The sequence below is a fragment of the Amycolatopsis sp. NPDC114484 genome (assembly GCF_055633755.1).
This window is the reverse complement of record NZ_JBVKDQ010000006.1, coordinates 223,105-278,649: the sequence shown is the minus strand read 5'-3', so window position 1 is coordinate 278,649 and position 55,545 is coordinate 223,105. Positions and strand designations below refer to the sequence as shown.

The 55,545-nt window shown below is 68.1% G+C and carries 55 protein-coding genes and 1 pseudogene (2 of these 56 cut by a window edge); 22 read left to right on the top strand and 34 right to left on the bottom strand.

Annotated features, from left to right (window positions below; translation table 11 throughout):
* The 5 genes in view from ACZ7SW_RS18110 to ACZ7SW_RS18090 are tightly spaced (at most 51 nt apart) and all read right to left on the bottom strand, a layout consistent with a single transcriptional unit that may run on beyond the window.
* Positions 1-1,904 carry the 5' portion of a LamG-like jellyroll fold domain-containing protein gene (locus ACZ7SW_RS18110; RefSeq protein WP_470231554.1) on the bottom strand. Its footprint begins 586 nt before the window's first position, so the window shows 1,904 of its 2,490 coding nt (coding positions 1-1,904); it begins with the start codon at positions 1,902-1,904; its stop codon lies beyond the left edge, outside the window.
* 51 nt (positions 1,905-1,955) lie between these two features.
* A complete protein-coding gene (locus ACZ7SW_RS18105) occupies positions 1,956-2,939 on the bottom strand; it encodes an ABC transporter permease (protein WP_116205159.1) in 984 nt (327 codons plus the stop codon).
* On the bottom strand, positions 2,936-3,895 hold the full coding sequence (locus ACZ7SW_RS18100; RefSeq protein ID WP_470231553.1) for an ABC transporter permease: 960 nt from the start codon (positions 3,893-3,895) through the stop codon (positions 2,936-2,938). Before ACZ7SW_RS18100 ends, ACZ7SW_RS18105 begins: the two co-directional genes overlap by 4 nt.
* Positions 3,867-5,444 (bottom strand): sugar ABC transporter ATP-binding protein, encoded by a 1,578-nt coding sequence (locus tag ACZ7SW_RS18095; protein WP_470231552.1) that lies wholly within the window; start codon positions 5,442-5,444, stop codon positions 3,867-3,869. The genes ACZ7SW_RS18100 and ACZ7SW_RS18095 overlap by 29 nt, the downstream gene beginning before the upstream one ends.
* Positions 5,444-6,520, bottom strand: coding sequence for an ABC transporter substrate-binding protein (locus ACZ7SW_RS18090; RefSeq protein ID WP_470231551.1), 1,077 nt, complete (start codon positions 6,518-6,520; stop codon positions 5,444-5,446). The genes ACZ7SW_RS18095 and ACZ7SW_RS18090 overlap by 1 nt, the downstream gene beginning before the upstream one ends.
* A gap of 203 nt (positions 6,521-6,723) precedes the next feature.
* On the opposite strand from ACZ7SW_RS18090, the gene ACZ7SW_RS18085 reads away from it, so the two are divergent.
* Entirely contained in the window at positions 6,724-7,728 is a 1,005-nt protein-coding gene (locus ACZ7SW_RS18085) for a LacI family DNA-binding transcriptional regulator (RefSeq protein ID WP_470231550.1), read from the top strand.
* On the opposite strand, the gene ACZ7SW_RS18080 is transcribed toward ACZ7SW_RS18085, so the two are convergent.
* The 4 genes from ACZ7SW_RS18080 to ACZ7SW_RS18065 all read right to left on the bottom strand — a co-directional run bounded on the left by ACZ7SW_RS18080 (position 7,725) and on the right by ACZ7SW_RS18065 (position 10,772).
* Positions 7,725-8,321 carry a LysE family transporter gene (locus ACZ7SW_RS18080; RefSeq protein WP_470231549.1) on the bottom strand — a complete coding sequence of 199 codons (597 nt, stop codon included), beginning with the start codon at positions 8,319-8,321 and terminating at the stop codon, positions 7,725-7,727. The genes ACZ7SW_RS18085 and ACZ7SW_RS18080 overlap by 4 nt on opposite strands.
* 263 nt (positions 8,322-8,584) lie before the next feature.
* Positions 8,585-9,274 carry an alpha/beta fold hydrolase gene (locus ACZ7SW_RS18075; protein WP_470231548.1) on the bottom strand — a complete coding sequence of 230 codons (690 nt, stop codon included), beginning with the start codon at positions 9,272-9,274 and terminating at the stop codon, positions 8,585-8,587.
* Between the two features lie 177 nt (positions 9,275-9,451).
* A complete protein-coding gene (locus ACZ7SW_RS18070; RefSeq protein ID WP_470231547.1) occupies positions 9,452-10,012 on the bottom strand; it encodes a snapalysin family zinc-dependent metalloprotease in 561 nt (186 codons plus the stop codon).
* Positions 10,013-10,157: 145 nt separating this feature from the next.
* Complete coding sequence (locus tag ACZ7SW_RS18065; RefSeq protein WP_470231546.1) at positions 10,158-10,772, bottom strand: YbaB/EbfC family nucleoid-associated protein; 615 nt, start codon at positions 10,770-10,772, stop codon at positions 10,158-10,160.
* 125 nt (positions 10,773-10,897) lie between these two features.
* On the opposite strand from ACZ7SW_RS18065, the gene ACZ7SW_RS18060 reads away from it, so the two are divergent.
* From ACZ7SW_RS18060 to ACZ7SW_RS18045, 4 genes are all read left to right on the top strand, one after another.
* A complete protein-coding gene (locus ACZ7SW_RS18060) occupies positions 10,898-11,515 on the top strand; it encodes a TetR/AcrR family transcriptional regulator (protein WP_470231545.1) in 618 nt (205 codons plus the stop codon).
* Between the two features lie 187 nt (positions 11,516-11,702).
* A complete protein-coding gene (locus ACZ7SW_RS18055) occupies positions 11,703-12,878 on the top strand; it encodes a cytochrome P450 (RefSeq protein WP_470231544.1) in 1,176 nt (391 codons plus the stop codon).
* A 13-nt stretch (positions 12,879-12,891) separates the two neighbouring features.
* Positions 12,892-13,086 carry a ferredoxin gene (locus ACZ7SW_RS18050; RefSeq protein ID WP_470231543.1) on the top strand — a complete coding sequence of 65 codons (195 nt, stop codon included), beginning with the start codon at positions 12,892-12,894 and terminating at the stop codon, positions 13,084-13,086.
* Between the two features lie 50 nt (positions 13,087-13,136).
* Entirely contained in the window at positions 13,137-13,937 is an 801-nt protein-coding gene (locus ACZ7SW_RS18045) for a TetR/AcrR family transcriptional regulator (protein WP_470231542.1), read from the top strand.
* Here ACZ7SW_RS18045 and ACZ7SW_RS18040 read toward each other — a convergent pair.
* The 7 genes from ACZ7SW_RS18040 to ACZ7SW_RS18010 all read right to left on the bottom strand — a co-directional run bounded on the left by ACZ7SW_RS18040 (position 13,903) and on the right by ACZ7SW_RS18010 (position 21,837).
* Positions 13,903-14,655 (bottom strand): methyltransferase domain-containing protein, encoded by a 753-nt coding sequence (locus ACZ7SW_RS18040; protein ID WP_470231541.1) that lies wholly within the window; start codon positions 14,653-14,655, stop codon positions 13,903-13,905. The two genes, ACZ7SW_RS18045 and ACZ7SW_RS18040, sit on opposite strands and share 35 nt — an antisense overlap.
* Before the next feature lie 336 nt (positions 14,656-14,991).
* Complete coding sequence (locus ACZ7SW_RS18035; RefSeq protein ID WP_470231540.1) at positions 14,992-15,213, bottom strand: putative acetyltransferase; 222 nt, start codon at positions 15,211-15,213, stop codon at positions 14,992-14,994.
* The gene (locus tag ACZ7SW_RS18030; RefSeq protein ID WP_101435567.1) at positions 15,210-15,449 is read right to left on the bottom strand and encodes a glutaredoxin family protein; all 240 of its coding nucleotides are present in this window, start codon (positions 15,447-15,449) and stop codon (positions 15,210-15,212) included. The genes ACZ7SW_RS18035 and ACZ7SW_RS18030 overlap by 4 nt, the downstream gene beginning before the upstream one ends.
* Complete coding sequence (locus ACZ7SW_RS18025; protein ID WP_470231539.1) at positions 15,446-17,566, bottom strand: phage holin family protein; 2,121 nt, start codon at positions 17,564-17,566, stop codon at positions 15,446-15,448. The genes ACZ7SW_RS18030 and ACZ7SW_RS18025 overlap by 4 nt, the downstream gene beginning before the upstream one ends.
* The gene (locus ACZ7SW_RS18020; RefSeq protein WP_470231538.1) at positions 17,563-18,150 is read right to left on the bottom strand and encodes a DedA family protein; all 588 of its coding nucleotides are present in this window, start codon (positions 18,148-18,150) and stop codon (positions 17,563-17,565) included. The genes ACZ7SW_RS18025 and ACZ7SW_RS18020 overlap by 4 nt, the downstream gene beginning before the upstream one ends.
* A complete protein-coding gene (locus tag ACZ7SW_RS18015) occupies positions 18,147-18,938 on the bottom strand; it encodes an MBL fold metallo-hydrolase (protein ID WP_470231537.1) in 792 nt (263 codons plus the stop codon). Before ACZ7SW_RS18015 ends, ACZ7SW_RS18020 begins: the two co-directional genes overlap by 4 nt.
* Before the next feature lie 580 nt (positions 18,939-19,518).
* Entirely contained in the window at positions 19,519-21,837 is a 2,319-nt protein-coding gene (locus ACZ7SW_RS18010) for a terpene synthase family protein (RefSeq protein ID WP_470231536.1), read from the bottom strand.
* Between the two features lie 407 nt (positions 21,838-22,244).
* Between ACZ7SW_RS18010 and ACZ7SW_RS18005 the strand changes: the two genes are divergently transcribed.
* Complete coding sequence (locus tag ACZ7SW_RS18005; protein ID WP_470231535.1) at positions 22,245-23,912, top strand: ricin-type beta-trefoil lectin domain protein; 1,668 nt, start codon at positions 22,245-22,247, stop codon at positions 23,910-23,912.
* Positions 23,913-23,960: 48 nt separating this feature from the next.
* Here ACZ7SW_RS18005 and ACZ7SW_RS18000 read toward each other — a convergent pair whose 3' ends face one another.
* The 4 genes from ACZ7SW_RS18000 to ACZ7SW_RS17985 are packed head-to-tail and all read right to left on the bottom strand — an operon-like array spanning position 23,961 to position 29,225.
* Complete coding sequence (locus ACZ7SW_RS18000; protein WP_470231534.1) at positions 23,961-26,015, bottom strand: glycoside hydrolase family 2 protein; 2,055 nt, start codon at positions 26,013-26,015, stop codon at positions 23,961-23,963.
* A 6-nt stretch (positions 26,016-26,021) separates the two neighbouring features.
* Positions 26,022-26,891 (bottom strand): carbohydrate ABC transporter permease, encoded by an 870-nt coding sequence (locus tag ACZ7SW_RS17995; protein WP_470231533.1) that lies wholly within the window; start codon positions 26,889-26,891, stop codon positions 26,022-26,024.
* 1 nt (position 26,892) lies between these two features.
* Entirely contained in the window at positions 26,893-27,843 is a 951-nt protein-coding gene (locus tag ACZ7SW_RS17990) for a carbohydrate ABC transporter permease (protein WP_470231532.1), read from the bottom strand.
* Entirely contained in the window at positions 27,840-29,225 is a 1,386-nt protein-coding gene (locus ACZ7SW_RS17985) for an ABC transporter substrate-binding protein (protein ID WP_470231531.1), read from the bottom strand. Before ACZ7SW_RS17985 ends, ACZ7SW_RS17990 begins: the two co-directional genes overlap by 4 nt.
* A gap of 135 nt (positions 29,226-29,360) precedes the next feature.
* On the opposite strand from ACZ7SW_RS17985, the gene ACZ7SW_RS17980 reads away from it, so the two are divergent.
* The 5 genes and pseudogenes from ACZ7SW_RS17980 to ACZ7SW_RS17960 all read left to right on the top strand — a co-directional run bounded on the left by ACZ7SW_RS17980 (position 29,361) and on the right by ACZ7SW_RS17960 (position 33,655).
* Positions 29,361-30,368, top strand: a complete 1,008-nt coding sequence (locus ACZ7SW_RS17980; RefSeq protein WP_470231530.1) for a LacI family DNA-binding transcriptional regulator — start codon at positions 29,361-29,363, stop codon at positions 30,366-30,368.
* Between the two features lie 22 nt (positions 30,369-30,390).
* Positions 30,391-30,711 carry a GNAT family N-acetyltransferase gene (locus ACZ7SW_RS17975; protein WP_470231529.1) on the top strand — a complete coding sequence of 107 codons (321 nt, stop codon included), beginning with the start codon at positions 30,391-30,393 and terminating at the stop codon, positions 30,709-30,711.
* A gap of 174 nt (positions 30,712-30,885) precedes the next feature.
* Positions 30,886-31,902: a S1 family peptidase gene (locus ACZ7SW_RS17970; protein WP_470231528.1), complete on the top strand. Its 1,017-nt coding sequence runs from the start codon at positions 30,886-30,888 to the stop codon at positions 31,900-31,902.
* A 97-nt stretch (positions 31,903-31,999) separates the two neighbouring features.
* Positions 32,000-32,735, top strand: a pseudogene (locus ACZ7SW_RS17965) (SCO6745 family protein); the annotation flags it as partial.
* Positions 32,736-32,899: 164 nt separating this feature from the next.
* Positions 32,900-33,655, top strand: a complete 756-nt coding sequence (locus ACZ7SW_RS17960; RefSeq protein WP_470231527.1) for an SDR family NAD(P)-dependent oxidoreductase — start codon at positions 32,900-32,902, stop codon at positions 33,653-33,655.
* Here the strand turns inward: ACZ7SW_RS17960 and ACZ7SW_RS17955 are convergent.
* The 5 genes from ACZ7SW_RS17955 to ACZ7SW_RS17935 all read right to left on the bottom strand — a co-directional run bounded on the left by ACZ7SW_RS17955 (position 33,630) and on the right by ACZ7SW_RS17935 (position 39,064).
* Entirely contained in the window at positions 33,630-34,121 is a 492-nt protein-coding gene (locus tag ACZ7SW_RS17955) for a hypothetical protein (RefSeq protein WP_470231526.1), read from the bottom strand. The two genes, ACZ7SW_RS17960 and ACZ7SW_RS17955, sit on opposite strands and share 26 nt — an antisense overlap.
* 87 nt (positions 34,122-34,208) lie before the next feature.
* Positions 34,209-34,619: a hypothetical protein gene (locus ACZ7SW_RS17950; protein WP_470231525.1), complete on the bottom strand. Its 411-nt coding sequence runs from the start codon at positions 34,617-34,619 to the stop codon at positions 34,209-34,211.
* Between the two features lie 249 nt (positions 34,620-34,868).
* Positions 34,869-35,285 (bottom strand): VOC family protein, encoded by a 417-nt coding sequence (locus tag ACZ7SW_RS17945; RefSeq protein ID WP_470231524.1) that lies wholly within the window; start codon positions 35,283-35,285, stop codon positions 34,869-34,871.
* A 33-nt stretch (positions 35,286-35,318) separates the two neighbouring features.
* Entirely contained in the window at positions 35,319-36,605 is a 1,287-nt protein-coding gene (locus ACZ7SW_RS17940) for a GGDEF domain-containing protein (RefSeq protein ID WP_470231523.1), read from the bottom strand.
* A gap of 1,208 nt (positions 36,606-37,813) precedes the next feature.
* The gene (locus ACZ7SW_RS17935) at positions 37,814-39,064 is read right to left on the bottom strand and encodes an MFS transporter (RefSeq protein ID WP_470231522.1); all 1,251 of its coding nucleotides are present in this window, start codon (positions 39,062-39,064) and stop codon (positions 37,814-37,816) included.
* Positions 39,065-39,201: 137 nt separating this feature from the next.
* Between ACZ7SW_RS17935 and ACZ7SW_RS17930 the strand changes: the two genes are divergently transcribed.
* Positions 39,202-40,698, top strand: a complete 1,497-nt coding sequence (locus tag ACZ7SW_RS17930; RefSeq protein ID WP_470231521.1) for a serine/threonine-protein kinase — start codon at positions 39,202-39,204, stop codon at positions 40,696-40,698.
* Here ACZ7SW_RS17930 and ACZ7SW_RS17925 read toward each other — a convergent pair.
* Positions 40,695-41,273, bottom strand: a complete 579-nt coding sequence (locus tag ACZ7SW_RS17925; RefSeq protein ID WP_470231520.1) for an HAD family hydrolase — start codon at positions 41,271-41,273, stop codon at positions 40,695-40,697. The two genes, ACZ7SW_RS17930 and ACZ7SW_RS17925, sit on opposite strands and share 4 nt — an antisense overlap.
* A gap of 99 nt (positions 41,274-41,372) precedes the next feature.
* Between ACZ7SW_RS17925 and dinB the strand changes: the two genes are divergently transcribed.
* A complete protein-coding gene (gene dinB / locus ACZ7SW_RS17920; RefSeq protein ID WP_470231519.1) occupies positions 41,373-42,590 on the top strand; it encodes a DNA polymerase IV in 1,218 nt (405 codons plus the stop codon).
* Positions 42,591-43,202: 612 nt separating this feature from the next.
* Here the strand turns inward: dinB and ACZ7SW_RS17915 are convergent.
* Positions 43,203-43,973 (bottom strand): TetR/AcrR family transcriptional regulator, encoded by a 771-nt coding sequence (locus tag ACZ7SW_RS17915; RefSeq protein WP_470231518.1) that lies wholly within the window; start codon positions 43,971-43,973, stop codon positions 43,203-43,205.
* A gap of 61 nt (positions 43,974-44,034) precedes the next feature.
* On the opposite strand from ACZ7SW_RS17915, the gene ACZ7SW_RS17910 reads away from it, so the two are divergent.
* Genes ACZ7SW_RS17910 through ACZ7SW_RS17900 form a run of 3 tightly spaced genes read left to right on the top strand, consistent with a single transcriptional unit; the run spans position 44,035 to position 45,670 of the window.
* On the top strand, positions 44,035-44,889 hold the full coding sequence (locus ACZ7SW_RS17910) for an ABC transporter ATP-binding protein (protein WP_470231517.1): 855 nt from the start codon (positions 44,035-44,037) through the stop codon (positions 44,887-44,889).
* Positions 44,886-45,074 (top strand): hypothetical protein, encoded by a 189-nt coding sequence (locus tag ACZ7SW_RS17905; RefSeq protein WP_470231516.1) that lies wholly within the window; start codon positions 44,886-44,888, stop codon positions 45,072-45,074. Before ACZ7SW_RS17910 ends, ACZ7SW_RS17905 begins: the two co-directional genes overlap by 4 nt.
* Positions 45,075-45,082: 8 nt before the next feature.
* Positions 45,083-45,670: an ABC transporter permease gene (locus ACZ7SW_RS17900; RefSeq protein WP_470231515.1), complete on the top strand. Its 588-nt coding sequence runs from the start codon at positions 45,083-45,085 to the stop codon at positions 45,668-45,670.
* Between the two features lie 58 nt (positions 45,671-45,728).
* On the opposite strand, the gene ACZ7SW_RS17895 is transcribed toward ACZ7SW_RS17900, so the two are convergent.
* Positions 45,729-47,120, bottom strand: coding sequence for a sugar porter family MFS transporter (locus ACZ7SW_RS17895; RefSeq protein WP_470231514.1), 1,392 nt, complete (start codon positions 47,118-47,120; stop codon positions 45,729-45,731).
* Positions 47,121-47,550: 430 nt separating this feature from the next.
* On the opposite strand from ACZ7SW_RS17895, the gene ACZ7SW_RS17890 reads away from it, so the two are divergent.
* From ACZ7SW_RS17890 to ACZ7SW_RS17880, 3 genes are read left to right on the top strand one after another with little or no spacing between them, the layout of a single operon-like run.
* Entirely contained in the window at positions 47,551-47,844 is a 294-nt protein-coding gene (locus ACZ7SW_RS17890) for a hypothetical protein (RefSeq protein ID WP_470231513.1), read from the top strand.
* A complete protein-coding gene (locus ACZ7SW_RS17885; protein WP_470231512.1) occupies positions 47,841-48,899 on the top strand; it encodes an alpha/beta hydrolase in 1,059 nt (352 codons plus the stop codon). The genes ACZ7SW_RS17890 and ACZ7SW_RS17885 overlap by 4 nt, the downstream gene beginning before the upstream one ends.
* Positions 48,900-48,950: 51 nt before the next feature.
* Positions 48,951-50,465, top strand: coding sequence for a helix-turn-helix domain-containing protein (locus tag ACZ7SW_RS17880; RefSeq protein WP_470231511.1), 1,515 nt, complete (start codon positions 48,951-48,953; stop codon positions 50,463-50,465).
* Between the two features lie 81 nt (positions 50,466-50,546).
* Here the strand turns inward: ACZ7SW_RS17880 and ACZ7SW_RS17875 are convergent, their stop codons facing one another.
* The 6 genes from ACZ7SW_RS17875 to ACZ7SW_RS17850 are packed head-to-tail and all read right to left on the bottom strand — an operon-like array spanning position 50,547 to position 53,215.
* Positions 50,547-50,792, bottom strand: coding sequence for an AMED_5909 family protein (locus ACZ7SW_RS17875; RefSeq protein ID WP_470231510.1), 246 nt, complete (start codon positions 50,790-50,792; stop codon positions 50,547-50,549).
* Positions 50,793-50,794: 2 nt separating this feature from the next.
* A complete protein-coding gene (locus ACZ7SW_RS17870; protein ID WP_470231670.1) occupies positions 50,795-51,472 on the bottom strand; it encodes a helix-turn-helix domain-containing protein in 678 nt (225 codons plus the stop codon).
* Positions 51,473-51,477: 5 nt separating this feature from the next.
* Positions 51,478-52,113: a helix-turn-helix domain-containing protein gene (locus tag ACZ7SW_RS17865; protein ID WP_470231509.1), complete on the bottom strand. Its 636-nt coding sequence runs from the start codon at positions 52,111-52,113 to the stop codon at positions 51,478-51,480.
* Positions 52,110-52,358 (bottom strand): AMED_5909 family protein, encoded by a 249-nt coding sequence (locus tag ACZ7SW_RS17860; RefSeq protein ID WP_470231508.1) that lies wholly within the window; start codon positions 52,356-52,358, stop codon positions 52,110-52,112. Before ACZ7SW_RS17860 ends, ACZ7SW_RS17865 begins: the two co-directional genes overlap by 4 nt.
* Positions 52,358-52,729: a hypothetical protein gene (locus tag ACZ7SW_RS17855; RefSeq protein WP_470231507.1), complete on the bottom strand. Its 372-nt coding sequence runs from the start codon at positions 52,727-52,729 to the stop codon at positions 52,358-52,360. The genes ACZ7SW_RS17860 and ACZ7SW_RS17855 overlap by 1 nt, the downstream gene beginning before the upstream one ends.
* Positions 52,730-52,777: 48 nt before the next feature.
* A complete protein-coding gene (locus ACZ7SW_RS17850) occupies positions 52,778-53,215 on the bottom strand; it encodes an Imm1 family immunity protein (RefSeq protein ID WP_470231506.1) in 438 nt (145 codons plus the stop codon).
* Positions 53,216-53,399: 184 nt separating this feature from the next.
* Between ACZ7SW_RS17850 and ACZ7SW_RS17845 the strand changes: the two genes are divergently transcribed.
* From ACZ7SW_RS17845 to ACZ7SW_RS17835, 3 genes are all read left to right on the top strand, one after another.
* Entirely contained in the window at positions 53,400-54,407 is a 1,008-nt protein-coding gene (locus ACZ7SW_RS17845) for a hypothetical protein (RefSeq protein ID WP_470231505.1), read from the top strand.
* A gap of 478 nt (positions 54,408-54,885) precedes the next feature.
* Positions 54,886-55,230: a WhiB family transcriptional regulator gene (locus ACZ7SW_RS17840; protein ID WP_470231504.1), complete on the top strand. Its 345-nt coding sequence runs from the start codon at positions 54,886-54,888 to the stop codon at positions 55,228-55,230.
* On the top strand, positions 55,227-55,545 hold the 5' portion of the coding sequence (locus tag ACZ7SW_RS17835) for a hypothetical protein (RefSeq protein WP_470231503.1). Its footprint extends 14 nt past the window's final position; 319 of the gene's 333 nt are visible here — the first part of the coding sequence; its start codon is at positions 55,227-55,229; its stop codon lies beyond the right edge, outside the window. The genes ACZ7SW_RS17840 and ACZ7SW_RS17835 overlap by 4 nt, the downstream gene beginning before the upstream one ends.

Here is a 55,545-nt window from a genome sequence, read left to right as displayed (position 1 = left end):
AACGGGTACGCGGCGATTCCGTCGATGCCGGGAGTGCCTGGCGGGATCACCGGACCCTGTTGCGGTGAACCGTCGACGCCCTTGATCACCGACAGGTTCGCGGCTCGGACGGCGGCGAAGTCCATCTTCTTCACCTGACGGTCGTAGGTGAAGAAGCCGTTGACCTCCTTTTCCACGTCGGTGGTCTGCGTGTACACCCCAGCCGACACCCCGCATTGCCGTCCGGCGAGCAGCAGGTGTTGCTGGAGTTCGGCGTAACGCCGGGTGAGTGTGGCGCTGTCCGGTTCCATCTCGTAGGCGAAGCTGCCGGCCGGGTCGAACTGGTGGCCGTCGACCTTCAAGCCCAGGCCGCCGTATTCGCCGTCGACCGCGGCGCGTTTCGCGTCCGGCACCGGGGTTCCGGGGCCGGTGTAGGTGTGGTCGTCGTAGAGATCGCCGCGTCCGCTGTCCGGTTCGGAGCGGCAGCAGTTCACCCCGGACTCAGCGTCCACGAGCCGGGTCGGGTCCCAGGCCTTGACCTGGTCGGCGATCCGGCCGACCGCGTAGTCGCCCCAGCCCTCGTTGAACGGGACCCAGGTGACGATCGACGGGAAACTGCGGTGCTGGTCGATCATCCGGTGCAGTTCGGATTCGAAGTTCGCTTGCGACGCGGGAGTCGCCTCGATGTCGTCCTTCATCGCGGGCATGTCCTGCCACACCATGAGCCCGAGTTTGTCCGCGTAGTAGTACCAGCGATCAGGTTCGACCTTGATGTGCTTGCGCACCATGTTGAACCCGAGCGCCTTTTCCTGCTCCAGATCGAACTTCAGCGCCGCGTCGGTGGGGGCGGTGTAGATGCCGTCCGGCCAGAAACCCTGGTCCAGCGGGCCGAGTTGCATCACGAACTTGCCGTTGAGCATCATCCGCTGTTTGCCGTCCGCGGTTTTCCCGACGGAAACCGACCGCAGGCCGAAGTACGAGCCGACACTGTCCCCAGAGGACAGTGACACGCGCAGGTCGTACAGGAACGGATCGTCCGGGGTCCACAGATGCGGCCGGTTCACCTTGAGCTTCAACGGAGTGTTCGCCGGTCCGGACACGTGGCCGACGACGCGGCCGTGGTCGTAGGCGACGGCTTCCACGCGTTGCTTCACCGGTCCGCCCACCACGGCGTTGACAGTGACCGAGCCGCTGGCGACGTCCGGCGTGGTGTCCACTTTGGAGATGTAGGCCGGGGTCACCGGCTCCATCCAGACGGTCTGCCAGATTCCGGAACTCGGGGTGTAGAAGATTCCGTCGCCGGGTTTGCGTTGTTTGCCGAGCGGTTGTCCGCCGGCGTCATTGGGATCCGTGACGCCGACGACGACTTCCTGGTCTTTCCCAGTGGTCAACGCGTTGGTGACGTCCGCGGAGAACGCGTCGTAACCGCCGGTGTGGCGGGCGACCTGATGGCCGTTGACCCATACCGTCGTGTCGTAGTCGACCGCTTGGAAGTGCAGGATCAGCCGTTGGTCCCGGCCGCCGACGTGCCAGTTCTTCGGCACCTGGAACGTCCGCCGGTACCACATCGACGTTTCGTGCCGCATGATTCCCGACAGTGCCGATTCGACCGGGTACGGGACGAGGATTCGTTCGTCCAGGCTGCGTTTGATCGGCGGCGCGTCGCCCGGTTTGGCGGCGGAGAATTCCCAGACGCCGTTGAGGTTTTGCCAGTTGTCGCGGGTCAATTGCGGGCGCGGGTATTCGGGGAGGGCGTTGCTCGGGGAAACCTGGTTCGTCCACGGGGTGGTCAGGGGAGGGGTGAGGCGATGCCATTGCGGCGGATCGGCCGCGGCGGCGGGGACACTCGACAACCCGGACACGGCCACGGCGAGCGCGGCGGCCACCGTGGCCAAACGGCCGGGTCTGCGGGCAGGACGGACCATCGTCGAACCTCCTAGGGACAGGTGGATCAGCGCGGATGGAGCGGCACGAGGTCAGGATCGGCGGGAACGGGCCAGCAGCCGCTGGATCACGACGACGACCAGCAGGAACGCGCCGCTGACCACCGTCTGGTAGTTGGAATCGAGAGTGCCGACCTGGTTGATGACGTTCTGGATCAGCGTCTTCAGCAGCACGCCGACGAGCGTGCCGATGACGGTTCCCGCGCCGCCGGTGAGCAGCGTTCCGCCGATGACCACGACGGAGATCGCGTCCAGTTCCGTGCCGACGCCGAGCACGGTGACGCCCGATTGCAGATACGCCGCGGTGAGCACTCCGGCGAAACCGGCGAGCGTGCCGCTGAGCGTGTAGAGGGTGATTTTGGTGCGGGCCACCGGAAGACCCATCAGCAGTGCGGACTGTTCCGCGCCGCCGAGAGCGAACACCGACTGGCCGAACCGGGTCCGGCGCAGCAGCAGACCGCCGAGTCCGAAAAGGACCAAAGCGAGGTACACCGGTACGCCGACACCGAAGATCTTGCCTTGCCCCAACCAGAGCAAGGCCGATCCCGGCTCCACTTTGTACGTTGTCGCGCCCTCGTTGGTCAAGGCCAGCAAGAGCCCGCGCGCGAACAGCAGCGAGGCGAGCGTGACGATGAACGGCGCCATTTTCGTGCGGGCGATGAGGAGACCGTTGATGAACCCGATCAGTCCACAAACGACTAATGGCAGCAGGATCGCGACGACCAGGCCATAGCGGGAGCCGTACGCAGCCAGCACGCCGCCGAGCGCGTACACCGATCCGACGGAAAGATCGATCCCGCCGGAAATGATCACGAACGTCATGCCCAGCGCGATCACTGCCAGGAAAGAGCTTTGCAACGCGAGGTCGCGCAGGTTGTCCGCGGACCCGAAGCGCGGGAAGGCGAACCACGCGGCGGCCACGCCGAGCACGAGCACCACGGCCGCGCCTTGGCGTTGCAGGACTGCGGCGAACGCCGCGCCGCGTTCCGACGGCGGGGCGGCGGTGGTCGCGATCATCGCGTGCTCCGTTCCCGTGCGACATAAACCGCGGCGACGATGATGGCGGCCTGCACCATTTGCGCGGCGGAATCGGGCAGGTCGTGTTTGATCAGCGTCGCGTGCACCAATTGCATGAGCAGTGCGCCGAACACCGTGCCGAGTACGCGCACGCGGCCGCCGGTGAGCGGAGTTCCGCCGACCACCACCGCGGTAATTGCGGAAAGTTCCATCAGCAGACCGAGATCGTTGGGATCGCTCGCAGCGAGCCGAGCGGTGGACAGCACCCCGGCGATCGCCGCCAGCGCACCGGACATGGCGTACACGCCGATCAGCACGCGTTTCACCGGCAGTCCGGCGAGTGTCGCAGCAGGACGGTTACCGCCGACCGCGACCAGATGGCGGCCAAAAGTGGTGCGCCGCACCAGCAAACCGGCCAGCACCGAGAGAACAGCGGCCACCAGGACCATGATCGGCACACCGAGGACGTCGCCGGTTCCGAGCGCGAGGAAGTCCGGGTTGTGCAGCTGCACCAGCTGTCCGTGGGCGATCACGAGCGCGAGCCCACGACCGCCGACGAGTAAGGCCAGCGTCGCGATGATCGGCTGAATGCCGAGCTGGGCCACCAGAAACCCGCTGAACAGCCCGGATGCGACCCCTGCGATCAGCGCGACCACGATCACCATCAGCGGCCCGGCCCCGAGGTACAGCGGGACGAGCGCGGCGGCGACCGACATCACCGAGCCCACCGACAGGTCGATGCCCTCGGTGCCGATCACCAGCGCCATGCCGAGCGCGACGATGCACACTGGCGCGGCTTGCACCAGCTGCGTGCGGAAGTTGGCCGCGGAGAGGAAGTTCTTCGTGAACGCGATGTTGAACAGCAACAGCACGACCACGGCCAAGTACACGCCGTAGTTCTGCAGCCAGCTCGTGACGCGGGTGCGGTCAGGTCTCGTCAGTGTCGCGGTCGACATCGTTGTCACCCCCTGCGGCGATGGCCGCCAGCACGTTGTCCTCTGTGACCGCGTCGCCGGCCAGTTCGGTGGCGACGCTGCCGTCGCGGAGCACGACCACCCGGTCCGCGCCGTCGAGAATCTCTTCCAGTTCGGACGAAATCAGCAGCACGCCGAGCCCGTCCTGGGCCAGTTCGTCGATGAGCGCCTGCACCTCGGCCTTGGCCCCGACGTCGATGCCGCGCGTGGGCTCGTCCAGCAACAGCACTTTCGGTCCGGTAGCGAGCCAACGTGCCAGCAGTACCTTCTGCTGGTTGCCGCCGGACAGCTCGGACACCTTCTGCTCCGGGCTGGACGCCTTGATCCGCAACCGTTCCATGAACGTCTTCACCACCCGGTCCTGTTTGGACCGGCTGACGAAGCCGAAAGTGGACAGTCGCGGCAGCGCGGCGAGCACGATGTTTTCGCGCACGGACAGGTTCGGAATGATCCCGTCCGCCTTGCGATCCTCGGCCAGCAGCGCGATCCCAGCCCGCATCGCGGCGGAGATCTTCCCGCGCTTCAACGGCTTTCCGGACAGCAACACGGTACCGCCGTCGAGCGGGAAAGCCCCGACGACAGCACGCGCGGTCTCGCTCCGGCCGGACCCGAGGAGCCCGGCCAGCCCGACAACCTCGCCCGGCCGTACGCTCACCGAAACGTCGTGGAGCTTGTTCCCGCCAGACAGATTCGAGGCCTGCAGCAACGGTTCTTTCTCCGCATGATGCTCCTCGCCGAACGCAGTGACGCCCTCGGCGCGGATCTGCCGGATCTCCCGGCCGAGCATCATCGACACCAGCTCAATACGCGGCAACGGCTTCAACGGTCCACTGTGGACCACGCGGCCATCGCGCAGCACCGTGACGCTGTCGCACACCCGATACAGCTCGTCCATCCGGTGACTCACGTAGAGCACCGAGATGTCGTCGGCGTGCAACCGCGCCAGCACCTCGAACAAGGTGTCCACTTCGCGCGGTTCGAGCGACGACGTCGGCTCGTCCATCACGACCACACCGGCCTTTGTGGACACCGCACGCGCCAGCGCGACCATCTGCTGCGCGCCTACCGCGAGCGTGTGCAGCGGACGCCGCACATCGGTGTCGATCCCGTACCCGCTGAGCAGTTCGCGCGCCTGCTCGTTCATCGCGGACCAGTCCACCAATCCGGTGCGGGTGCGCGGTTCCCGGCCGAGGAAGACGTTGCTCGCCACGCTCATCAGCGGAACGAGGTTGACCTCCTGGTAGATGGTGGAGATCCCGGCGCGCTGCGCGTCGATCGGCCTGCGGAACCCGACCGGTTCGCCGAGGTGGCGCACCTGCCCCTCGTCCGGCCGGTACACGCCGGTGAGGACTTTGATCAAAGTGGACTTGCCCGCGCCGTTTTCCCCGACCAGCGCGTGGACTTCGCCGCGGCGCAGGCTGAAGGAGACGTCGTCGAGGGCCACGGTGCCGGGGAACCGCTTGGTCACCCCGGACACCTCGAGCACCGGTGCGGTCATGGTCGCCACCTGGGTGTCGGCCGCGCTCGTCATCAGTACGCGTTCCCGACCTTCTGGGCCGCGTTCGATTCGTCGTAAGAGTCGTCGGTGATGACGATGCTCGGCGGGATCGGCTTGCCGTCCTCGAACTGCTGCAGCGTCTGGAACGCGAGCTGCCCGAACCGCGGGTTCGATTCGACGACCGCGTTGTAGCTGCCGTCTACGATCAGCTGCACCGCGTTGCGCGTGCCGTCGACGGACACGACCTTCACGTCCTTGCCGGGGTTCTTGCCCGCGGTCTTGAGCGCGTTGACCGCGCCGATGCCCATCTCGTCGTTCTCCGCGTACACCGCGGTGAGGTCCGGGTGGCTCTGGATCAGCTGTTCCATCACCGACTGGCCCTTGGACCGGTCGAATTCGCCGGTCTGCTCGGCGACCACGGTCAGGCCGGGCGTCTTGGCGAGTTCGTCCTTGAACCCCTTGGTGCGGTCGGTGGTCACGTTGTTGCCCGAGGAGCCGAGCAGGATCGCGACCTTGCCGTTGCCGCCGGTGGACTTCGCCAGCGCGGCGGCCGCGCGGTGGCCCTGTTCGATGAAGTTGGAGCCGATGAAGGTGAGGTAGTCGGTGCACGCCTTCGACGTCACCTGCCGGTCGATCGTGACCACCGGGACCTTCTTCGCCTTCGCCGCGTCGAGCGCGGGCTGCAGCCCGTCGGAGTTCAGCGGGGCCACGATGAGCAGCTGCGCGCCCCGGTCCAGCAGCGATTTGATGTCCGAGATCTGCTTGTTGAGGTCACTCTGCGCGTTCGTGGTGAGCAGGTGGTCGGCCGGGATGCCGAGTTTGCCCGCCTCGCTGCGGATGGATTGCGTCTCGGCGATCCGGAACGGGTTCGCCTCCTTCTCCGACTGGGAGAAGCCGACGATGGCGGTCTTCGGGTCGAGCTTCGGGTATCCGGTCTTGTCGATGGTGCAGCCGTCGGCACTCGGCGCGGCGGACGCGGCCGAGGCGGCCGGGCCGGAGCCGTTGCTTTGCGCGGCCGGGGTTTCCTCGCGGCTGGTGCACCCGGCGAGCACGAGTGCCGTGGCGGCGCCGGCGACCAGGGCGAAGCGGGCAGGGACGGACGGGGACACGGCGGACTCCTCGCAGCCGACGACTGGGGCAACCCGCTCGGCGGCGTGACGACCGTCACCTCGCTGAGCTCCGGCTATTTTTACATCGTTGGAACAACGTTGTAAACAGGCAAAACGTCGCTACACTACGTGGTCGTCGGGGCTGGTGCCGGGAGCCTCGCGGGCCCGTGATGGGCTCTGGGCGGACGAGATGAGGAGTCAGCGTGGCCGTGACCCTGAAGGACGTCGCTACGCTGGCGGGCGTTTCGGTGAAAACCGTGTCGAACGTGGTGAACGGCTACGCGTTCGTGAAGCCGGAGAACCGGCGGCGCGTCGAAGAGGCGTTGGCCGCGACCGGATACCGGCCGAATGTGGGCGCGCGCAACCTGCGCCGCGGGCGGACCGGATTCCTCGCGTTGATGGTGCCGGAGCTGAGCATCCCGTACTTCGGCGAAATGGCCGGGCTGGTGATCACCGCCGCGCAGCGCCGCGGATGGAGCGTGCTGATCGAGCAGACGCAGGGGACTCGCGACCGGGAGCGGGCCACTGTGGACTCACTGGGCCCGCATCTGGTCGACGGTGCCCTGGTGCATCCCGAAGCGCTCGAAGCGGATGATTTCCCTGACGCGGAAGGGAAAATCCCGCTCGTGCTGCTCGGCGAGCACGCGGTGGACGTCGCGCTGGACCGGGTGGCGATCGACAACGTGCAGGCCGCGCACGTCGCGGTGTCGCACCTGGTTTCGCTCGGCCGTCGCCGGATCGCCGCGATCGGCGCCAACCCCAAACGCGGAACGTCGTCGTTGCGGCTCGCCGGTTATCGGGCAGCGTTGGCGGATGCCGGTTTGCCGTCGGCGGATTCCTTGGTGGAGCCGGTGGCTAAGTACCACCGCGCCGAGGGGGCGGCGGCGATGAAACGCTTGCTGGCCCAGGAAGAACCGCCGGACGCGGTGTTCTGCTTTAACGACCTGCTGGCCGTCGGCGCGTTGCGTTCGGCGGCCGAGCACGGGCTTCGGGTGCCTGACGACATCGCCATCGTCGGCTTCGACAACACCGAGGAGAGCGCGTTCAGCCTGCCCGCGCTCACCACGATCTCGCCGGACAAGGCGGCCATCGCCGAGGCCGCGATCGATCTCATCCACAGCCGCCTCGCCGGTACCGAGAGTGCTGAGCCGTGCTCGGTGCAGCCGCCGTTTTCCCTGGAGATAAGGGAAAGCACGGTCGTTTCCTAGAGCAGCCGCACCGCCAGCACGAGAATCACCGCGCTGGACAGCAAAGCGGTGCCGAGCCGTCCGCGCGGACCGGTGAGTCCGCGTCCGAGCAACGCTCCGCCGATGGCCAGCAGCAGTTGCCAGCTGGCTGAAGCGGCGAACGCGGCGGCGGCGAACACGGTGCCGTTGGCTGGTCGTTCGCCGAGGACGAGCGCGGTGAAGTAGATGATGGTGGACGGGTTGAGCATGGTCAGGCCGAGCAGGGTCGCGTATGCCCGCAGCGGGTGTGGTTCCGTTGCCAGCAAAGGAGTTTCGGCGGACCGGTAACGCCGGATAGCCCGGACCGCGGTCCACGTGGCGAGCAGGAACAGAGCTGCGGCGGAGGTCAGGCGGAGGGGAGTGGTGATCGGGGCGAGCAGCGGGGCCAGCGCGGCGCCGCCGGTGGTGGCGAGAACGGCGTAGACGCCGTCCGCGGTGGCCACGCCCATCGCCGCGGCCGCCCCGACCCGCCACGACGTTCGTGCGGTGAGTTCGACCAGGTAGACGCCGATCGCACCGACCGGCATGGCGATCCCGTACCCGGCGACGAGCCCCGCGACCAGCGCGGGGCTCATCGAACGGCCTGGCTCGTCCCTTCCCGCGCCGTCTGCTGCTTGCCGTACGAGACGAGACAGCGGGACGGAGGACGGTGGGCGGGTTCGGTGGTCATGGCGGGAATACTCGGCTGTCCGAACGGGGCTGGGCAACCGAATTTCCGCAGTGCCAGGGTGGGCGGATGCCGGTTGAACAACCTGTCTCGCCGGTCGTCCGGTACCGGGCGGTGGATCGGGAAGCGGCCCGGGCACACGCGACCGATGCCGCGGCGGAAAAGCAGCCGCTACTCGCCGCGAGTCGCCGCCGCGATCTTGTCGATCACCTCGGCCACCGCTTCCGGCTGAGAGAGCAGCGAGTAATGGCTGGCAGCCAGTTCGACACAAGCGGACCCGGCCCGCTCGGCGGACCAGCGCTGCAGATCCGGGTTCAGGATCTGGTCCTCTGTGGACACCGCGTAGGCGGTCGGCAGGTCGTGCCAGGCTCCGGGGCCGGTCGGCGTGGTGAAGGTGGCGGCGTGGGCCCGTCGCTGCACTGCGGCCAGTGCGGCGGTCCGCTCGCGCGGCACGTCGGCGGCGAGCGCGGCGTGGAAGCGGTTCGGGTCGAGGGAGGTCCAGCCGTCCTCGTGGAACACCAGGACGTCGCCGCCGGGGGATTCCGGGAAGCGGGCGTTCAGCGAGGGGATGGTCTCGCCTTCGTCGGGGACGTACGCCGCGAAGTAGGCCAGGCCGGCGACCTGCGGGTTGTCCTTCGCCGCACCGGAAATGACCATGCCGCCGTAGGAATGGCCGGCCAAGACGACCGGTCCGGCGAAGCCGGCGATCTCTCGCCGGACTTCGGCGATGTCGTCGGCCAGCGTCGTCATCGGCAGGTGCGCCGCGCGGACCCGGTGTCCCCGCCGGTGCAGCGCGGGGACCACGTCCAGCCAGACCGACCCGTCGCCCCAGGATCCGTGTACCAAAACGATTTCCGCCATGGAAGACTCCTTCTCTCCGAAGGCGAGCCAACCAGCGGCGGTCCGCGGTCATCCCTGAAACGGCGTGATACGGAGGATTCCGGCCGCAGAGGCGGCCCGAACGGCGCTATCCGACACCGGAACCTTGACAGCGAAGCGGCGGCCGGGACGCACCCGGCCGCCGCTCGCTCACCTAGTTCAGCCGACCGGCGAGTGGTCGTAGATCCGCTGCTGCGGACCGGAGACCGCGCTGAGCCCGTTGGCCCACAACCGCTGCACCCGGGACGCTTCCTGGGAGTTCGGGTTGGCGTTGCGGCAGGACGGGCCGGGGCCGCCGCCCGACATCAGTTCGGAGCACGGGCCCGAGTAGTGGTCCGGCAGCCCGAGGGCGTGGCCGGTCTCGTGCGCGGTGATCCGCGTGTTGTCGTACTGCTGGGCCTGGCTGTAGTCGATGAAGATGGTGCCGTGGCCGTGTCCGTCGGTCTGCGCGTACGAGCCCCGCGGGTCGTTGCCCTCGGTGTAGCGCAGCGTGGCCCCGGACGAACGCTCGACCAGCTTCACGTTGGTCACCGCGCGGTTCCAGTTCGCCGCGCCCGCGTTGATCGCGGCCCGGAACGACGGTGCGCCTGACGTCGAGTAGTAGACCGTGGTGGTCGCGGCGGCGGAAGGAGCCGGAGCGGCGACCGCTACCGCGCCCGAGAGCGGGGCGGCGGCCAGAGCGAGTGCGACCGCGCCGGACAGCACGAACTTCCTGGACATAAGAAAGCTCCTGGGGGATTGGGGAGTTTGCCGGGTTTGCGCGCGCTCAACCCAAAGTAGGCATTAGCTCCCGGAATGTGACCCCCCATTCGTACGGTCCGGTAACTGGTGATTTCCCACCACTAACGACGGGTTGACAACCGGGTCACCACGGCTGCATCTCGTCGTCGTCCTCGCCTGCCGCGCGTCGGCGGTGCGGACCGGACGTCGGCCGGGGCGGTTCGGGCGCGGCCGGGGGCGGCGGGGTGTTGCCGGGAGGCGGCATCGGCGGACGGCTGTGGGTCGCGCCGCCCGGCGGGGGCATCGGGCGGCCGTAAGCCGCGCTGCCCGGGGGAGTGGTGCTGCCCGGCGGCGGTCCCGGGTACCGCGCGGGCGGTTCGGACCGCGGCGGCTCGGCCGGCGGCTCCGGCTCCTGCGCTTCCTCGGGCTCCGGCAGATACGACTTGACCACGTTCATCATCTCGCTGTCGCCGGCGATCGGCTCGAACGCGTCGATGACGTCGCGCGACACCTGGCGCTGCGCTTTGCCGTAGGCGTCCATGATCGAGGCGGTGAGCCGGGCGCCGCCGTGCCGCAGGGCGCGGTCGTCGATCTCCAGGTTCTTGAGCGCGCCGTTCGGGGCGACCGAAACCGTCACCAGTCCGTCGCCGGATTTGGCGCGGCCCTCCGCGGTGCTCAGCGTCTCCTGCAGGGCGGCGCTTTTCGCCTGCATCTCGTCAATCCGCCGCTGGAAGTCGTCCAGCCACCCCTGATCGTCCACCGGCGAACGCTATCGACCGCCCCCGCCCAGTTGGTGAACCTCGGATGGCTGGCGGGCGACGAAACGATCGACATCCGCGGCGGGCCGGAGCCGGATGAGGCAAGGCGAGCGGTAACAATGGGCAAGTGTCCGAAGAAGTCCAGGCCCGCACGCGCAACCGCTGGGGCGAGGGCGAACGGCTGCGCGGGGAGATCCTCGCCGCGGCCAGCAAGCTCCTGTCGGAACTCGACGGCGAGGACGCGCTCACCATCCGCGGGGTCGCCCGCGCCGTCGGCATCGCCCCGGCCAGCATCTACCAGCACTTCAGCGATCGAGCCGCGCTCGTCATGGGACTCACCGAGCACGAGTTCGGCCGGCTGCGCGTCGCGATGGACGCGGCCGAGTCCCGTCTTCCCGCCGGGGACGCGGTGGGCCGGGTGCGTGCGCTGCTGCACGCGTACTGCCGTTTCGCGATGGCCAACCCCGGCCACTACCGGCTGATGACCGCCAACGGGGCCAGCCGCACTTCGCCGGAGGCCCGGGCGCACGGCCCGGCGGTCGATCTCATCGACCGGATGACCGCCGCGTTCGCTCGCTGCGCCGAGTCCGGCACCCCGCTCCGGGTGCCCGCCGAACGGGCCGGGGTGATCGCGTTCGTCGGCGCGCACGGCCGCGTCGCGCTGTTCCATTCGACCGGAAGGAAGCCGGGCGGGGACGAAGTGGTCAGCTTCGCCGACGAGCTGCTGGCGCTCATTTTCGCTTGAGCCACGGGCGTTTTCTCCCGTTTTTCTCCGCTCGCGCACGGCCATCCCGGTGATCTTGACCCGCACGGGTGGGCAATCGTTCACCAAGCCGCCTAACATGTGTTCAATAAGTATCCGAACACTCGTTTGGTGACTTCTCCTCCTGGAGGCTGCGATGCCGGAGGCCCGGCCTGTAGAGCAATTCCCGATGTCCCGCGGGCGCTGCCCGTTCGATCCGCCGCCCGCGCTCGACCGCAAGCTGCGCGACGAGCCGGTGTCGCGCGTGCGGATCTGGGACGGCAGCGAACCGTGGCTGTTCACCCGCTACGAAGACGTGCGCGCGCTGCTCGCCGACCCTCGGGTGAGCGCCGAACCCGATCGCGCCGGCTATCCGCCGCAGACGCCCGGGATCAAGGCGCGGCGCAGCCGGTTCAAGTCGTTCATCGGCATGGACGACCCGGAGCACGCGGCCCAGCGACGGCTGCTCACCGGCGATTTCATGGTGAAGAAGATCCAGCGGATGCGACCGCGGATCCAGCAGATCGTCGACGAACTGCTCGACGAGATGCTGGCCGGTCCGAAACCGGCCGACCTCGTGCAGGCGTTCGCGCTGCCGGTTCCGTCGCTGGTGATCTGCGAACTGCTCGGCGTGCCATACGACGACCGCGACTTCTTCCATCGCTGCAGCAAGACCCTGGTCTCGCGGGAGGCGACCGCCGAAGAATCGGTCGCCGCGGCGGCGGAATTGCAAGGCTATCTCGCGCGGTTGGTGGAGAAGAAGATCGACGACCCGGCCGACGACGTGTTCAGCCGGCTCGCGACCGGACCGGTCGCCACCGGCGCGATGACCGTCGAGGAAGCGGCCGCGATGGGGCAGCTGCTGCTCGTGGCCGGGCACGAGACCACGGCGAACATGATCGCGCTCGGCACGGTCGCGTTGCTGGAGAACCCGGACCAGCTCGCCGCGGTCCGCGACGGCGACGACGCCTTGCTGGCCAACGCGGTCGAAGAGCTGCTGCGGTACCTGACGATCGTCCATTCCGGACGCCGTCGTGTCGCCCTTGAAGACCTGGAGATCGGCGGGCAGGCGGTGCGCAAGGGCGAGGGCCTGGTCGCGGCCACGGACATCGCCAACCGCGACGAGACGCAGTTCCCCGAGCCGGACAAGCTCGACGTCACCCGCAAGGCCCGCCACCACGTCGCGTTCGGCTACGGCGTGCACCAGTGCCTCGGCCAGCCGCTCGCGCGGGTCGAACTGCAGGTGGTGTACCGGACGCTCTACCGGCGGATCCCGACGCTGCGGCTGGCCACGCCGGTCGAGGAGTTGAAGTTCAAGCACGACATGGTCGTCTACGGGGTGCACGAACTCCCCGTGACCTGGTGAAAGGAGTCGCGAGATGAAGGTGGTCGTCGATCAGTCCCGCTGCGTCGGGGCCGGGCAGTGCGTGCTTGTCGCGCCCGAGGTGTTCGACCAGCGCGACGAAGACGGGATCGTGGTGCTGCTGCGGGAAAACCCGCCTCCGGAGCTGCACGCGCGGGCTAAGGAGGCGGCTCAGCTCTGCCCGGCGCTCGCGATCGAGGTGGACGGCTGAGCGAGCGGCCCCGGCGGTCCTTTATCCTGTAAGGGGAAAGGGGTCCGCCGGTGGTCGTGTTCGCGGGGCAGGGCGACGCCCGCCGTTCGATGGAATTGCTGTGGCGCGCGGGCAGCGAACCGCGCAGCGCACCGGGGCCGAAACCCGCGCTGAGCGTGGACCTCATCGTGGGCGCGGCGATCGAACTCGCGGACGCCGAGGGCATGTCGGCGTTGTCGATGCGCGCGGTCGGGGAGCGGCTCGGGCGCACGGCGATGGCGCTGTACACGTACGTGCCGAGCAAGACCGAGCTGATCGACTTGATGTGCGACCAGGTGTTCGGCGATCTGCGCGACGACCACGACCTGTCCGGCGGATGGCGTCCCGCAGTGTTCGAGCTGGCCGGTGACCTGTGGGAATTCCATTTGCGACACCCGTGGCTGCTGCAGGTTTCCTACGCGCGGCCGGTGCTGGGTCCGGGGGAGTTCCGAATGCAGGAGACGGTGCTGCGGGTGCTGTTCGCGACCGGCCTTCCCGCCGGTCAGGTGCGACGGCTGGTGGGCGCGCTGCTCAACGTGGTGCGCGGCGCGGTGCAGATCGCCGCCGAATCGCGGTTGGCGCTGAAGGAAACCGGACTGTCCGATGAGGACTGGTGGCGGGCGCGGACCTCAGCGCTCGGTGAGCTGGCTCCGGATCTGGCGGAGCGGTACCCGAATGTCGCTCGGCTGGGCAAGGAGAGTTCGCCGCCACCGCCCGTCGGAGTGTCCTATTTGGAGCATGAAGCGCGGCTGAGCTTCGAAGCCGGCGTGGCGGTGCTGGCGGACGGGATCGAGGCGGCTATCGCTTGCGCGCCTCGATCAGGTACCGAGTAGTCGTCGCGACGAACGGCCCCTTCCGCAGCTCCTCGTGCAGCTCCCGCAACCGCGGCAGATACTCGTCCACAGTGAACCCCGGCACCATCCAGATCACCTTGCGCAGGAAGTAAATCACCGCGCCGATGTCGTGGAACTCGGTGCGCAGTTCCTCGAAGCGCAGATCCACCACCTCAAGCCCGGCCTTCTCCGCCGCGGCCTTCGCGCGGTCCGGATGGCGGCCGTTGCGCACCTCTGGCGGCTGCGGCCCGAGGAAGTACTCGACCAGCTCGAACACACTCCACGGCCCGACCTGTTGCGACAGATAACTGCCGCCGGGCTGGAGGACGCGTTTGATCTCGTCCCACCAGACAGTGACCGGATGCCTGCTGACGACCATTTCGAACGTGTTGTCCTGAAACGGAAGCGGCGGCTCGTCAGTGTCCGCGACGACGGTCGCACCCCGCGGTTCGAGCAACGCGGCGGCCTTCTCGATGTTGGGCGGCCACGATTCGGTGGCGACCGTCAACGGCGGCAGCACCGGCACGCCTGCCAGCACCTCACCGCCGCCGGTCTGGATGTCCACAACGGACTGGACGTCCCGCAGCCGTTCGCCGAGCAGCCGCTGATACCCCCAAGACGGCCGTTGCTCGCTCGCCCTGCCGTCGAGCCACGAGAAATCCCAGCCGGCCACGGACACCGACGCGGCCTCGTCCACCAGTTCGTCGAAGGTGCGCATCCGGTGATCGTCACAAATTCGGCGCGGGCGGGCCACTCGATTTCCGCTTCTTCCCCGGACCGATCGATTTCGGCCGCGGCGAAATCGGGGTGCTGGCGGGCGCCACCAGATGACTGACCGCCACGACGGCCAGCAGCACCCGTGCCCGCTGGACGGGCACTGGTACTGGTCGCGGCCTGGCGCTCAGCGAGGACCTCGGCGGCGATCTCGCCGGGACGGACGGGTCCTCGGGCGGCGACGGTCGCCAGCGCCTGGATCCGGGTGAGATCCAGGCGCCCGGGAGATCTGGCGGTGGCCCCGGTCGATGAGCTCCGCGACCGCTCGGGCCGGTCGTCGTCAGAGGTTCGGCGCGGCCGATTTTCGCTGGGGCGGTGGCGGCACGGGTTTGGCGGCGACCACCGCGGCCAGCGGGACGACGACCAAGCCTCGTTTGGTCTCGACAGTGCAGGTGTCGGCGTCGCGGGCGCGCAAGGGACCGAGGGCGTCGGTGAACCCGCCCTCGATCCGGCATCGCACGACAACCCGCGTGCCCAGTGGGAGTTCCGTCAGCGGGGTCACCGCGACAGGTGGGCGTTCAGCTCGTCGTCGCTCGGTTCCACGAGGTGGCTGCCGTCCGCGAAGACGATGGTCGGGATCCGGCGAGCGCCGTCCTGCAGTTCGCGTACGCGGGCTTCGGCGGCGGGGTCGGCCTCGACGTCCACGTAGTCGTACTCGACGCCCTTCGCGTCGAGCAGCGCGCGGCTGCGTTTGACGTCCGGGCACCAGCTCGCGCCGTAGACGATCGGGTTGCTCATGACACTACCTCCGAGGGGACGACAGGGGATTTTTCTTCGGCCGCACCGGGTTCCGGGTGGCCGAGGAAGGTGAGCCAGTCGCGGAACACGCGGTGCACCGCCTCCGCGCCGACGGGTTCGCCGGGCGCTGGGAATTCTCGCGGATGCAGCAGGAAGCCGCGCTGCTGCGGTCCGCCGAGCCCGCCGTGCGAGCCGACGTGCCGTTCGAACGGCGAGGACTGGTCGGAGTCCGCGTCGTACCGGCTGTTGATCATGATGTCCGCGCAATGCGGGAAGCTGTCGACCCGCTGGACCAGGTCGGCGGCGTACGGGCCGTAGCCGGCCAGCGGGTCTTCGCCGATCACGACACCGGTGGCCAGCCGCTTCAACCCGTCGCGGCCCAGCACCACCGGGCCGAACTCGCGGCTGCGGACCAGCAGGAACCCGACGCCCTCGTGGTCGACCAGCGTCGGCAGCAGGTCCGGGTACTCGCGTTCGATCGTCTCCAGTTCGACCCGGCCCTCGTGTTCGGTGAACGACACCATCGCCAGGTGCCCGGACACCACGGCGACGACCCCGGGAGCCACGCGCGTGACCTGGCCCGGCGAGCCGGTCGCGGTGCGCGGCCGGTTCTCGGCTCCTTCCGCGCCTTCGACCCGGGCCCGCAGCCGTCGCGCGATCAGGCCGCCGGTCGCGGTCGCCTCGGCCAGCGCGGCGTTGACCTGCCAGCTTTCCGCCTGCCGGCGTTTTCCTTGCTCGGCAACAGGTTCGCCGCCGCAGAGCCGTCCGATCAGCGACTCGACAGTCTCGCCGAACCGGTCGACGAACGCCTGGCCTTGGGTCTGCCCGTGGTCCGACAGCCCGACGATGTGGTACTTCCGCGGCGAGAGCCGACCGGCCCGCAGCAGCCGCGCGAACTGCTGGTCGATCGACCGCAGCACCTCCAGCGTGTCGAACCGTTCGATGCCGGAGTGGTGCGCGACCTCGTCGTAGCCGAGGAAATCGGCGTACACCACCGGCCGTCCGGCGAGCATGTCGCCGATGATCGCGGACACCACGACGTCGCGCGCGATCACCGTCGTGCCTGGCCGGGCGAGCGGATAGAACCCGCCGCGCGGGATCCGCGGCAGCACGCCGGCGCGTCGTTGTTTGGCCGCCGCGGATAGCTCGCGGACGACGTCGGCGAGCGCGACACCGAAGGTGCGCAACGCGTTGATCGGGTTGGCGAAGTAGGCGCGATACCCAGCGCCGACCCGGCCCCGCCGACGTTTGCGCGGAGTGAGGACCGGCACTGAACTCATGGTCAGGCTGACATGCGGGGCGTCGCCGGAGAAGAGGTTGCCGTGGCTCGCGCCGCCGATCGACAGCAGCCCGCGCCCGTCGCTGTGCCGCCGCTCGATCTCGGCCGCGTCGGACGGATGCGCGCACGCCATGACGTGGTCGCGATCCTTTTCATACCAGCGGAAACCGAGGATGTCGTGGTTGGAACCGTGCAGGATCCCGCAGACGCTCGCGCCGGTCTGCGAACTCCAGTCGGTGTGCCAGCGGGTGAGCGAATGCGTGCCCTCGGACAGCCACGCGGCGAAGGTCGGCATGTCGCCGTCCCGGACAGCGCGGCGGACGGTGTCGTAGCCCAGCCCGTCGATCTGAAGGAAGACCACGCCGGGCGGTTGATCGGCGAAATCGGTGCGGTGCTTCGCTTTCCGCCGACGGCGCGCGGCGCGACGGAAGAAGATCTCGTCCTCGTCGACGGCCAGCACGCTCGAGATCACCGCGCCCACCGCGGACATCGCGACGGTGATGACGACCGCCGTCGAGAAGCCGTGCAGCTCAACGCCGGGCACGGCCTGCAGGATCGCCAAGGCCGCGGCGCTGAGCAGGATGTACGTGCCGACGCCGAGAGTGAAGTACGCGATCGGCCACGCCACCCGCACCACGAGCGGCCACACCACGGAGACGAGCAGACCGAGGATCAGCGCGCACACCGTCGGCTGCCACCACGATTGCATGCTGAACCCGTCGAGCCACGCGTCGAGCAGTCGCAGCGCGCCGGTGACCGCCACCCAGACCAGCAGGACCCGCGCGACGACCCGGCCGCCGCGCAGCAACCGGCCCTTCGCCGGAGCAGGTGTCGTCATCGGTGTCCTCCGGTCTGGCTGGCCGCCCGTTTCTTGGAGATCAGCGTGGTCAGCACGGTCACCAGCAGCACCAGGACGGTGGCGAGCAGCGTCGCGATGAGCGGCGAGTCGAAGATGCCGCCGCTGAGGATGCCCAGCAGCGAGTACGCCACTGCCCAGAGGACGCAGGCGAGCAGGCCGGACGGCAGGAACTTGCGCCAGGGGTAGCCGAGCGTGCCCGCGGCGAGCAGCACCGGGATCCGTCCGGCGGGTACCAGGCGGCCGATCACCACCAGTTGCCAGCCTCTTCTCGCGAACTGCTCGCGGCCCTTCGCGAGGCGTTCGGCTTGCTGGCGTCGTTCTACGAAGCGCAGCAGCGGTTCGCTGCCGAATCTCGGGACGGCGAAGGTGATCACGTCGCCTAGGTATGCGCCTGCCACGGCCAGCAGGATCACCAGGGGGAGCGAGAGGTGGACTGTGGTCATCGCGACCGCGGCCGCCGCGCCGACGAGCGCGCCGGTCGGGACGATCGGGATGACGGAGCCGAGCAGTACTCCGCCGAACAGCGCCGGGTAGCCGATCGCTGACGGGTCTGTCCAGTTCACCCGCGCTCCTCGCGGGTGGGGAGCAGGACGTCGGAGCCGGGGCGGGTGTGCAGGACCTTGGTGTCCAGGCCCAGGCAACGGACGTGGTGCGCGAAGGTGCGCGGGGGTTCCACGAGGAGCCGGCGCATTTTGGCGGTGCGGTGGATGCCGGGGACGGCGAGGGTGCCCCAGTGGACCGGGACCGCGGCGCGGGCCTGCAGGAGAGCGGCGGCCTCGGCGGCTCGTTCCGGGGTGAGGTGGCCGGGGCCGAGGTTGGGGCCCCAGCCCCAGACCGGGAGGAGGGCTACGTCTACCGGGCCAAGGTCGGCCATGACGGGGAAGAGGTCGGTGTCGCCTGCCGAGTAGATCCGGGTGTTGTCGGCTTCCAGGAGGTGGCCCAGGGCCGGGCTTTGCGGGCCGTGGGTGAGGCGGGGGCCCCAGCGGTGGCCGGAGTGGATCGCTTCGGTGGCAGTGATTTTCAGGGGGCCGGAGGTGGTGGTCTGGCCTGGGGAGAGTTCTTCCACCTCGGTGAAGCCTCGTTTGGCCAGCCAGGATCCGGCGCCTCGGGGGACGACGATTCTGGTGGTCTTGCCGAGGAGGTTCAGGGAGGGGAGGTGGAGGTGGTCTCCGTGGAGGTGGGAGATGAGGACGAGGTCTACTCCGGTCCAGGCGGTGAGGTCGGGTTTGGGGACTACTCGGGTGAGGAGGCCGATCCAGCGGGTGAGGACTGGGTCGGTCAGGGCGACCTGGCCGGCTAGTTCCACGCGGGTGGTCGCGTGGCCTAGGAAGTGGAGGTTCGGGCTGGTCACGGGTTCGAGTATTGCTGGATGTGTCGTGGGATGCTCGGTGGAGTGGTGGGGGGGGCACCGTTTTGGGGGTGGTTGTGCGGGGGTGGCTCGTCGCCTGGCGGCGACATTGCGCCCGGGTGCGTGTGTGGGGCACCCCGAAGCTTGATTGTGATGACGGTCTGAGGGTGCTTGTCAAGGCGGGAAAGATGCCTTGACAAGCACCCTCAGACCGCATTTTTGGCTTCGTATCGGGGTGCGGGGGGTGGTGTGGGTGCCTCGCTGGTTGGGTGCGTTGGCTGCGGTGGTGTGGGTGCGGTGGTGAGTTGGGTGCGCGGGTTGTGGTGGTGCGCGGTGGTGTGGGTGCGGTGGTGAGTTGGGTGCGCGGGCTGAGGTGGCCCGGGGGTGGTGTGGGTGCGCGGGCTGCGGTGGTGTGGGTGCCTGGTTTGTTGGGTGCGTCGGCTGCGGTTTGGTGGGTGGGTGCGCGGCTTGGGTCGCATCGCGGCGGCGGTGGGACGGGTCCGTGAAGGGCCCCTTGAGGGAATCTAAGTCCGTGAAGGGCCCCTTGAGGGAATCTAAGTCCGTGAAGGTTCCCCTCACGTCTTCAGTGGGTCGTGACGTCGGCGGGTGCGGGGATATGCAGGGATTGGGTGCCCAGGCCGGTCGGGCCATGGGGGTGGAGGCGGGTTCCGGTGCCGATCGGGACTGGTTCGGTGCCAGTGCAGCCTGGATGCAGCAGGGCTTTCGGGGCGGCGGGGTGTTCCGCGGTGTCGCTCGGTTCGGTGGAGACTCGTGCGTCTCGGACTCGGTCCAGTTCTTCGTCGGTGTACCGGGCGCATGCCTGGTGCCAGTTCGCGATTCCGGTCATCAGGTTCTTCAGCAGGTCCGCGTAGTCGGTGAGCGTGTCTTGCGCTTCCGCGTCCAGGCCGTAGTCGGCGAAGAGGCTTGGCAGTCCGACATCGACCGCGTGCTGGAATTCGGTCAGTCTTGCTTCTGCCAGGTTGGCGACTATGCGCAGGGCTTGATCTTGTTCTGCGTCCAGGAACGATCGGACCACCAGCACTGCGTTGTGCAGGCCGCCTTCGTATTCGATTTCCTTGCGGTAGGAGAACAAATCGTTGATCAGCCAGGCGTAGTCGGCGGCCGAATCCTCCAGTGCTTCGATGACTCGGTTGCGGTGGATTTCCGCGGGCACGCTGCGGCTGTTGGTGAGCCGGCTGATGCTTGTCACCAGGTTGGAGCCGAAGGTTTGGCGGCGCATTTCGACGTAGTCGATCGGGTCCGGGATGCGGTTTTGGGCTTGGTTGGCCAGTTCCCACACCCACGCGTCGATCATCTCCTCGACCGTGCCGCAGAAGGTTTCGCGTTCGGTGGGGCTCAAGGGGCAGGCGGTGCGTTGCCACAGGTCGGAGAGGCCGGTTTCGAGTGCGGTCAGCGGTGGGGGCGGGGGTTCGCCGTTGGTCGGCATGAAGAGTTTCAGGCGTTCGGTGGCCAGTCGAGCCGCGGGCAGGTCGTGTGCGAAGACTTCTGCGTAGTAGTCGTCGGCGTAGGTTCCCCAGGTGAGCCAGTCGGTGGTGAGGGACAGTTGTTCCGCGGGAGCGTCGGGGCAGATGCCTGCGGCGGCTAGTGGTAGGTCTGAGGCGCGCAGACGGGTGGCGTCCCAAACCGATTCGGACAGCAGGCCCGTTCGTTGCGGCCAGTCTGCGATTTTCTTGCGTTCCGCGGCTAGGTGCGGGCTGAGTCGCAAGGGGAACGGCAGAGTCAGAGTGGGCAGGGTGACTGGGCCAAGTTGTTCATAGGGCTGGTGTGTGAAAGCTCGTGCGCGTTGTGGGGCGGTGGTGGCGATGGAACGGAAGATTCGGGCTGCGGAGGTGCCGAGTCCGGACGGGCCGCCTAGCAATTCTGGGCCGCCGTGGGCGTCTAGGGCGCCCTCGTTCATGTAGCGGCTTGAGCGAAGGTGCCATTCGTGTCCGCCGGATTGCCAGTCTTGCAAGCCTTTGACGTACGCGAATGTTTCGGCTCGTCCGGCTGGTTTCACGCGGTGTTCTTCGAATAGGGCGGGGACTTCGGTGAGCGCGGTGTGTTCGAATTGGTGCAGGCGCGAGGTGAGGAGGTCGTTTACCGCGTCCGCGGCCTGCTGGGTGGTGCAGTCAAGGAACTTTTCGAAGACCAGGACGCTGTTGGAGAGTTCGCCCTCGTCCTCGACTTCTCGCTGGTAGGAGAAGAGGTCGTTGCGCAGGTGCACGGCGTCGGCGAAGCAGTCGCGCAGGACTTCCATCGGGCGTTTTGCCGCGATTTCGTCGGGGACTTCGGCGTCGAGGGAATGTTCGATCAGGTTGGCCGACCAGGGTGCGCCGCCGACTTTGCGGCGCATCGCGACGTATTCGATCGGGTTCGCGACGCGGCCCTCGTTCATGTTGGCGAGTTCCCACAGCGATTCGTCGAGCAGGTTGCGCGTGCTTTCGCGGAAGCGGCGCCGCCAGCCTGCCGAGCGGTGTGGCACGGTGCGGTTCCACAGGTCGGTCAGGCCGCGTTCGACGGGGTTTTCCGGGGTTTCGGTGATTTCGCCTTCGGCGGGCATGAAGCGAGCGATGCGGTCCAGGTAATCGCGCGCGTGGTCGATGTCGCCGGTGCGTTTGAAGAGTTCCAGGAAATGGTCGTCGAAGTAAAATACCCAGACATACCAGTCGGTGACCAGGTCGAGTTCCCGCGGGGCGGCGTCGGGGTGGGTGTAAGAACACAACAGCGCGTAGTCGTGGGAGTCGAGGTCGTGCTCGTCCCAGATGACGGTGCCGTGCTGGGGCACGTCGATCATGTCCATCGAGTATGCCCACGCCTTGCTGTGCTTCCGCGCGCCGTCCAGGTGCGGGTTCAACCGGGCGGGGTACGACAGATAGAACTCGGGCAGGACGAACGGCTGCACGCGTGCTCCCCTCGCAGTCGGTGGTGCCGACTCCACGAGGCAAACAGACCGGACCGGCGTGGCGGAAGTGCTGCCACTCCGCCGATTTCGGGGATCGCCCGTGCGGACCAGCGCGGTCCGCCGCGGGGCCTCCGCTGCGTGCTCCCGCGTCGCTCGTCGGTGGACGGCGGGCCGACATCCGGGTGCGGGCGGGCGGTGCCAATTGTCCGCCGGACAGATTCTTGCAACGTGTGCAAATCGGAGTATTCTCAGATTTTCATACGATGGCAAAGCGGCCTGGATCCCACCGGGGGCCACCTCCCGAGAAGCTTCGCGCGCGACGGCGGACCTGCCGCGTGCGGGCCGTTGTGCCGGGAAGGGGAGTCGCCAGGAGGTTGTGGCGCCGTCCCGTCCTAGGAGTGACGCTTATGTCGCCTGGTCCCCTCACCTCCCGATCCCGTCCGAGACGGCGCTGTGCGCTGGTCGCCGCTGTCGTGCTCGGTGCCGCCGTCGCGGTCGCGTTCCCGGCGGGCACCGCCACCGCGGCCACCACCTCCGGCGGGGTGCTCTACCGGCCCAGCACCGCCAGTGGTTCCACTGAGGACGCGAGCTATCCGCGCGTCATCCGCCTCGCGCACAACGGCAGCGCGAACGGCACTCTGCTGGCTACCTTCTCCCACTCCGGCACCGGCGTCGGGAAGGCGAACTTCCCGGTCTACCGCTCGACCGACAACGGCGTCACCTGGACGTCCTCGCCGATCAGCACGGTCACCGACACCCAGCACGGCTGGGATCTCGACGGCCCGACGCTGTACGAACTGCCGCGCGCCGAGGGGTCGCTGCCGGCCGGCACGCTGCTCGCCGCGGGCACTGCCTGGAACCACGGCGACTACACGCAGCAGGCGGTCGAGGTCTTCGTATCCACCAACCAGGGCGCGAGCTGGACTTACCGAAGCTCGTGCGCGGCCGAATCCGGGATGGCGAACACGACCGGCCACGGAATCTGGGAGCCGGAGTTCGCCACCACCGATCACGGGCTCATCTGCTACTTCTCCGACGAACGCCCGTCGGTCGGCAACTACCCCCAGGTGCTCGCCCACGCGGTCTCCACCGACGGCGGCCTGACCTGGGGCAACGAGGTCTACGACGTCGCGATTCAGAACGGCGTCGAGCGGCCCGGGATGGCCACTGTCGTCCCGTTGCCCAACGGCACCTACGCGATGACCTACGAGGACTGCAAAGCCGGCTTCGATCCGGACCAGGCGTGCGACGTCTACTTCAAGACGTCTCCGGACGCCGAAGCGTGGAATCCCGGCAGCCTCGGCACCCGGATCGAGACAGCCGACCACCGGTTCCTGCTGCACACGCCGTACCTGACCTGGTCGCCGGCGGGCGGCGCGAACGGGACCCTCGTCGCGTCCGGACAGCGGGTCGTCGCGGGCACGGACGGCTCGCTGGCGATCCAGCCGGAGGACGGGCACGTGCTGTTCGTGAACCGGAACCTCGGATCCGGCCCCTGGCAGGAGATCACCACACCGGTGACCACCGCGCCGACCGGCGGCTACGACGCGGGCGAGACGGCCTGCGCCGGGTACAGCTCGCCGTTGCTCGGCGCGCCGTCGGGCAACACCTTCCTGATGCTCGCGGGCACGCATTTGTCCACCGGCAAATGCGAAACGGACTTCGGCACGGCGACGCTGCCGAACGCGCAGGGCCAGATCACCGGACCCGGCACCACCGGCAAATGCGTCGACGTGAACACCAACACGTCGGTCAACGGCAACGCGGTGCAGCTCTACACCTGTGGCATCGCGACGGGTCAGCAGTGGTCGCTGGAAACCGACGGCACGATCCGGGCTTTCGACAAATGCCTGAACATTGTCGGCGGCGGCACCGCGAATTCGTCCAAAGTGGAGCTTCGAGACTGTCTCGGCACGCCCGCACAGCAATGGCAGGCAAGGGCGGACGGGTCGATCTACAACCCGCAGTCGGGTCGTTGCCTCGACGATCCGCAGGCGCAGACCGCGGACGGCACGCAGTTGCAGATCTATGACTGCAACGGTTTGTTCACCCAGGTCTGGCACGTTCCAGCCTGATCAGAAAGGGCGGCCAGCTCGAGCTGGCCGCCCTTTCCCCTTAACGGATCAGTCCCGCGCGCCGCGCCGGTTCAATTCCTCCACGACCGCTGCGTCCACAAAGGTCCGCGCGGTCACCTTGCCGTCCGTTTCCAGCCACAGGTGCAGTCGCGCCGGACGTCCCGGTGCTGGGACGGTCAGCGGGAACGCGTCGCTGAGCCGGAATGGTTTCGCTTGCGCGGCAAGGGAAGCCGACGCCGCGGGCAGGTTGCGCGAACCTGAAGCGCCCCATCCGGCGTGCAGGGTTCCCGCGATCGGCTCCCGGCCGGTGTGCGAGACATGCACGTCGAGGGTCAACGGTTCCGTCGGGACCGGCAGATCGGCGCCGGCGTGCGCCGGTACGAGGTCGACGACGAGGGTGGTCGCCGCGAAGGCGTCGGCCGGGTCCAGCCCGCCCCAGTCCTTCGGCCGCCGGTGCGCGTCCAGCAGGCCCGCCATTTCGTGTTCCACGTCGGTCAGTTCGGTGTAGATATAGCCGGAAAACCGGTCGTGCCTGCGGATTTCCTGAGTCTGCCAGCGCACGTGCCACGCCCGCTCCAGGCTGGTGAACCCGGCACCGTACTCGCTGTTCAGCACCGGCACGCCGGAGCGCGGGAAGTCAGCCGAACCGTAGAACGATTTGTCGACCAGGAAATCCGGCCGGAGCTTGACCTCGAACGACTCCCGCGCGCCGGACGCGAGCGCGGCGAGGTTTTCCGCCCAGTCGCGCGGGTTCTCGTCGTAGTAATGCCAGTCGACCAGGTCGGTCCTCACGTGCGCCCAGCCGGAGTTCTCCACCATCGGCCGCGTGTCGTCAAGCGAGTGCATGAGGTCGTAGGCGCGCACGGCCGCGGCGGCGCGCTCCGGGCTGCCCGGGATGTCCCAGTCCAAGCCCCATTCTTCGTTGTACAGCCCCCAGATCACGATCGACGGATGGTTGCCGTCGCGCTGGACCAGGTCCGGCAGTTGAGCCTCGAACGCCGCGGCGGCGGCCGGGCTGAACCGGCTCGGCGCCGGCGGTTCGGCCCAGATCAGCATCCCGGTCCGGTCGGCGTGGTCGAGCCACCGTGGTTCCTCGGCCTTGAGATGCTTGCGAACCAGCGAAAAACCGAGTTCCCGTGCCAGTACGAGGTCGCGGACCAAAGCTTCGTCGTCCGGCGCGGTGAGCCCCGACTCCGGCCAGTAGCCCTGGTCGAGCACACCGCGCACGTACAGCCGTTCTCCGTTGAGATACAACGCTTCGCCGCGCGTTTCGATCCGGCGAAGCCCGCCGGTCACGGTCAGCTGGTCGACGTAGTCGCCTTCGCCCACGGTCAGCGCGATGGAGTACACGTGTGGCGATTCCGGGCTCCACAATCGTGGTGACGCAACCTCCAGCCGACCGGAGAACCGCCCGTCCTGCACCGAAAGGACGGTCTCGCGGCCCTCCAGGAGCGCGACCACGGTGGCGCTGTCCGGAGCGTCCCCGGCGAGTTCGCCCGCGACGTCGAAGCCGGTCAGCGAATCCCCGCGCACGGAAACCTCGGCGGCGTAGGTGCGTCCGCGCGCTTCGAGCCAGACGCTCTGCCAGATCCCGGACGTCGGCGTGAACGAGACGCCGTCGTAGTCGTCTCGCGGGATCGAACGCTGTTTGCCGTGCGGGATTTCGCGTTTGTCCGCGGGCGCTTCGACCTCGACGGTCAGCTCGGCGGAGCGGCCCGGCTCCAGCACGTCGGTGACGTCGAACTCGAACGAGCTGTGCCCGCCGACGTGCGAACCGATGGGCGTCCCGTCGATCGAGACGACCGCCCGGTGATGCACCGCGCCGAAGCACAGTGCCACCCGGCGTCCGGTCCACTCCGGCGGAACTGTGATCGTCCGCGCGTAGACCGCGCGTTCCAACCAGGTCCGGTGCACGCCGGAAGCCTCAGTCTCCCAAGCGAACGGGACGATGATCGACTCGGGCGCACCGTCGTCCGCGGCGAACCGCCAGCGGCCGTTGAGGCTCAGCCATCTCGCGGACCGGTCCCGGTCGGGACGCGGGTACCCGGGCCGCGGGACCGCCTCCGCGGCGGTCTGGGAGGCGGCGTTCTCGGCAATCGTCATGGTGTGTCAGCCCTTTACGCTTCCGGCGAGGATGCCGTTGATGAAGTGCTTCTGCAGCACGATGAACAGGATCAGCAGCGGGACGAGCGCGATCGACGCGGCGGCGAGCAGTTCGCCGGTCACGGTCGCGTAGTCGGCGTCCACCCGGTTGCCCGAGATGTTCTGGGCCAGCGTCGAGAGGACCACCTGGAGGGTGGCCATCCGGCTGGAGCTGGCCGCGACGACCGGCCAGACGAAATCGTTGTAGATGTTCATGATCGTCAGCACGCCGAGCCCGGCGAGACCCGGCCGGATCGCCGGGACCACCACGCGCCAGAAAATGCCGAACTCGCCGCAGCCGTCGACGCGGGCGGCGTCGAGCAGCTCGTCCGGCACCGCCGCGATCACCTGGCGCATCCAGAAGATCGCGAACGCGTCGACCGAACCGGGCAGGATCAGCGCCTGGTAGGTGTTGACCCAGCCGAGTTCCTTCATCTCCAGAAGCAGCGGGATGACGAGCACGATCGTCGGCAGCATCAGGGTGAGCAGCACGGCGCCGAAGATCAGGTTCCGGCCCGCGAACCGGTATTTCGCGAACGCGTAGGCGGCCAGCGGCGCGCAGAACATCGTGATCGCGCCCTTCGCCACGAGCACGGCGCCGGTGTTGAGGAATCCGCTGCCGACCGGGACGTCCTGGAACATCCCGCGGAAATTGGCGAGGGTGAGGGTCGCCGGGTCGAATCCGAGCGGGTTCCGGATGATCTCGCCCGCCGGTTTGAACGAAGACAGGATCGCCCACGCCACCGGCGCGAGCAGGGCGACGGTCAGCACGAGCAGGAACGCGTGCGAACCGAGAAGGGGCCGCGTCCGCCGTTCGCGGGCGCCGAGGGTGGTCATGTCAGTCCTCCGCTCGGAGCAGCCGGACGAAAAGCAGCGACACCGCCATCACGACGATCACCAGCAGGAACGAGTTCGCCGCCCCAGTGCCGAGATCCGCGCGGGTGATGTGGTTGTAGAGGTAGAGCCCGGCCGTCGTGGTCGAGGTGTACGGCCCGCCTTTCGTGACCACGTACGGTTCGGCGAACATCTGGAACACCGCGAGCGTCTGCAGAACGAGGCTGAACATCAGCGAACGGCGCAGCAGCGGAACGGTGATCGACCACAGCTGCCGCATCCGGCCCGCCCCGTCGAGCGAAGCCGCTTCGTACAAGCCGCGGTCGATCTGCTGGAGTCCGGAAAGGACGATCAGCACCACGAATCCGGTGGTCTTCCAGAGAAACAGCAACGCGAGCGTTGGTTTGGCCCACCCGCTCGTGACGAGCCAGCCGACCGGCGGAAGGCCGACCGCGCCGAGCATCGCGTTCACCGCGCCGTTGTTCTGGTCGAACAGCACGATCCAGATCTGCGCGACCGCGACCAGCGGCGTCACGAACGGCACGACGAACGCCACCCGGTAGAACCCGCGCAACCGCTTGATCGCGTTGAGCAGCACCGCGACGAGCACCGCCAGCACCAGCTGAACCGGGACGATCAGCAGCCACAGTACGCCGGAGTTGCCGAGCGACGACCAGAATCCGCTGCTGGTCAGCAGATAGCGGTAGTTGTCGAGGCCGATCCAGTGCGCGGCACCGGAGCCGTGCCAGTCGGTGAAGCTCAGGCGCAGCGTGAAGAACAACGGGTAGACGCTGAAAGCCAGGAACACCAAGACAAACGGCAACACGAACACATACGGCGCGAGGAGGCGGCGCAACGGCAGGGTGCGCCGCCGCCGACGGGGTGCCCGGGTGCGCGGCTCGACGGCCGGCTCCCGGAACACCTTCGTCGCGGCGGAAACGGAACGAGTGGTCATTTGCGGTCGATCAGGTTGGTCTGGATGTCCTTGCCCGCCTTGTCGATCACCTGCTGCGGGGTGAGCGCGCCGTCCAGCATTCTCTGCAGGTCGGTGCCGAGGTAGTCGACCGCGCCGGACCACCAGGCCGGGATCGGGGCCCCGCCGGGGATTTCCCGGCCGGCTTCGACGGCGGTCTTCCAGACGTCCTGGCCGCCCATCGCGTCGATCGGCCGGAACAGCGGTTTCGCCGGATCGGCGGCGGGAAGGTAGGCCGGGACCGAGGTGTTCAACCCGCCCGGGTAGACCGCGTTCGGGCCGTAGACGGCGGTGTAGCCGGCCTGATCGAACATCAGGAAGCGGTAGAACAGCCAGGACAGCTTGGGGTTCTTGGCGTCCTTGGGGATGACGAACGACGAACCGCCCATCGCGCCGCTGCGCGCTCCGCCCGCGGTCCACGCCGGCAACGGCATCGCCCGCCAGTCGCCCTTGGTCGCGGTCAGCTGCTGCTGCGGGGCGAAGTCGAACCAGATCGCCCACGGGTAGAAGACCTCGTCGGCCGAGTCCAGCGCGCTGACGTCGCTGGGCTTGAGGTACTCCGCGCGGGTGCCCAGCCCTTCTTTGCGCACGGTGTCCAGCCAGGTCAGGATCTGGTGGTACTGCGGGGAATCCAGCCGCAGCTTGCCGTCCGGGCCGGCGAGGCCGGTGCCCAGCTGGCTGGCGAACATCTCGAGCTGGAGCTGGCTGTTGAAGGCGTTCTGCTCCAGGTGGATCGGCTTCGCGCCGGGCTTGAACTGCTGGTATTTCTTCGCCGCCGCGAGCAAATCGTCGTAGGTCTTGATGCCGTCCGGGTCGATCCCGGCCGCGCTCAGCGCTTTCGCGTTGTAGAACAGCAACCCGGGGTCGAGGTCGAAAGGCACGCCGTAAATGCCGCCGCCGACGGTGTTGACGTCGACCTTCTGCTTGGCGATGTCCTTGGTGTAGGGCGCGAGCACGTCCTTGAGATTCCACAGGTGGCTGACGTAGCCGCCGACCTTGGCGTCGTCGAGGAAGACGCCGTCGGGCACGTCGGTGCCGGTGATCAGCGTGTTCTGGAGCTTGGAGTCGATGTCGACGGCCTCGTGCTTGACCGTGACGCCGGGGTACTTCGCGGTGAACTTCTTGATCGCCGAGTCGAAGACCTTGTACAGGTCGCCGGAGCGGTCCCAGACGGTGATCTCGCCCTTAGGCGCCTCCTCGGACGGGGCTCGCAGCACGGCATTGCCCGCCGCCGGGGCGTCGGAGCTGATGTCCGGGCCGCAGGCGCTCAGCCCGGTGACGAGCAGAGCCGCCGCGGCGACGGCGGTGCCGCGGCGGGGGAGGAGGCGGGCTGTCCGTCCGCTCCGTCGGAGAGTGGGGTTCATGGCACTCCTTTGTGCGGGACGGCGGCAACGCGGCTTGCGGAGAGGGCTCGCCGTGGATTTGCCAACGTAGGCAAACTGTACGACATGCTTGCACACGTTGCAAAAGGTAGGATGACTTCCGGCGAAGGGGGCTCCATGGCGGCGACGTTGCGGGACGTGGCGGATCGGGCGCAGGTTTCGGTGCGCACGGTGTCGAACGTCGTCAGCGGGTACGAGCACGTCAGCGACAAGATGCGCCAGCGCGTGCTGCGGGCCATCGAGGAACTCGGCTACATCCCGAACCCGGTCGCCCGCACGCTGCGCACCGGCAAGACCGGGCTGCTCTCGCTGGTGGTGCCGGAGATCGACGTGCCGTACTTCAGCCAGCTCGCCCGCGAGGTCATCGACGCCGCCGCGAGCCTCGGTTTCCAGGTGATGATCGACCAGACCGGGCACGACCACGAGCGGGAACGCCAGCTGCTGCGCGGCGGGGGCAGGCGCAATCTGTTCGACGGCATGCTGTTCGCGCCGCTCGCGACGGGCGACGAACTGCGCGACGTGGACCCGGCGCGCTCGTCGCCGTTGATCCTGCTCGGCGAGCACGTCTTCGACCGCCGCTTCGACCACGTGGCGATCGACAACGTCGTCGCGGCCCACGACGCGACCACGCATCTGCTCGATCGCGGCCGTACTCGCGTCGCGGCGATCGGCGCGCAGCCGAAGGAGATGTACGCGACGCCGTTGCAGCGCACCGAGGGATTCCGCAAGGCGCTCGACGAGCACGGCCTGGAACCGGTGAACGCGCTGCAGGCCACGGCCGCCCACTACGGCCGGGCGGACGGATATGCGGCCACCGCGTCGTTGCTTCGCGAATCTCCGTGCCCGGACGCCATTTTCTGCTATTCCGACCTGCTGGCGATGGGCGCGATCCGCGCGGTGTTCGACGCCGGGCTGCGCGTACCGGAGGACGTGGCGATCATCGGCATCGACGACATCGAGGAAGGCCGATATTCGCGACCCTCGTTGAGCACCGTTTCGCTGGACACCCCGTTCATCGCGCGGACCGCGGTGTCACGTCTCGCTGCCCGCATCGAGAATCCAGGGCTGCCCGCCGAAGAATTCGTCGCGCCGCACAAACTGCTCGTGCGGGAAAGCACAGGCTGAGCGCGGCGCGAGGACTCCGGCGGTGTGTGAGGATGCCGGAATGAGCGAAGAAGAACCCCGGGTGTCGCGCAACGACAGCGAAAACCGCTACGAAGTGTATGCGGACGGCAAGCTCGCCGGCTTCGCCGAATTCACCCCGAAGGACACCGAAACCATTTTCACCCACACCGAGATCGGCGACGAGTTCGGCGGCCGCGGCCTCGGCAAGGTGCTGGCGAAGGCCGCGCTGGACGACGTCGTGGCGCGCGGCGGCGTGATCGTTCCGGTGTGCCCGTTCATCGCCGGGTACCTGCGCAAGAACGAGGGCTACTCCGAGCACGTCCGGTGGCCCGGACAGCACTGAAGCAGGTCAGCGGCGCCGTTCGGGTTATTCCAGGTGGTCCGAACGGTGCAGCGGTGTCCGATTGGTCCGCATTTTTTGGTTATTAACCAACCTTCGTCGGTTTCGCGTTGGTTGCCGGGCAACAAAAGTGTGGGGCGTCCCACCGGTCGGTTCAGCCCACCTGGAGGAAGATCCATGACTTCCCGGAAGACGCTCGTCGCGGGATTCACCGCACTGTCGGCCGCGGCCTTGACCGCGGGCATGTGCGTGAACGCCGCCTCGGCAAGCCCGATGGCGTTCGCCCAGATGCAGGCACAGGCGATCACCCAGGCGACGCAGGTCGCCGACACGCTCGGCGCCGGAAACGGCGGCATCTACCTCGAACGCGGCAAGGCGGTGCTGAACGTCACCGACGCCGCGGCGCAGGAGAAGGCCGAGGCCGCCGGCTTCGCGACCAAGCTCGTCAAGCACAGCTTCACCGCCCTCACCGGCGCGAAGAACCAGATGGACACCGTGAAGAACGTGCCGCAGACGTCGTGGGGCATCGACACCAAGACCAACCAGGTCGTGGTGAAGATCTACGACTCGGCGTCGCAGGCCACGAAGGACAAGGTCGCCGCGGCGGCGGCGAAGCTGGGCGACGCGGCGCGCGTCGAGCAGCGCTCGGGCAAGCTGTCCACCTACATCGCGGACGGCGACTCGATCAACAACGGGCAGTTCACCTGCTCGCTCGGCTTCAACGTGACCAAGGGCGGCGAGCCGTTCATGCTCACCGCGGGCCACTGCACCAACGAAGGCGGCACCTGGTCCGGCGGCGACGTCTCCGGAGCCCAGGTCGTGCAAAGCGACTGCCCCGGAGCCGACTCCGGCCTGCTGACCCGCCCGAACGGCACCGGTGACGGCGCGATCAACACCGGCCAGAAGATCTCGAGCGCCGGCACGCCGACCGTCGGCGAGCAGATCGAGAAGATGGGCCAGACGACCGGCGGCGGCAGCGGCCAGGTCACCTCGGTCGACGAGTCGGTGAACTTCGACGTGGGCGTCCTGAACCACGAATTCGGCACCACCGCCCACACCGACCACGGCGACTCGGGCGGCCCGGCGTACGACGGGGACAAGGGCCTCGGCACCCTCTCCGGCGGCGACACCCAGACCAGCTACTTCTACCCGCTGACTCTGGAACTGCAGTCCTACGGCCTCGAGCTCGCCTGAGGTTTTTAGCTCCACAGCCCGCCGTCCCGGTCTCGGGGCGGCGGGCTTTTCCTGCGTGGAACCGGTTTTGTCGTACCCCGGGCCTAGAGTTGCCCGCATGAAGCCGAACCCGGCCCGAAACCTGTGGACAGCCATCGAACCCCTCCACGCAGTCGTCTACTTCGCCGCAGAACCCGCGGCGGCGGCGAAGGACGTGGGTTTGCGCGGCTGGTGGATGGGCTACTTCGCGGGCCGGGCGGCACCACTCGGTCCGATCGGCCCGGAACCGGTCACGTCGATGTTCTTCGGGTTCTCCCCGCGGATGGTCTCGCGAGCGCTGCCCGACGCGTGGACGTTCGCCTCGCCGGACGACGTGCTGCGCACCCGGGTGGAAGCGGTCGAAGCGGCGTTGGCGCGGCTGCTCGGGCCGGACATTGTGGACGAGCTGGTCGCGTTGCTGGAACAGGCGGCCGCCGCCTGCCACTTCGATGCACGACCGCTCGCCGCGGCTTGGTCCGCGGTAACCGCCCCGGACCGCCCCCTCGCCCGGTTGTGGCTGGCGACCGCGGTCCTGCGCGAACACCGAGGCGACGGCCACGTCCTGGCCGCGGTCACTTCCGGGCTGACCGGGCTGGACCCACATCGCCACCGGAGCCACCAACCGCGAGCAAGTCCAGCGCGCGCGAGGTTGGACCGACGAGGAATGGGCTGCCGCAACGGAAAACCTGGTCGACCGAGGCCTGCTCGATGCCGAAGGATTAACCGCGGCAGGCACGGAAGTCCGCCGGAGCATCGAAGAAACCACCGATCGGCTGGCCGCCGGTCCGCTTGAAGCCTTAGGTCCGGCAGGCGTCGACCGGGTGCTAGACCTGGCGACCCCATTGAGCCGGCGGATCATCGACAACGGAGGTGTAGCCGTCCCGAACCCGATGGGCGTGAAACGTCCCTGAGAACAGTGTCGATTCTCCGGCTCCCCACTCGACGCACTGGTGACAGCCACTAGAAGGGAGCCCGGAAGATGCTGCTCGAAGGCAAGAACGCGGTCGTGTACGGCGCTGGCGGAGGAATCGGCGGCGCGTTCGCCCGAGCGTTCGCCGAGGAAGGAGCGCGAGTCTTCCTGGCCGGACGCACTCGCGAGAAGCTGGAGCGAGTCGCTGACGAGATCCGCGCCGCCGGCGGTGCCGCCGACGTCGCCGTAGTCGACGCGCTCGACGAGAAATCCGTGGACGCCCACGCCGACGCAGTAGTCGAAGCCGCTGGCAGTCTGGACATCTCGGTGAACGTGATCAGCCACGGCGACGTCCAGGGCACGCCCATGGTCGAGATGTCGCTGGCCGACTACGAGCAACCAGTGCGCAACGGCGTCCGCACCACCTTCCTCACCATGCGCGCGGCCGGTCGTCACATGAAACGCCAAGGCAGCGGCGTAGTTCTCCTCTTCGGCGGCGACGGCGACCCGGTGCGCAACCACGCGGTCGGCGGCCTGCAAGCCGGATTCGCCGCTCTGGAAGCGATGCGCCGTCAGCTCGCCGCCGAACTAGGCCGACACGGCGTGCGCACGGTGACGCTCCGGACCGGCGGCGTCCCGGAAACCCTCCCAGCGGATTTCCCCGGCGCCGAAGAACTCGCCGCGGAACTCGCCGAACCGACCATGCTCGGCCGCACCGCGACGTTGGCGGACGTCGGTGCGGTAGCGGCGTTCGTCGCATCTGACCGGGCCCGCACGATGACCGCCGCCACGGTGAACGTCAGCTGCGGCGCGCTGGTGGACTAGCGCTCGGCGACCGCACCGTCGCGGAGACGACCGCGGCGATCGCAGTGAGGAACGCGGAGATCACCGCCAGCCCGATCGGCACGCCGTTGCTCTTGTGGAAACCGAGAACGAAGTCGAGGTGGGCACCGAAGCTGGTGCCCGACGGCATCGGCACGAGGGCAGCCACCAGCGCGTACAGCAGGCACAGACCGAACAGCGTCCACGCCGCCCAGACGTACCGCGCGAGCAGGAAACCGGCGGGCACGACCACGGCGACCGCGGCGACCAGACCGCAGATGACGTTCAGCCACACCTGGGTCGACCACTGCTCGAACGTGCCGGAGATCAGCGCGTTCACGATGACGAACCACATCAGCGCGATCACCGTGCAGCCCGCGAGGGCGACCGTGGTCACGCTGGCCGCGAGGTTCGTCCGGCGCCGCACCGGAGCGGGGAAGTGCGGAGGGAATCCCGGTGGGGCGGACATGCGGTGCTCCTGACGATCTCGGGTGGGGAGAGCATCCCACCGCCCGCCGCCGCGAGTCACCGGATTGGCCGGTTCCGGCCGCGGAAGTCACCGGCCGGATCGCTTCGGCACCAGCGCGCCGACCGACGAAAACACCCTGGTGGCCCCGAAAGCCGCCAACCCGAGCAGCGCGGCACCGATGAACACGCGGTGCTGTCCGGGACGGAGCTTCATCCGGGGAGCGACCGCCGGAGGCACCGCAGCCAGGTCGACGGTTTTCGGCGTCACCAGCACGAACGCGAGGCAAACCAGCACAATCAGACCGAGCACGACGTACGGCATCCGCAGCGGATCAGGAAGCCATTCCGCGAGCGCCCCGGACCCGGTCGGAGGGACGTCCGCGGAACACCAGGCTCCCGACGATCCCGGCTCAGGCGGCCCGGTGCCGTCGCGGGTGGCCGTGCTGTCCGCGCCCGCGCCGCGGGACCTGATCTCGCTGATCAGCGGTTCATCGAACACGGATCTGGACCGGCTTTTCCGGGACGCTGGGCTCCGTCGCAGGAGGCCGACGACTGGGCATCGCCCTCGACCTCGTAGCCGGTGGCGCGGGTCTCGCGTTCCTGCCGAAAGCGGTCGCCGAACAGGGGCGCGAGTGCGGGCTCAGACCCTGACCGACGCGACCATCGAACGTCGCGTCGACCTCGTGCTGCCGCGCGGTCAGGCGGCGGCCCGGGTGCCGCGGACCGAACTGGCCGCCGCCGTCACGGATTAGCTCTTGGCGCGTGCGGAAATCTGCTGGACCGACCAGGTGTTGCCGTCGGGATCGGCGAAGTGGACGAACCCGATGTTGTCCAGGTCTTCGAGCGCGCCGGTGCCCGGATCCGGGCCGTAGAGCTGCAGGTCGCTGACCTCGACGCCGCGTTCCGCCAGCTCTTCGCGGGCTTTCCGCACGTCGGCGACGACCAGCTGCAGGCCCTTGAGCGACCCCGGCGGCATGTCCGGCACGACGCCCTTGCCCAGGACGATCGAACAGCCCGATCCCGGCGGCGTCAGCTGCACCAGGCGCTGTTCCGGCTCGGGCTTGATGTCGTGGTCGAGGTGGAAGCCGACCTGGTCGGCGTAGAACGCTTTCGCCCGGTCCACGTCGGTTACCGGGACGACGACGACCTCGAGAGTCCAGTCCATGCGACGAGTTCTAGCTGGGGCCTCCGGCGGCGGTCAAGCGCTCGCCAGCTCCACCCGGTTGCGGCCGGCCTGCTTGGCCCGGTACAGCGCGGCGTCGGCGGCCACCAGCACGTCGTCGACGCTGGCGAGATGCTCGGCCGGATACAGCGCGCAGCCGATCGAAACGGTCAGGTCGCTGATCACCGAATCCTGGTCCGGCAGTGTGACGACCACCTGCGGGACCCGCCTGCGGATGCGGTCGGCGATGTGGCCGAGATGCTCGGCGCTCGGGATGTCCGGCAGCGCGATCGCGAACTCCTCGCCGCCCCAGCGGCCGCACACGTCCTGCTCGCGGACCTCGTCGCGCAGCGACAGCGCGATCTCGCGCAGCACCAGGTCGCCGGTGGGGTGGCCGTAGGTGTCGTTGATCGCCTTGAAGTGGTCGAGGTCGAGCAGCAGCACGCCGACGCTGTCGTGGTTCGCCCGCGCGCGTTCGAGGTAGCGCTCGGTGACCGTGCGCCACCAGCGTTTGGTGGCCAGGCCGGTGGTGACGTCGGTGCGCGCGTCGCGCTGGAACTGGGTGAGCAGCAGCCCGCGGTGCAAGGCCACGAGCGCGATCACGACGCCTGCCAGGAGCAGCGGGTTGGCCAGCAGCAGAAGCGCCGCGGTGACCAGGCCGAGCCCGATCGCGCCCGCTTCGAGCAGCTGGTCACCGAAGCCGGAGAACAGGTCGGCGAACGACCGCGGCGGGCTCGACAGTGCGATCGCGACCATCACCAGCGCGGTGTTGATCGCCCAGCGCAGCCCGGCGGCCAGCACGAACACGACCAGGTCGAGCAGTCCCGGACCGAAGCCGCCCGCGAGGACCCCGGGGTACTCGTGCATGCCGAGCGCGAGCACGGCGACCGCGGCCTGCGTGCCGCACAGGACGGACGCGCAGGAGAAAATCCAGCGGTGCGGCAGGACCGGCCGTTCGCGCGGCCAGACCCGCCACCAGGCGACGGCATAGGTGAGCACGACCATCGCCGACGCGAGGATCGCGGGCAGCGCCACCACGGCGGCGATGCTCCAGACGGCCTTGGTGTCGACGTACGCGACGGTGGGCGCGCGGCTGTACTCGCGCTGCCGCTCGATGTGCCTTGTCGCCTCGATCGCCAGCGCCGCGCACACCGCTAGAACGCCGAAGCGGACCAGGTCGATCTGGTGCACCGGGGCGAGCCACGCGGTGGCGAGGGTGGTGCCCACTGCCACGACGTTGACCAGCAGCACGTACATGCGGACGTGAGAGGGCAGCCGCCATAGGCGCCAGCCTGTGAACCACCCGGCAACTCGTCCGCGCACTCTTCACCTCACCCGATTGGCTTCTACGGTAAACGACGAGGCGCGTCGTGTGCTGCCTGTCGTCCGGACTCTGGGAAGCGCCGGGGCGATTTCGCCCGGACAGCCCAGCGCCAGACGTCCGGCGAGGGGAGGTGGCCACTGTGAGTAGTGGCCAGCTGCTCCGAATCCGGGCCGGACCAGGGGATCCGCGAGGGTCCCGTTTGGACCCCCATGGCCACTTTCGGTGACCGTCCTACCAGTGCTGACGTGCGAAAACCGCCGAAGGCGCGACTCTGAAACGGAGGTGACAACCGTGCGCGACAACAACTGGACGGCGCTCCGGTGACCTAGGTCGCCCTCGCGGTCTCGACTCGAGGTCGAGACTTTCGGTCCTCGCTGACGAGAGGAGGCGCCCACAGTGCGGGACAACAACTGGTGAACAGGGCTGGGCCCGGGAATCCGGGACACGGAAGGAAAGAAGGAAAACGGAAAGGAGGCGGCGGATGCGCGACAACAACTGGACTCGCTGAGACGACCGAAAACGGTGGACGAACTGCTGCGGAAAGGGGTGAGCGACTGCCATGCGCGACAACAACTGGACTCGCTGAAACCCGCTGAAACCCGCTGAAACCCGATGTTTGCCGATGGGCGACGAGGAAGGAGATCGCTGTGCGTGACAACAACTGGACCCGCTGAGTTCTGCCGATCACTGCCCCATCGAGTCGCGAAGGGAACCGCTGCCATGCGTGACAACAACTGGGCCCGCTAAGTCCCGCGAACGACCGCCCGTCGAGCCGCGAAAGGAGCCGCCGCGATGCGTGACAACAACTGGGCCCGCTGAGTTCTGCCGATCACTGCCCCATCGAGTCGCGAAGGGAACTGCCGCCGTGCGCGACAACAACTGGTCCCGCTGAGCCTCGTTGACCACCGACCACCGGACTGCGAAGGGAGCCGCCGCGATGCGCGACAACAACTGGACCCGCTAAGTCCCGCGAACGACCGCCCGTCGAGCCACGAAAGGAGCCACCGCCGTGCGCGACAACAACTGGACCCGCTGAGTCCCGCCGACCACCGCCCGTCGAGCCACGAAAGGAGCCGCCCCCATGCGCGACAACAACTGGACCCGCTGAACCACCGCCCCCAGCCCGCCCCACGAGGAGGTGAGAGGGCATGCGTGACAACAACTGGACGTGATCCGAACCAGTCCCGCGGCACACCCGTCCCGCGGATTACGGCGCGGGAGGTGGGGTGGCCTCGTCGAGGGGAGTTCGGCGGGGCCGCACCGCGCGGTCCGCTCGCACCGCCCGCGCCCACGCGATCCCGGCCAGACCGGCGCACCCTGCTCCGGCGACGGCGGCGATCGCGACCACCGTCGTCGGCGCGAAGGCCAGCGCCAGCGCGCCCGCGGCGGCGATCGTCAGGCCCTGCGCCGCCCGCAACGCCGCGATCGCGACCCCGATCACCTGGCCGCGCTGTTCCGGCGGCGCGGCGAGGCTGTACTGCACCTGGGTGATCAAGTCGTGCGCGGAAAACATCCCGGACACCGTCCAGACCGCCACGACCACCGGCAACGCGGGCGTCCAGCCGGTCGGCAGCAGGACGAGACTGCTCGCCACCGCGAGCGGACCCAGCCACCGCACCTGCCGCGCCCGCGGCAACCGGCTGATCAGCAACGCCCCGAGCAGCGTCCCGACCGGGTTCGCCACCAGCAGCCAGCCGAGCACGCCAGTGCCGCCGAGTTGCGCGGCCACCGGCACCGCCAGCCCTTCCGGCACGACGTAGAACCCGCAGCAGCACGCGATCGCCAGCAGGGACCGCAGTTTCCGGTCCCGCGCGACCAATCGGCAGCCCGCCTTCAGCGACGCCCATTGCGGCGCGTGTTCGGCCACCTTCGAAACGGGGTACCGCCGCAAACCCCAGCGCAGCGCGGCCGCCGACACCGCGAACGTGACCGCGTCCGCCCACAGTGCGCCCGAAACCCCGAGCCACGCGACCACCGCCGCGCCCGCGCCGAAGCCGATCACCAGCGCGGCTTGGTACGTCGAGGAGAGAATCGCTTGTCCGGTCGCCAGTTTCTCCTCGCCCAGCATGTCCGGCAGGACCGCTTGCCGCGCAGCCTGAAACGGCCCGGCGGCGAGTTGCACGACCACGAGCAGTCCCGCGGCGACTGGCCAGGGCGTGCCGGGGATCGCCATCAACGCGACCAGCAGTGCGCGCACGACATCCGCGACCACGAGCACAGTGCGGCGCGGGAATCGGTCGGCGAGCCCGCCGAGCGCACCGCCGAGGAGGTCCGGCAAATAGGTGAGCGCGTACGTCCCAGCGGCCCAGCCGGCGGAGGCCGTTCGGTTGAATACCAACACAGTCAGCGCGACCCGGGCTAATTGGTCACCTGCCACCGACAGCACGTGCGCGAACCAGAGCGCACGAAATTCGCCCATCCGGAACACACTCCGGAAAGACGGCGCCGTCGTGGTCATGTGCTCACCCTGTCGTGACCCGGCCACCCGGAGCAACCCCGGCCGGGGCGCGGGTGGGTCGCGGATCCGGCTCCGGCCGTCCGTGGAAAACTGGGTGATCGCCGTCCGTGGATGATGTCGCACCGAAGGGTTTTCCGTTGACCGAGGAGAGCCGGCAGGTCGCCGGTCGCTACGAGCTCGTCGAACTGATCGGCAGCGGCGCGATGGGGATGGTCTGGCGCGGGGAGGACAAGATCCTCGGCCGCGTCGTCGCGGTCAAGGAACTCCTCATGCCCATGAACCAGGGCGAGGACAAGGTCGAGGAAGCCCGCAACCGCGCCATGCGCGAGGCCCGCATCGCCGCCCGGCTGCAGCATCCGAACGCCATCTCGGTGTTCAACGTGGTCGAGCACGAGGACCGCCCGTGGCTGATCATGGAGTACCTGCCCTCGCGCAGCCTCGCGGTGAAACTGCGCGAGGACGGTCCGCTGACCGTCGACGAGGCGATCCCGTTCGCGGTGCAGCTGGCCGGCGTGCTCGCCGCCGCGCACCGGGCGGGCATCGTGCACCGCGACGTCAAACCGGGCAACGTCCTGCTCGGCGACGACGGCACCACGGTCAAGGTGACCGACTTCGGCATTTCCCGCGCGGTCGGCGACGTCACGCTCACCGCGACCGGCGAAATCTCCGGCACGCCCGCGTTCCTCGCGCCGGAGGTCGCCCGCGGCGAGGACGCGACCTTCGCCTCCGACGTGTTCGCCCTCGGCGCGACGCTGTACATGGCGGTGGAGGGCGATCCGCCGTTCGGCACCGCGGACAACGCGATCGCCTTGCTGTACCGGGTTTCCAGCGGTTCGATCAACCCGCCGAAACAGGCCGGGAAGCTGGAGCCGCTGCTGCTGAAGCTGCTGGAGCTCAAGCCGGAGGACCGGCCGTCGATGACCGAGGTCGTCGCGGAACTGCGCAAGCTCGACGGCGGCGTCACCCCGGTCGCGACCGTTCCGGAACCGCTGACGCTGCCGGACGCCAAACCGCCGGTCGTACCGACCACGGTCGCGGTCCCGGCCGCGGGTGCCGCCGCCGCGCCGCCCGCGGGTTCGGACCGAAGACGCCGCGGAATGATCTTCGCTGGCGCGGGCGCGCTCCTCGTGGTGATCGCCGTGATCGTGACCGTCGTTCTGACTCGAAACCACGGACAGGAAGACCCGGCTGCGAACCCGCCGCCTGCTCCCGTGAGCTCCTCGCCTAGCAGTGCTCCGGCGGCTTCGTCCCCCTCGCAGCCGTCGCCGTCGACCTCTCCGTCGACTCCGCCTTCGTCGAGCAGTCCTCCGCCCTCCAGTTCCGCGACGAACTCGCCGGAGGCGATGGCGGCCTCGCTGCGCACTTACTTCTCGTACCTCCCGGGCAATCTGGAGAGCGGCTGGGGGATGCTCAGCGACGGGTTCCGGGCCGCGAAGAAGCAGACCTTCGAGCGGTACAAATCGTGGTGGAGCCAGTTCAGTTCGGTGACCGCGAACGACGTCCAGGTCACCGGCGACAACAAGCTCACCGCGAGGATCACCTACCACCGCGCTAGCGGCGGCGTTACGACTGAGTCGCACGTCTACACGATGTCGCAGCGCAACGGCTCCTGGCAGATCGACTCCGAGAACTAGCTCTCGAGCAGAAGAGTGATCGCGGCGGCGGTGTCGCGGTCTTGGCCGACTCGCACGGTGCGCAAACCAGCGGACCGTGCGGGTTCGACGTCCGCGCCGACCAGCCAGGCGTCGGCCAGCGTGGTTTCGCAGCGTTCGGCGGCCAGTGCGAACAGCTTTGGGTCCGATGTGGACAGTCCGTCCGGCCCGGCTAGCGCCCAGCCGTCCACGAGCCCGGCGATTCCGGTGCACAGCAGGGTGGACAGCTGCGGTTCGCCCTCGCCGAGCACGCCGATCCGCCAGCCCGCCGCGCGCAGCCGGGGCAAACCGGTCAGCACGCCGGGCGCGGGCGGGACGAGTGCGGGATGGCGTTCGCGGTAGGCCTCTTCGAGGCCGGGTTCTCGCAGATCGAACCGTTCGCGCAGGTCCTTGAAGAACACCGCCCGGTCGGCGCGCCCGCGGTCGTCGGCGGCGATGAGCCAGTCGGCGTCTTCCTCGGCGAGCCGGTGTTCCGCGCAGAACTCCCACGCCCAGCGGCGGAATCCCTCCGCGCGATCGACGAGCGTGGTGTCGAGGTCGAACAGGACGAGCCGCACGGGGAGAGACACTAGCGCGTTCCGCCGGGGCTTCGGGAGATTTTTCTACTCCGTTCGAGTGAACGGATCGCGGTTTTTGTCGGTGTTCGATGCGAACATATGTTCGTGACGAGCGAAGGACCGATCCTCCACGCCGACCTCGACGCGTTCTACGCCTCGGTCGAGCAGCGCGACGATCCCCGGCTGCGCGGCAGGCCGGTGATCGTGGGCGGTGGCGTGGTGCTGGCCGCGAGCTACGAGGCCAAGGCGCTGGGCGTGCGCACCGCGATGGGCGGGGCGCAGGCGAGGCGGTTGTGCCCGCATGTCGTGGTGGTGCCGCCGCGGATGTCGGTCTACAGCGCGGCGAGCAAGGCGGTGTTCGAGGTGTTCCGGCGGACGACGCCGGCGGTGGAAGGAGTGTCGATCGACGAAGCTTTCCTGGATGTCGGCGGGCTGCGGCGGATCGCCGGGCGTCCGTCGGAGATCGCGGTGCGCTTGCGCGCGGAGGTGCTGGCGCAAGTCGGGCTGCCGATCACGGTAGGGGTGGCGCGCACGAAGTTCCTCGCGAAAGTGGCGAGCGGCGTCGCGAAACCAGACGGCCTGCTGGTGGTGCCGCCCGAGCGAGAGTTGGAGTTCCTGCACCCACTGCCGGTGGAGCGGTTGTGGGGAGTGGGAAAGGTGACGTCGGCGAAGCTGCGGGAACGTGGCGTCCGCACCGTGCGCCAGGTCGCCGAACTCCCCGAAGCGGCGTTGATCTCGATGCTCGGCCCAGGCTCCGGCCGACACCTGCACGCTCAGGCACACGGCCGCGACCCGCGCGCGGTCCAGCCAGGCAAACGCCGTCGTTCGATCGGCTCGCAACGCGCGCTGGGCCGCCGCGCACGCTCGGCGGCCGAGCTGGACGAGATCGTGGTGTCCATTGTGGACCGTTTGGCCCGGCGGCTACGCGCCGCGTCGCGGGTGTGCCGGACGGTGGTGCTGCGAATGCGCTTCGCGGACTTCACCCGCGCCACGAGGTCGCACACGCTCGCCGACAGCACCGACCACACGGAAACGCTGCTGTGCGCTGCCCGCGGTCTGCTGGCCGCGGCGCAACCGCTGGTGTGCGACCGGGGTTTGACGTTGCTGGGCCTGTCGTTCTCGAACCTCGACAGCCACGGTGCGGTGCAGTTGGCGCTGCCACTGGACCAACCGTCCCGCCCAGCGATGTCCGCGGAGGCCACCGCACTGGACTCGGCGGTGGATGCCTTGCGGAACCGCTTTGGCGCAGCCGCGTTGACGCGGGCGGCGCTGCTGAGTCATGAGGCGGGGATGGAGATGCCTATGCTGCCGGATTGACCGAACGCGGTGGTCCCGCGGTGATTCCGCGAGGACTGTTTCCCGGCTGAGCCTGGTTGGGCTTGGTTTAGCCCGGTCGAGCCTTGCCGAGTCCGGCTGAGCCCGGTCGAGTCCGGTCGAGCCTTGCCGAGTCCGGCTGAGCCCGGTCGAGTCCGGTCGAGCCTTGCCGAGTCCGGCTGAGCCCGGTCGAGCCCGGTCGAGCCCGGTCGAGTCCGGTCGAGTCTTGCCGAGTTCGGCTGAGTCCGGTCGAGTCCGGTCAGGTCTGGCTGAGCCCGGTCGAATCTGGTCGAGCCTTGCCGAGTCCGGTCGAGCCTTGCCGAGTCCGGTCTGGTCGAGTTCGGTCGGGTCTGGCCGAGCCCGGTTGGTGGCGTCGCAGGTGTTGCTCGTCGGCGTAGGAGTGGCCGCGCTGTCAGCAGTGGTGCCGTATTCGCTGGAGTTGGCGGCTTTGCGACGGCTGCCGCCCGGACAGCCGGGGCAGTCTCGCGTCAGCGAGTGCGGGGCTGGCGGGGATGCTGGTTCTCGGCGAGAACCTGCGCGCGGTGCAGTGGGTGGCGCTGGTCTGCGTTGGCCTCGCGAGAGCCGGGGCGGTGGTCCGGCGAAAAGCTGCCCCAGTTACCCCGCAGACCGGTCGACCAGTGCGGCAATGCCTTCGATCAGGCGGTCCAGGCCGAACGCGTACTCGTGGTCGACGCTGTAGGGGGCCTGGTGGATCTGCCCGGCCGCGGTGCCGACCCGGTCCGCGACCGGGAAGCGTCGCGGTTCGTACACCTCGGCCAGGGCGGGGGCGGTCGCGGCCCACCACTGCTGGTCGGTCATTCCGGTTTGCCGCACGATTCGCGCAGCCTCGACCTTGCGGCGCGCCAAGCCTTCCACGTGCGTGGTCACCAGGGTGATCGTCGAGTCCATTTCCAGGTCCGCCAGACCGATGCCATCGACGACAGCCAGTTCCAGGTCGTACTTCGCGATCGCGTTGGGGCCCAGCGTCGGACGGCCGGAGAAGACCTGCAGCAGCCACGGATGCCGCAGGTACATCGCCCAGTTGACGGCGGCGACTCGGCGGAGCCCGTCGCGCCAGTCGTCGGCGTCTATTTCGGACAGTTCGGCTACCGCTTCGCCGTAGACCGCGTCGACCATCGCTTCGACCAGTTCCGCGCGCGACGCGACATAGGTGTACAGCGACATCGTCCCGACGCCCAGCGACTCGGCCACCCGGCGCATCGACAGCGTTGCCAGGTCCTGTTCGGTGTCCGCGACCTCGATCGCCGCGTCGACGATTCGCGCCGGGGTCAGGCCGTGCTTCGGTCCGCGCCGCGGCAGCTGGCGGGTGCCCCACAGCAGCGCGATCGTCGCGGCGGGGTCGCCGTTGTTGCCGTCAGTCGTCACGGGACCAGCATAGGAACCTTACTCCGTATGCAATACGGAGTGTTGTGCTAGCCTTCTTCTTATGGCATACGGAGTAGGTGCGCGAGTGGGCGTCCTGGCGCGCGGGGTGCAGAAGCGGTACGGCGAACGGGCGGCGTTGGACGGGTTTGACCTGCAGGTGGAGCCGGGGACGGTGTGCGGCCTGCTCGGTCCCAACGGCGCGGGCAAGACCACGGCGGTCCGGATCCTGACTACGTTGCTGCGGCCGGACGCCGGCGAAGTGCGGGTGGCCGGGTTCGACGCGGTCGCCGACCCGGACGAGGTGCGGCGGCGGATCGGGCTGGTCGGGCAGAACGCCTCGGTGGACGAGATCCTCACCGGAAGGCAGAACCTCGAACTGTTCGGCAGGCTCGGCGGTTTGCCGTCGCGGGCGGCTCGGGCGCGGGCGACGGAACTGCTGGAGCGGTTCGGTCTCGGCGAAGCGGCGGGCCGGTCTGTTTCGGGCTACTCCGGCGGCATGCGGCGCAAGCTGGACCTGGCCGCCGGGCTCCTGCTGAACCCGGCGGTGCTCTTCCTCGACGAGCCGACGACCGGACTCGACCCGGCCGCTCGCCTCGACGTCTGGGCGGATGTTCGCGCGCTCGCCGGCACTGGCACGACAGTGCTGCTGACCACGCAGTACCTGGAGGAGGCCGATCAGCTCGCCGACCGGATCGCGGTGCTCGACGCGGGTCGGGTCGTCGCCGCGGGCACGCCGGACGAGCTGAAGGCGAAGGTCGGGCCGGACCGGGTCGAGACGGTCGTCCGCAAGCCGACGCTCGACGAAGTTTTCCTGCACCTGACCGGCCATGCCCGCACGGCTGACGCGGCGGGAAAGCAGGCTGACTCGGCGATTTCCCGGAAAACCTCACCCGCCATCTCCGAGGAGGCTCGATGACCACCCCCGCCGTCGCCTGGCCGACGCACACCGCCGTCCTGACCCGGCGCATCCTGGTGCATTGGAAGCAACGTCCGGTCTCGATCGCGCTCACCCTCCTGTTCCCGGTCCTGATCGTGGTGATGTTCGGCCAGCTTTTCGGTGGTGCGATGGCCATCCGGGACGGCGCGTACATCGACTTCTGATCCCCGGCATGCTCGCGATGACCATGCTGTTCGGGCTGGAATCCACCGTCCTCGCGGTGACCTCGGACGCGGCGAAGGGCGTCACCGAGCGGATCCGGGCGATGCCGGTCAGCGGGCTCGCCGTGCTGACCGGACGCTGTCTCGCCGATCTGATCTGCGCGGCCGCCGGGCTCGTCGTGATGATGGGGGCCGGGCTATTGCTGGGGTGGCGGCCGCAGCAGATGTCTGTGCTGGGCGCGGTCGGGCTGCTTTTGTGGCTCCGCTTCGCCTTCGTCTGGGTCGGGATTTACCTCGGGCTGCTGCTGAAGACCCCGGAATCGGCGGTCTCGGTGCAGGTATTGGTGTGGCCGGTCGGATTCCTGTCCGGCGTCTTCGTTTCCCCGGACACCATGCCCGCTTGGCTGAGCGCTGTCGCGACCTGGAATCCGCTCACCGCAACGGCTTCCGCGGTTCGCGAGCTGGCGGGTAATCCCGCGTGGGCCGCGAATGGCTGGGCGGCGGAGCACGCGGTACTGCTCGCCGTGGCTTGGCCCGCGGTGCTGACGCTGCTCTTCCTGCCGCTCGCCACCCGGCAATACCGCCGGCTGGGCCGATAAAAAACGGCCGGGCGGCAAGGGAAATCCCCTGCCGCCCGGCCATACCCCGAGACGAAATTCAGGCGCGTGCCTTCGAATGCGTCCGCCCGCGCAGGTCGAGTTCGATTTCCTCCAGCGTCCGGCCCTTGGTTTCCGGGACGAGCCACTTCGTGAGGAAGAACAGGACCACGTTGATGCCCGCGAACAGGAACATCGAACCGCCGAGGCCGAGGGCTCCGGGGTCGGAGATGATCGGGAACACGGCGCTGATGATGCCGGTCGCGGCCCACAGCACGACGCTGCTCACGCCCATGCCCGCCGCGCGGACCTTCAGCGGGAACACCTCGGCCATCATGACCCACACGACCGCGCCCCAGCCCAGTTCGTAGCCGACCAGGTAGAGCACCATCGCGACCAGCATCAGGATGCCCTTGGTCGCGGTGTCGTGGACTTCCAGCACGATGAACCCGGCCGCGACCAAGGTGAGCACCATCAGCACGTTGCCGATCAGCAGCAGCGGTTTGCGGCCCCACCGGTCGACCACGAACACGACCCACGCGGTGAACAGGAACTTGGTCACGCCCAGCAGCACGCCGGACAGCAACGCCGCCTGGGTCGCGAAGCCGAGGCCGATCAGCATCGTCGGGAAGTACGCGTTCACCGCGTTCACGCCGCTGAACTGCTGGCCCATCGCGAGCAGCAGGGCCACCACGAGCATCGGCCGCACGGTCGGCGTCAGCAGGTCGCGGAAGCGGGTCTTCGCCGATTCCGAGTCGAGCCGGATCACCTCGCGGATCGTGCCGATCTCCTCGTCGACGTTCACGCTGCCGCCGTGCGAGCTGAGCAAGACCGCGCGGGCCTGTTCCTCCTGGCCGTTCGCGACGAGCCAGCGCGGCGTTTCGGGCAGGAACACCAAGCCCGCCAGCAGAACCACCGCGGGCACGATCGCGCCGGCGAACATCAGCCGCCAGTTGCCCGACGTGCCGAGCCCGTAGCTGACCAGGAACGCGATCAGGATGCCGAGCACGATGAAGATCTGGTTCAGCGCGCCCATCGCCCCGCGCAGCCGCGCCGGAGCGAGTTCCGACAGATACGTCGGGACCGTCGACGAAGACAGGCCGATTCCGACGCCGATCACGAGTCGGGAAACGATCAGCAACGCGAAGGTCGGCGAGAAGGTGGCCGCGATCGTGCCGATGATGACGACGACCGCGGCGACCATGATCGTCCGGCGGCGGCCGAGCCTTTCGTTGAGCCGCGAGGAGAAACTCGCGCCGACGATCGCGCCGACCGAAATGCTCGCGGTGATGACGCCCTTGTCCCATCCGGACAGGCTCCAGAGTTTGCCGATGAACGGCAACACCCCGGAAATGACGCCGAGGTCGTAACCGAACAGGATGCCGCCGAGGGCACCGAAGAAGTACAGCGTCGTTCTGCCGATGGGCCGCCGCGCCGCGGCTGTCTGTGTCATTGCCGAGCCGTCTCTTTCCGGGATGGCCGGCCGGTCCTGGTCCGCTGCCGGGGAGGCCAGCGCCGTCCGGGCCGGACGAGTGGGGGTCGAGGGGACAAGGACTGCCGGACTGGTCCAGCACTGCGGAACGGCTGAATCCGCCGCCGCGCAACGCCTTTCCTCGCCGCGCGCCGGCTCAGGCCGCTCCGGTACGAACTTCGCCGTACACAGTCACACGCTGGTCAGCGGCGGGCAAGACGCGGGCTGATAACTATTCAGTCACGTGACTAGCGTTCACATATGTGGACAAGCTAGACGGGGGTTTGCGCAGGTCAGGGCCGTGGCGGGGGAATCATGGCAGGAGTTTTCGCGAACGTCGAACTGTGGGGAACCGGGCACCGCGGACGTCCGTCGTACGGGTCGTCCGGTCGCCGCGGTGGGGGAGATGCGCATGGGAACGGGTTTCGAGGTCGCTCCGGCGGAGGTCGCGACCGCGGCCGGACGGGCGCGTCAGGCGGCGGCGACCGTGCGGGCGGCCGACCTCGCGGGCGCGCTCGCCGGGGTCGGGCTGTCCGGCGGCACGAGCGTGGCCGCGGCGGACCGGCTGTCCGGAACCTGGGGCCGTGCCGTTCCGAAGTGGACTGCCGACACCGAGGCCTACGCGGGGAACCTCGATCAGGCCGCCGCCGGATACCGCGGTGCCGACCAGAACGCGACCGGCGAGATCGCGGCGGCGGGCCGATGATCACCTGGGGAGACGTCCGGCGCTGGAACCCGGCCGACCTCGCCGCGGCAGTCGACGCGCTCGGTGCCCGGGCCGCCCGGCTCACCGGGGCGAACGACGACGCCGGAGCCATGACGAAGTTCGGCTCCTGGCAGGGCGACGCGGCGGACGCGGCGACGGCCAAAGGTACTGCGCTGGCAACAGAATTGCGCCAGCTGACCACCGATGTGTCAGCGGTCCGGCGCGGGGTGCACGACGCGCAGCTGGCGGTTGAGCGGATCAGCTCGGCGGTGCGCGAGGTCGACGATTTCGCTACCCGCAACGGAATGCGCATCGATGACGGCGGCGGGGTCAGCGGTGAACCCGAGCGACAGGCCGAGGTCGCCGACCGGGTCGGCCAGATTCTCCGTGACGCCACCGAAGTCGACGCGGATCTGACCGTCGTGCTCGACCGCGCGGCCAACGGGGAGAGCGGCGGCTCCGGGGTCGTCGCGTTGGCGATGGCCACCAGCAGCCAGCCGAAGCCGAACGGGACTCCGGCGGAGAACCGGGCGTGGTGGGACAGTCTGTCCGACTCCGCGCAGTCCTCGATCCTGCGCGACAACCCGGATCTGATCCGCAACCTCGACGGTATCCCGGTTGTCGATCGCGACGCGGCGAATCGTGTGGTGCTGCAACAGGAAATCGACAAGCGGAAGGGCGACGACGCACAGCTGCGCGGCCTCACCGCGATCCGCGACCGGCTCGCGGCCACCGGCGACGGCAAACCTCCGGCTTTCCTGATCTCGCTCGACGTCAGCGGCGACGGCACCGCGGTGGTCGCCGCCGGAAATCCGGACACCGCGGCGAACGTCGCGACGTACGTGCCCGGCACCGGCAGCGAGCTGGCCAAGATCGGCGGCGACCTCGGCCGGTCGGACAAGATGTGGCAGTCGGCGACGATGGCGGGCTCGCCGTCGACGTCGGTCATCACCTGGGTCGGCCACCAAGCGCGTCAACCAACGAAACAGTACCACCGCTCACCAGCGCTTATCCGACGCCTCTTGGCCCGGGGAGTTCCCCGGCACCGCTCCTGATCACACGTGTGGTGGGTGCCGGGTGGGCTATGTACGCTGGTCAGAGGGTAGGTGAAGGCTTCTCTAGGCGCGGGCGGTGAGATGGTTTCTTCCGGTTCTGGTTCCGGTCGGCAGGCTGACGGCGGTCGGCGCTGCCAGGGGTGCGGTGCGCCGCTGGCCGCCGACAACACCGCGCGCCTCTGCGGGAGGTGCCACCGTGATCAACGTGACCAGCTTCGTACGCCTCCCACTCAGCTCAGGAATGAGTTCTTTGAGACTCCCGAGTTCCGGGCAGCTTTTGATAGCCAACACATGGGCAGGGTTTTTCGAGCCTATCGGAACCACCCTCGGCACCTTCAACTCTTCGGCAAGGGACTAAACCAAGAGCTACTCGGCCGGTGGCTAGGGCTCAATCAAGCTCAGGTAAGCAAGATTGAGAACGGCAAGCCGGAGCAAAACCTGGAAGTCTTGCGTAACTACGCGCGCATCCTGCATCTACCCAAGGACCTTCTCTGGTTTGATTTTCCGGGAGAGAGCCGCTTCAAAGTTAAATCCGCAGCAAGTATAGAAAAATCTACTCACAGCAATCTCATTATTCCACATTCGCAAGACGAGATCTTGATTGCAAATACGGGCATGGACACGCTCGAACTGATGAACCGTATTCGCTCATCTGACATCAATTCCTCGACAGTGGATGCCATCCGGATCAAAGTCGAACAACTCTGCTGCGACTATCCGCACGTCGCCGCTCGTGAACTGATTTTGAATGGCCGCGAGTGGCTACAGAAGATGACCGAACTACTTGGCGGCCGACTGAGCCTGAGTCAGCATCGAGACATCCTCAGCAATGCCGGGATGCTCGCCTTGCTTGTCGGCTGCCTCGAAAATGACCTAGGTGACCAGGCTGCCGCCGAAGCAACGCGGCAAATGGCAATGGGTCTAGGCAAGGAATCCGGCGAACCCGGAATCGTCGGGTGGTCTCACGAAATGCTCGCCTGGTTCCAACTGACCGCAGGAAACTATCAGGCTGTTATCAATACAGCCGAGTCGGGCATCCACGCAGCCGAGTCCCATTCAGTTGCCGTGCAACTCTACGGCCAACAGGCAAAGGCATACGCTCGCATGGGCAAGCCGGAGGAAGTTCATAAGGCACTTGAAAAAGGCAGCGTTTTACTTGATCGACTGCCATTCCCCGAGCGCCCCGATAACCACTTTGTCGTTGATCCTGACAAGTGGGATTTCTACGCTATGGATACCTACAGGATCGTTGGCCAAGACAATCTCGCAACTCGCAACGCTCAAGAAGTTATCCGACGCGGAGTAAGGCCCGATGGCGAAGTTATGACGCCTATGCGCAACGCTGAGGCTCAGCTGACATTAGCCGTTATCGCTGCACGGCAAGGCGATACGGATGAGGCTTCAAACCTTGGCATTCAAGCCCTGGAGAACGGGCGGCAGAGTCGCCCGACCCTGCTCATGGTGGGATCCGAACTAATTCGCGAACTCGATACCTATGGGAAGCGCGCCGGGGCAGGCTTTCGCGAACTATTCGCCCAAATCAAGCACACCTCAGAAGCCGAATAAAGACCGTCCGTGGACGTGTGACGGGGTTCTCCGCAAGCGCGCATCCAACGTCCACGGACGGATGCCCTCTCCGCCGGTCCGCTAGTCATAGTCGGAGGCGTATTCCGGCCGCCGCGTCAGATGGGAGATGGCGTGCCGCTGCTGCGTGAACATCACCCACGCTTCGTACTGGCGCTGGGGATCGGTAACAGAGACGTTCTTGTACAGCTGCGCCACGTGGCGCATCCAGCCGATCCGTTCCGGGAGGTCTGCGCCCTCGCCCGGATCGAGCCTTTCTGCTTCGTTGCGCGCGTCCTCCAGTGTCGTCACCGCATCGACGTCTCTCATGCTCATCCTCCGTACCGGGATCGCACCGAAGCGGGCCAGTCGCCCGCCTGCCGGACATTCGCGGGCCGCCACCACCCCGGATTCCACGACACGCCCCGCTGCGCGCATTCCTCCCGCCGCAACTGGTCGCGCATCGCCGCGATTAGCAGTTGCCGCCGATAAAACGGCACGTCCCGCCCCATCGCGTCCGCCATCCGCGCAAGCACCGGGATCGTCGGGTAAACCAGCCCCTGTTCGGTCTGGCCCCACGTCGTGCGATGTATCCCGGCATCCGAAGCCGCTTCCCGGGTTAGCTTCCGCACCCTCATTCGCATGGCGAAAAGCAGATGCGCCAGGCACTTCGGCGCTTCCGTGCCGCCCTTGCCGAAGCCGCACAGCTCGTCCACAAAGGACACGAAGGGTTCCCGGGGCTCAGGTTGCCCCGCCTTACCCGCCACCCTCAGCACTAGCGCATACGGCGACACGTCCAGTGCCTTCGCCAGCCCGGACGCGACCTCGACCAGTCTCACCGGCCGCTCTCCCCGCTCCAGCCGCCCGAACGTGGTTTTGTTGATCCCCGCGAGCGCAGCCGCCTCGTGTTGCGGTCTGTTCACCTTCAGCCGACGTTCCAGCAGGAAACGCCCCATCGCACGGTCCTTCTCGTCCGTCCTTTCCACCGTGTCGCAACCTTCCAGGTCCATGCTCCTCACCGCTCCTCCTTCCAGGGTCGCCGGAAATTCGCCGGGCGGTCCCAGCGCGGCACCCATGTTTCGCGCCGGTTCGCGTAGAGCCGCCGCCGCAATTCGTCGCGCATCGCCAACGTCAGCAACGCCACCCGATGGTCTTCCGCCGTCTGCCCCAGACTGGTCGCGATCTTCTCCAGCACCGGAATTGAGGGCAGATATTGGCCCCGCTCCAGCTTCGCCCAGGTCGAGGGGTGCACTCCCGCATTCCAGGCCACCGTGTATTCCTTGCGCGCGTTCACTCGCAGAAGAAACACCAGCTCCGCCAGGCATTCCGGCTCACATCCGCAAACATCACTGCGCCGCAACTGGTCCAAAATAGACGGTAAATACACCGTGCGGTCAATCTCCGCCGTACCGTCCGCCACCATCAGCAGCAGTCCGTACGGGTTCACATCCAGCCCCGTTGCCAGCCCCGCCGTGATCGCCAGCGTCCGTACAGGGCGACGGCCCAGCTCGTACCGGATCACCGAGTTATGTCCCACGCCTGAACGGAAAGCGACCTGGCGTTGCGTCAGACCTAGTTTCTGCCGACGCGCCCGCAGGAAACCGCCCACCGCGCGCAGCCCCTCGTCCGGCGGCTCGTTCCATTCACTCATTCCCGCCCGGCCTCCGCCCCGCGCGTGCCCGTCCGCAGTGCGGCAATCCGCATACTCTCGATTTGAGCGAAGCTCAGTGCCTCGTGATGGTGCCGGGTATCTATCTCGGCCACCTCCCTGTACATCCGCATGTTCTCCTCGTGAAACTGCACCATTTCCTCCAGCGACACCCGTTCCCGTGGCGTCCGCCGCGTCATCTCCTCGCGCGCCTCCGCCAGCGTCCGGGGACCCGTTTTCGTCGTCATCACGCCCCCCGACCGTTGCGGCCTCCGCAGCCGGGCCGCGAACTCGGCAACCGCCGAGGATTCGTCAGCTGGACCCGTTCCGCCCTCGCCTGCACCGCCGGTTCCGACACACTCGTGGCCAGCGCCACCGCCTGCTGCGAGAATTCCTGCGCCGCCAACACGACAGCGGCCGTGATCCACCACGGCATCGACGGAACCTCGCCCAGCTCGTGCCAAATCTTCGCAACCTGTTCCGCCGCGTAGCCCAGCTGAGCGCGCGCCACGTCCGTGCTCTCCCGCTGCTCGACGTCATACAACCGGGCGTAGGTCTGATACGCCTCAGTCCACGACTGCTCCAGCTCCCCCAACGACCGCCGCCGCGCATGCGCCATGATAATCAATCCCTAACACTTGTTTGACTCGCGAATAAGTCATTTACCCTAATATTGGTCGTAAGGTCTCCATTCGATGCAAGTGGGCCGTTTCCAGGTGTCAAGCCACTCCAGAACCGCCTCCCGTGCGCGTGATATGTCAATAAGAGCCGTGCGAGGAAAGACGGTTCCGGTGGTGCCGTTAAATATGAGATCAAATTCAGGAACCGGCCGCGCCGGATTGTAAGAGTTCGCAATAGGCATCACATCGTCGTTATCCATATAGTTCAGCGCCGCAAAGTTGCGGCCAGGTGAGGAGCTGATCCGCATTTGATGATTTGGAAAGGGGCCATCTTTTGTGGTGCGGAATTCCTCGTCGCCAACAAAGAGTACTGATTCGAATGCGCGGTGATCGATGCTTAGAATCTCGTCCACGAGAATGACAGATTCCGACATGCCGTGTGCGACACGTGCAATGTCGGTCGTCAATAACGCGGTAACGATCATGCGGGGACCATCGTGTTACGCGCTCGATGCATCATCGAAAATGCCTACCCTTTGTGGTTGCCGGTCTGCAGTCAGTTGCAACCGTCCGGCGAGCACTGCGGGAGCGTCTATGTCAACCTCCGTATGCGCCATGCTCGCGCCGGAATAACCGCAGGTCACGGCCAGCGAGGGTTACCGTGGCCGTATGAAGATCACCGGACGGGGACCGGCCCGGGAGGTCGGTGGGAGTCGTGTGGCGGAGTGGGCCGCGCTCGCGGTCGCGGGCGCGGCGGCGCTCGTTCTGTGGCGCCTCAGCGGCGATTGGTGGCCGTGGCTGGTGGCGGTAGTCGTGCTGGTGGTGGCCGCGATGATCGGCGTGCGGCGGCCGGGGGCGCTTGCGGCCGGATTGCTGGCGTCGGATGTGTGGTGGCTGTCGGCGGTGCCGTTGTGGGGGTGGGCGCTGGTGGTCGGCGGAATCGTCCTCGCCGTGGGCTTGTGGTGGCTGTGGACGCTGCGGACGCGCCGGGCGGCACCGAGTCGCCCGGCGGGGCGTCCGCCCGTGCTGAGGGCTTCTCAGGCGGCGGTGGTGCCGCCGGAGAATCCGGCGGAGGTGACCGTGCCCATTCCTCGGGTTCGGGCCGGGAGGCTGCCCGTGCCGGGGCTGGGGCGGCCGGTGCGTCGATGGCACGCGGTGGCGGCGCTGGCGGTCGGGTTGGGGCTGGTCGCGGCCGGGGTGGTCGGCTGGCGCCTGGACGCTGCGGAGCAGGCAGCGCAGTGGCAACGCGACCTCGACGCGGCGCATGACGCCGCCTATCCCGGGATCTTGCCGCGCAGCGGGGCGGACCTGGTGCACGCGCTGGTGGGCGCGATCGCGACCGGGCATCCGGAACGCGGGTGCTTTTTCTTCGCGCCTCAGGCGGGCAGGGATTTCGCGTCGGCGGTCGGCGCGGACACGTGCGAGCACGCGATTGGCGTTCTGTCGCGGCAGGTTCCGGGCGGGGTGCGCGGCGGCATCGCGTATCAGAATGCGACCACGGCGTATGTGCTCGACGCGTCGGCGACCACGGATATCGGGGGAGGGCGCAAAATCATTGATGCGTGCCGCGTGAACGTTGACCCGCCGAGTGCCGGGCCGTCGCGTTTCGGGGTGTTCACCATGCAGCAGATCAGCGGGCAGGGCAGTCAGGTGGTCGCGTTCAGTAAGTGCCCGTGACGCCGCATCTTCGCAGGTCAAGACCCTGTTCCGGAGTTACCGCGGACCGGCTGCGGCCGACCCCCGGATGATCAACATCCCGGCTGAGAATATCGCGTCGAAAATATTCTTTCTGGGAATACGCGATTGCGCGGTTTTACGGTTCGAGCTGGGGTTATTTCGGGATCGGCATAGCCGTATTCCGGTGCGTACATAGTTGTTTCTTTGATTCGACGGCTTACTGGTTTCACGGTTCGCAGAAGCGGGCCGGAAACCAAGTCAAAGGAACCAAAACTATGTCTGAGCATGTTTCCCGCCCGGTTTCTACGGGCGTCTTCTCTATCCGTGAAGCTGCGTGGGTTCTCGGTGTCGGTGAGTCCGAGGTGTGCCGGTTGATCCGGGTGGGCGTGCTGCCTGCGGTCCGCCGTCGCGGTCGGCTGGTCGTTCCCGCCCATGCGGTTGCTCTGCTGCTGCCCGCCCCTGGTGACGGGGGGCAGCGATGAACGCCAATCCTGTCAACGATTTCTATGCGGCCGTTGCCGCTCGGCTCGACTACTTGGAGGCTGTGCCGACCGAAGTTCTGTCCACTCTGGTCACTCGTGACGGGGCGTGCATGTGGCCCTCCGGCGATCCAGTGGAACCGGACGTCATCGGGACGGATTCGCCGGACCGCTGCGCCGCCGCGCAGATCTGCGCGGGCTGCCCGGTGCGGGATGCCTGCCTGGAACTGGAATTCCGAACGGCGGGGTTCGCGACGCTCGGAGTGTGGGGTGCGCTGGCCGAAGACGACCGGCGCGTCGCGTACCTCGCGTGGTGTGAACGGCGGGACGGGGGCCGTTCATGAACGTCTCCCCGAACGTGTTGTTCGCGGCGCTCGGTGTGGCGCTGCTGGTGTTGTGGGTGTGGCGCGCGTCCGCTCGCCGTGCCCGCCGGGCGGCGGACGCGGCGCGGGCCAGTGCCCGGCTGCTGTCGCTGACCGGTCGTGTCCTGGTCGGCGCGGCGGTGCTGACCGGGGTGCAGTGGCTGGCGTTCACCTACCCCGGGGCGCCGTGGCTGCTGCGGGTCGCCGCGCTCGGCCTGCCCGCCCTGTTCAGTTCCTACACGCTAACCAAGGCGCTCACGGTGACGACTGTGGACTTCCGGCGCGAGATGCGGCGGG

Coding starts and splice junctions, on each gene's coding strand:
- ACZ7SW_RS17865 (WP_470231509.1), bottom strand. CDS start 52,113: ATGAGTGAATGGAACGAGCCGCCGGACGAGGGGCTGCGCGCGGTGGGC.
- ACZ7SW_RS17960 (WP_470231527.1), top strand. CDS start 32,900: ATGCTGCTCGAAGGCAAGAACGCGGTCGTGTACGGCGCTGGCGGAGGA.
- ACZ7SW_RS18070 (WP_470231547.1), bottom strand. CDS start 10,012: ATGTCCAGGAAGTTCGTGCTGTCCGGCGCGGTCGCACTCGCTCTGGCC.
- ACZ7SW_RS18040 (WP_470231541.1), bottom strand. CDS start 14,655: ATGCGCACCTTCGACGAACTGGTGGACGAGGCCGCGTCGGTGTCCGTG.
- ACZ7SW_RS17850 (WP_470231506.1), bottom strand. CDS start 53,215: ATGATCGTTACCGCGTTATTGACGACCGACATTGCACGTGTCGCACAC.
- ACZ7SW_RS17910 (WP_470231517.1), top strand. CDS start 44,035: ATGGCATACGGAGTAGGTGCGCGAGTGGGCGTCCTGGCGCGCGGGGTG.
- ACZ7SW_RS18055 (WP_470231544.1), top strand. CDS start 11,703: ATGTCCCGCGGGCGCTGCCCGTTCGATCCGCCGCCCGCGCTCGACCGC.
- ACZ7SW_RS18005 (WP_470231535.1), top strand. CDS start 22,245: ATGTCGCCTGGTCCCCTCACCTCCCGATCCCGTCCGAGACGGCGCTGT.
- ACZ7SW_RS17945 (WP_470231524.1), bottom strand. CDS start 35,285: ATGGACTGGACTCTCGAGGTCGTCGTCGTCCCGGTAACCGACGTGGAC.
- ACZ7SW_RS17845 (WP_470231505.1), top strand. CDS start 53,400: ATGAAGATCACCGGACGGGGACCGGCCCGGGAGGTCGGTGGGAGTCGT.
- ACZ7SW_RS18105 (WP_116205159.1), bottom strand. CDS start 2,939: ATGATCGCGACCACCGCCGCCCCGCCGTCGGAACGCGGCGCGGCGTTC.
- ACZ7SW_RS17895 (WP_470231514.1), bottom strand. CDS start 47,120: ATGACACAGACAGCCGCGGCGCGGCGGCCCATCGGCAGAACGACGCTG.
- ACZ7SW_RS17885 (WP_470231512.1), top strand. CDS start 47,841: ATGATCACCTGGGGAGACGTCCGGCGCTGGAACCCGGCCGACCTCGCC.
- ACZ7SW_RS17985 (WP_470231531.1), bottom strand. CDS start 29,225: ATGAACCCCACTCTCCGACGGAGCGGACGGACAGCCCGCCTCCTCCCC.
- ACZ7SW_RS18030 (WP_101435567.1), bottom strand. CDS start 15,449: ATGAGCAACCCGATCGTCTACGGCGCGAGCTGGTGCCCGGACGTCAAA.
- ACZ7SW_RS17860 (WP_470231508.1), bottom strand. CDS start 52,358: ATGACGACGAAAACGGGTCCCCGGACGCTGGCGGAGGCGCGCGAGGAG.
- ACZ7SW_RS17890 (WP_470231513.1), top strand. CDS start 47,551: ATGGGAACGGGTTTCGAGGTCGCTCCGGCGGAGGTCGCGACCGCGGCC.
- ACZ7SW_RS17900 (WP_470231515.1), top strand. CDS start 45,083: ATGCTCGCGATGACCATGCTGTTCGGGCTGGAATCCACCGTCCTCGCG.
- ACZ7SW_RS18075 (WP_470231548.1), bottom strand. CDS start 9,274: ATGGCGGAAATCGTTTTGGTACACGGATCCTGGGGCGACGGGTCGGTC.
- ACZ7SW_RS17840 (WP_470231504.1), top strand. CDS start 54,886: ATGAACGCCAATCCTGTCAACGATTTCTATGCGGCCGTTGCCGCTCGG.
- ACZ7SW_RS17905 (WP_470231516.1), top strand. CDS start 44,886: ATGACCACCCCCGCCGTCGCCTGGCCGACGCACACCGCCGTCCTGACC.
- ACZ7SW_RS18025 (WP_470231539.1), bottom strand. CDS start 17,566: ATGACGACACCTGCTCCGGCGAAGGGCCGGTTGCTGCGCGGCGGCCGG.
- ACZ7SW_RS17875 (WP_470231510.1), bottom strand. CDS start 50,792: ATGAGAGACGTCGATGCGGTGACGACACTGGAGGACGCGCGCAACGAA.
- ACZ7SW_RS17855 (WP_470231507.1), bottom strand. CDS start 52,729: ATGGCGCATGCGCGGCGGCGGTCGTTGGGGGAGCTGGAGCAGTCGTGG.
- dinB (WP_470231519.1), top strand. CDS start 41,373: ATGTTCGTGACGAGCGAAGGACCGATCCTCCACGCCGACCTCGACGCG.
- ACZ7SW_RS17995 (WP_470231533.1), bottom strand. CDS start 26,891: ATGACCACCCTCGGCGCCCGCGAACGGCGGACGCGGCCCCTTCTCGGT.
- ACZ7SW_RS18080 (WP_470231549.1), bottom strand. CDS start 8,321: ATGAGCCCCGCGCTGGTCGCGGGGCTCGTCGCCGGGTACGGGATCGCC.
- ACZ7SW_RS17870 (WP_470231670.1), bottom strand. CDS start 51,472: ATGGACCTGGAAGGTTGCGACACGGTGGAAAGGACGGACGAGAAGGAC.
- ACZ7SW_RS18000 (WP_470231534.1), bottom strand. CDS start 26,015: ATGACGATTGCCGAGAACGCCGCCTCCCAGACCGCCGCGGAGGCGGTC.
- ACZ7SW_RS17990 (WP_470231532.1), bottom strand. CDS start 27,843: ATGACCACTCGTTCCGTTTCCGCCGCGACGAAGGTGTTCCGGGAGCCG.
- ACZ7SW_RS18095 (WP_470231552.1), bottom strand. CDS start 5,444: ATGACGAGCGCGGCCGACACCCAGGTGGCGACCATGACCGCACCGGTG.
- ACZ7SW_RS17955 (WP_470231526.1), bottom strand. CDS start 34,121: ATGTCCGCCCCACCGGGATTCCCTCCGCACTTCCCCGCTCCGGTGCGG.
- ACZ7SW_RS18100 (WP_470231553.1), bottom strand. CDS start 3,895: ATGTCGACCGCGACACTGACGAGACCTGACCGCACCCGCGTCACGAGC.
- ACZ7SW_RS18050 (WP_470231543.1), top strand. CDS start 12,892: ATGAAGGTGGTCGTCGATCAGTCCCGCTGCGTCGGGGCCGGGCAGTGC.
- ACZ7SW_RS17980 (WP_470231530.1), top strand. CDS start 29,361: ATGGCGGCGACGTTGCGGGACGTGGCGGATCGGGCGCAGGTTTCGGTG.
- ACZ7SW_RS17970 (WP_470231528.1), top strand. CDS start 30,886: ATGACTTCCCGGAAGACGCTCGTCGCGGGATTCACCGCACTGTCGGCC.
- ACZ7SW_RS17935 (WP_470231522.1), bottom strand. CDS start 39,064: ATGACCACGACGGCGCCGTCTTTCCGGAGTGTGTTCCGGATGGGCGAA.